This window comes from Arthrobacter humicola (assembly GCF_022803015.1).
In the GTDB taxonomy this organism is placed as follows: Bacteria; Actinomycetota; Actinomycetes; order Actinomycetales; family Micrococcaceae; genus Arthrobacter; species Arthrobacter humicola_A.
Genome location: NZ_JAFKON010000003.1, coordinates 55,817 through 113,487, shown reverse-complemented (window position 1 = coordinate 113,487; position 57,671 = coordinate 55,817). Strand labels below are relative to the sequence as shown.

50 protein-coding genes and 3 pseudogenes (2 of these 53 running past the window's edge) are annotated in these 57,671 nt (G+C 62.8%); 25 read left to right on the top strand and 28 right to left on the bottom strand.

Features of this window, described 5'->3' with window-relative positions; genetic code table 11:
• The 5 genes from ARTB_RS08075 to ARTB_RS08055 all read right to left on the bottom strand — a co-directional run.
• Positions 1–544 carry the 5' portion of an NAD(P)/FAD-dependent oxidoreductase gene (locus ARTB_RS08075; RefSeq protein ID WP_243178609.1) on the bottom strand. Its footprint begins 578 nt before the window's first position, so 544 of the gene's 1,122 nt are visible here — the first part of the coding sequence; it begins with the start codon at positions 542–544; its stop codon lies beyond the left edge, outside the window.
• 62 nt (positions 545–606) lie between these two features.
• The gene (locus ARTB_RS08070; protein ID WP_243178608.1) at positions 607–1,659 is read right to left on the bottom strand and encodes a Gfo/Idh/MocA family protein; all 1,053 of its coding nucleotides are present in this window, start codon (positions 1,657–1,659) and stop codon (positions 607–609) included.
• Complete coding sequence (locus ARTB_RS08065; protein ID WP_279294091.1) at positions 1,659–2,456, bottom strand: amino acid ABC transporter ATP-binding protein; 798 nt, start codon at positions 2,454–2,456, stop codon at positions 1,659–1,661. The genes ARTB_RS08070 and ARTB_RS08065 overlap by 1 nt, the downstream gene beginning before the upstream one ends.
• Positions 2,453–3,241 (bottom strand): amino acid ABC transporter permease, encoded by a 789-nt coding sequence (locus tag ARTB_RS08060; RefSeq protein WP_243178607.1) that lies wholly within the window; start codon positions 3,239–3,241, stop codon positions 2,453–2,455. Before ARTB_RS08060 ends, ARTB_RS08065 begins: the two co-directional genes overlap by 4 nt.
• Before the next feature lie 121 nt (positions 3,242–3,362).
• Positions 3,363–4,238, bottom strand: a complete 876-nt coding sequence (locus tag ARTB_RS08055) for an ABC transporter substrate-binding protein (protein ID WP_243178605.1) — start codon at positions 4,236–4,238, stop codon at positions 3,363–3,365.
• A 165-nt stretch (positions 4,239–4,403) separates the two neighbouring features.
• Here ARTB_RS08055 and ARTB_RS08050 point away from each other — a divergent pair, with 165 nt between their 5' ends.
• Positions 4,404–5,486: a LacI family DNA-binding transcriptional regulator gene (locus ARTB_RS08050; RefSeq protein WP_243178604.1), complete on the top strand. Its 1,083-nt coding sequence runs from the start codon at positions 4,404–4,406 to the stop codon at positions 5,484–5,486.
• An 8-nt stretch (positions 5,487–5,494) separates the two neighbouring features.
• On the opposite strand, the pseudogene ARTB_RS08045 reads toward ARTB_RS08050, so the two are convergent.
• The 7 genes and pseudogenes from ARTB_RS08045 to ARTB_RS08015 form a co-directional block, all read right to left on the bottom strand.
• Positions 5,495–5,731, bottom strand: a pseudogene (locus tag ARTB_RS08045) (recombinase family protein); the annotation flags it as partial.
• 178 nt (positions 5,732–5,909) lie between these two features.
• Positions 5,910–6,152: a hypothetical protein gene (locus tag ARTB_RS08040; protein WP_243178602.1), complete on the bottom strand. Its 243-nt coding sequence runs from the start codon at positions 6,150–6,152 to the stop codon at positions 5,910–5,912.
• 1,669 nt (positions 6,153–7,821) lie between these two features.
• Positions 7,822–9,330 carry an NAD-dependent succinate-semialdehyde dehydrogenase gene (locus ARTB_RS08035; protein WP_243178600.1) on the bottom strand — a complete coding sequence of 503 codons (1,509 nt, stop codon included), beginning with the start codon at positions 9,328–9,330 and terminating at the stop codon, positions 7,822–7,824.
• A gap of 152 nt (positions 9,331–9,482) precedes the next feature.
• Positions 9,483–10,331, bottom strand: a complete 849-nt coding sequence (locus tag ARTB_RS08030; protein WP_243178598.1) for an alpha/beta hydrolase — start codon at positions 10,329–10,331, stop codon at positions 9,483–9,485.
• Positions 10,332–10,432: 101 nt separating this feature from the next.
• Positions 10,433–11,920 (bottom strand): flavin-containing monooxygenase, encoded by a 1,488-nt coding sequence (locus tag ARTB_RS08025; protein ID WP_243178597.1) that lies wholly within the window; start codon positions 11,918–11,920, stop codon positions 10,433–10,435.
• Positions 11,921–11,953: 33 nt separating this feature from the next.
• Complete coding sequence (locus ARTB_RS08020) at positions 11,954–13,078, bottom strand: alcohol dehydrogenase catalytic domain-containing protein (RefSeq protein WP_243179585.1); 1,125 nt, start codon at positions 13,076–13,078, stop codon at positions 11,954–11,956.
• A 402-nt stretch (positions 13,079–13,480) separates the two neighbouring features.
• Positions 13,481–14,920 carry a PucR family transcriptional regulator gene (locus tag ARTB_RS08015; RefSeq protein WP_243178594.1) on the bottom strand — a complete coding sequence of 480 codons (1,440 nt, stop codon included), beginning with the start codon at positions 14,918–14,920 and terminating at the stop codon, positions 13,481–13,483.
• A 123-nt stretch (positions 14,921–15,043) separates the two neighbouring features.
• On the opposite strand from ARTB_RS08015, the gene ARTB_RS08010 reads away from it, so the two are divergent.
• The 10 genes from ARTB_RS08010 (at position 15,044) to ARTB_RS07965 (ending at position 26,660) form a co-directional block, all read left to right on the top strand.
• Complete coding sequence (locus ARTB_RS08010) at positions 15,044–16,402, top strand: aminotransferase class III-fold pyridoxal phosphate-dependent enzyme (RefSeq protein WP_243178593.1); 1,359 nt, start codon at positions 15,044–15,046, stop codon at positions 16,400–16,402.
• 35 nt (positions 16,403–16,437) lie between these two features.
• Complete coding sequence (locus ARTB_RS08005) at positions 16,438–17,694, top strand: CaiB/BaiF CoA transferase family protein (RefSeq protein WP_243179584.1); 1,257 nt, start codon at positions 16,438–16,440, stop codon at positions 17,692–17,694.
• A complete protein-coding gene (locus tag ARTB_RS08000; protein ID WP_243178589.1) occupies positions 17,678–18,880 on the top strand; it encodes an acyl-CoA dehydrogenase family protein in 1,203 nt (400 codons plus the stop codon). Before ARTB_RS08005 ends, ARTB_RS08000 begins: the two co-directional genes overlap by 17 nt.
• A complete protein-coding gene (locus ARTB_RS07995) occupies positions 18,877–19,443 on the top strand; it encodes an aldehyde dehydrogenase family protein (RefSeq protein ID WP_243178588.1) in 567 nt (188 codons plus the stop codon). Before ARTB_RS08000 ends, ARTB_RS07995 begins: the two co-directional genes overlap by 4 nt.
• The gene (locus ARTB_RS07990; protein WP_279294111.1) at positions 19,358–20,395 is read left to right on the top strand and encodes an aldehyde dehydrogenase family protein; all 1,038 of its coding nucleotides are present in this window, start codon (positions 19,358–19,360) and stop codon (positions 20,393–20,395) included. The genes ARTB_RS07995 and ARTB_RS07990 overlap by 86 nt, the downstream gene beginning before the upstream one ends.
• A gap of 18 nt (positions 20,396–20,413) precedes the next feature.
• Positions 20,414–21,514, top strand: coding sequence for a 3-hydroxyacyl-CoA dehydrogenase family protein (locus ARTB_RS07985; protein ID WP_279294090.1), 1,101 nt, complete (start codon positions 20,414–20,416; stop codon positions 21,512–21,514).
• A gap of 74 nt (positions 21,515–21,588) precedes the next feature.
• Entirely contained in the window at positions 21,589–22,800 is a 1,212-nt protein-coding gene (locus ARTB_RS07980) for an acetyl-CoA C-acyltransferase (RefSeq protein WP_243178585.1), read from the top strand.
• Positions 22,800–23,018 carry a hypothetical protein gene (locus ARTB_RS07975; protein WP_243178584.1) on the top strand — a complete coding sequence of 73 codons (219 nt, stop codon included), beginning with the start codon at positions 22,800–22,802 and terminating at the stop codon, positions 23,016–23,018. Before ARTB_RS07980 ends, ARTB_RS07975 begins: the two co-directional genes overlap by 1 nt.
• Positions 23,019–23,059: 41 nt before the next feature.
• On the top strand, positions 23,060–24,169 hold the full coding sequence (locus tag ARTB_RS07970; RefSeq protein WP_243178583.1) for an FUSC family protein: 1,110 nt from the start codon (positions 23,060–23,062) through the stop codon (positions 24,167–24,169).
• Positions 24,170–25,460: 1,291 nt separating this feature from the next.
• Positions 25,461–26,660, top strand: coding sequence for an amidohydrolase (locus tag ARTB_RS07965; protein WP_243178578.1), 1,200 nt, complete (start codon positions 25,461–25,463; stop codon positions 26,658–26,660).
• 242 nt (positions 26,661–26,902) lie between these two features.
• Here ARTB_RS07965 and ARTB_RS07960 read toward each other — a convergent pair whose 3' ends face one another.
• Positions 26,903–29,248 carry an FdhF/YdeP family oxidoreductase gene (locus ARTB_RS07960; protein WP_243178577.1) on the bottom strand — a complete coding sequence of 782 codons (2,346 nt, stop codon included), beginning with the start codon at positions 29,246–29,248 and terminating at the stop codon, positions 26,903–26,905.
• A 311-nt stretch (positions 29,249–29,559) separates the two neighbouring features.
• Between ARTB_RS07960 and ARTB_RS07955 the strand changes: the two genes are divergently transcribed.
• Entirely contained in the window at positions 29,560–30,069 is a 510-nt protein-coding gene (locus tag ARTB_RS07955) for an amino-acid N-acetyltransferase (protein WP_243178576.1), read from the top strand.
• A 251-nt stretch (positions 30,070–30,320) separates the two neighbouring features.
• Here the strand turns inward: ARTB_RS07955 and ARTB_RS07950 are convergent, their stop codons facing one another.
• The 3 genes from ARTB_RS07950 to ARTB_RS07940 form a co-directional block, all read right to left on the bottom strand.
• A complete protein-coding gene (locus tag ARTB_RS07950; protein ID WP_243178573.1) occupies positions 30,321–31,535 on the bottom strand; it encodes a purine-cytosine permease family protein in 1,215 nt (404 codons plus the stop codon).
• 368 nt (positions 31,536–31,903) lie between these two features.
• Positions 31,904–33,910 (bottom strand): hydantoinase B/oxoprolinase family protein, encoded by a 2,007-nt coding sequence (locus ARTB_RS07945; protein ID WP_243178566.1) that lies wholly within the window; start codon positions 33,908–33,910, stop codon positions 31,904–31,906.
• The gene (locus tag ARTB_RS07940; RefSeq protein ID WP_243178564.1) at positions 33,907–35,967 is read right to left on the bottom strand and encodes a hydantoinase/oxoprolinase family protein; all 2,061 of its coding nucleotides are present in this window, start codon (positions 35,965–35,967) and stop codon (positions 33,907–33,909) included. The genes ARTB_RS07945 and ARTB_RS07940 overlap by 4 nt, the downstream gene beginning before the upstream one ends.
• 152 nt (positions 35,968–36,119) lie before the next feature.
• On the opposite strand from ARTB_RS07940, the gene ARTB_RS07935 reads away from it, so the two are divergent.
• From ARTB_RS07935 to ARTB_RS07905, 7 genes are all read left to right on the top strand, one after another.
• Positions 36,120–37,697 carry a helix-turn-helix domain-containing protein gene (locus ARTB_RS07935; protein WP_243178563.1) on the top strand — a complete coding sequence of 526 codons (1,578 nt, stop codon included), beginning with the start codon at positions 36,120–36,122 and terminating at the stop codon, positions 37,695–37,697.
• A 206-nt stretch (positions 37,698–37,903) separates the two neighbouring features.
• Positions 37,904–38,659 carry a FadR/GntR family transcriptional regulator gene (locus tag ARTB_RS07930; RefSeq protein WP_243178559.1) on the top strand — a complete coding sequence of 252 codons (756 nt, stop codon included), beginning with the start codon at positions 37,904–37,906 and terminating at the stop codon, positions 38,657–38,659.
• The gene (locus ARTB_RS07925) at positions 38,649–39,413 is read left to right on the top strand and encodes a cache domain-containing protein (RefSeq protein WP_243178557.1); all 765 of its coding nucleotides are present in this window, start codon (positions 38,649–38,651) and stop codon (positions 39,411–39,413) included. Before ARTB_RS07930 ends, ARTB_RS07925 begins: the two co-directional genes overlap by 11 nt.
• A 114-nt stretch (positions 39,414–39,527) precedes the next feature.
• Positions 39,528–40,976, top strand: a complete 1,449-nt coding sequence (locus tag ARTB_RS07920; protein WP_243178556.1) for an aminobutyraldehyde dehydrogenase — start codon at positions 39,528–39,530, stop codon at positions 40,974–40,976.
• On the top strand, positions 40,969–42,516 hold the full coding sequence (locus ARTB_RS07915) for an APC family permease (RefSeq protein WP_243178554.1): 1,548 nt from the start codon (positions 40,969–40,971) through the stop codon (positions 42,514–42,516). Before ARTB_RS07920 ends, ARTB_RS07915 begins: the two co-directional genes overlap by 8 nt.
• Positions 42,517–42,521: 5 nt before the next feature.
• Complete coding sequence (locus ARTB_RS07910; protein WP_243178551.1) at positions 42,522–43,967, top strand: APC family permease; 1,446 nt, start codon at positions 42,522–42,524, stop codon at positions 43,965–43,967.
• An 8-nt stretch (positions 43,968–43,975) separates the two neighbouring features.
• Positions 43,976–45,388, top strand: a complete 1,413-nt coding sequence (locus tag ARTB_RS07905) for a flavin monoamine oxidase family protein (RefSeq protein ID WP_279294087.1) — start codon at positions 43,976–43,978, stop codon at positions 45,386–45,388.
• Between the two features lie 182 nt (positions 45,389–45,570).
• Here the strand turns inward: ARTB_RS07905 and ARTB_RS07900 are convergent, their stop codons facing one another.
• The 4 genes and pseudogenes from ARTB_RS07900 to ARTB_RS07885 all read right to left on the bottom strand — a co-directional run bounded on the left by ARTB_RS07900 (position 45,571) and on the right by ARTB_RS07885 (position 47,732).
• Entirely contained in the window at positions 45,571–45,756 is a 186-nt protein-coding gene (locus ARTB_RS07900; protein WP_243178549.1) for a DUF1508 domain-containing protein, read from the bottom strand.
• A gap of 87 nt (positions 45,757–45,843) precedes the next feature.
• Positions 45,844–46,161, bottom strand: coding sequence for a hypothetical protein (locus tag ARTB_RS07895; protein WP_243178547.1), 318 nt, complete (start codon positions 46,159–46,161; stop codon positions 45,844–45,846).
• Between the two features lie 112 nt (positions 46,162–46,273).
• Positions 46,274–46,390, bottom strand: a pseudogene (locus ARTB_RS07890) (DUF1508 domain-containing protein); the annotation flags it as partial.
• A 985-nt stretch (positions 46,391–47,375) separates the two neighbouring features.
• Positions 47,376–47,732, bottom strand: a complete 357-nt coding sequence (locus ARTB_RS07885) for a hypothetical protein (protein ID WP_243178545.1) — start codon at positions 47,730–47,732, stop codon at positions 47,376–47,378.
• A 162-nt stretch (positions 47,733–47,894) separates the two neighbouring features.
• Between ARTB_RS07885 and ARTB_RS07880 the strand changes: the two genes are divergently transcribed.
• Positions 47,895–48,071, top strand: a complete 177-nt coding sequence (locus ARTB_RS07880) for a hypothetical protein (RefSeq protein ID WP_243178543.1) — start codon at positions 47,895–47,897, stop codon at positions 48,069–48,071.
• A gap of 90 nt (positions 48,072–48,161) precedes the next feature.
• Here ARTB_RS07880 and ARTB_RS21575 read toward each other — a convergent pair whose 3' ends face one another.
• Positions 48,162–48,284 carry a hypothetical protein gene (locus tag ARTB_RS21575; protein ID WP_279294086.1) on the bottom strand — a complete coding sequence of 41 codons (123 nt, stop codon included), beginning with the start codon at positions 48,282–48,284 and terminating at the stop codon, positions 48,162–48,164.
• 5 nt (positions 48,285–48,289) lie between these two features.
• Between ARTB_RS21575 and ARTB_RS21855 the strand changes: the two genes are divergently transcribed.
• Positions 48,290–48,496 (top strand): endonuclease domain-containing protein, encoded by a 207-nt coding sequence (locus tag ARTB_RS21855; protein WP_368859394.1) that lies wholly within the window; start codon positions 48,290–48,292, stop codon positions 48,494–48,496.
• A 124-nt stretch (positions 48,497–48,620) separates the two neighbouring features.
• Positions 48,621–49,067: an endonuclease VII domain-containing protein gene (locus ARTB_RS07875; protein ID WP_243179581.1), complete on the top strand. Its 447-nt coding sequence runs from the start codon at positions 48,621–48,623 to the stop codon at positions 49,065–49,067.
• 521 nt (positions 49,068–49,588) lie between these two features.
• On the opposite strand, the gene ARTB_RS07870 is transcribed toward ARTB_RS07875, so the two are convergent.
• Positions 49,589–49,762 carry a hypothetical protein gene (locus ARTB_RS07870; protein ID WP_243178542.1) on the bottom strand — a complete coding sequence of 58 codons (174 nt, stop codon included), beginning with the start codon at positions 49,760–49,762 and terminating at the stop codon, positions 49,589–49,591.
• A 483-nt stretch (positions 49,763–50,245) separates the two neighbouring features.
• Between ARTB_RS07870 and ARTB_RS21850 the strand changes: the two are divergent.
• A pseudogene (locus ARTB_RS21850) lies at positions 50,246–50,407 on the top strand (GNAT family N-acetyltransferase); the annotation flags it as partial.
• A gap of 312 nt (positions 50,408–50,719) precedes the next feature.
• On the opposite strand, the gene ARTB_RS07865 reads toward ARTB_RS21850, so the two are convergent.
• From ARTB_RS07865 to ARTB_RS07850, 4 genes are all read right to left on the bottom strand, one after another.
• Complete coding sequence (locus ARTB_RS07865; RefSeq protein WP_243178541.1) at positions 50,720–51,550, bottom strand: SDR family NAD(P)-dependent oxidoreductase; 831 nt, start codon at positions 51,548–51,550, stop codon at positions 50,720–50,722.
• Entirely contained in the window at positions 51,547–52,899 is a 1,353-nt protein-coding gene (locus tag ARTB_RS07860; protein WP_243178536.1) for an MFS transporter, read from the bottom strand. The genes ARTB_RS07865 and ARTB_RS07860 overlap by 4 nt, the downstream gene beginning before the upstream one ends.
• Before the next feature lie 75 nt (positions 52,900–52,974).
• Positions 52,975–53,931, bottom strand: coding sequence for an alcohol dehydrogenase catalytic domain-containing protein (locus ARTB_RS07855; protein ID WP_243178532.1), 957 nt, complete (start codon positions 53,929–53,931; stop codon positions 52,975–52,977).
• Positions 53,932–54,227: 296 nt separating this feature from the next.
• Entirely contained in the window at positions 54,228–54,770 is a 543-nt protein-coding gene (locus ARTB_RS07850; RefSeq protein WP_243178529.1) for a 2,4'-dihydroxyacetophenone dioxygenase family protein, read from the bottom strand.
• A 28-nt stretch (positions 54,771–54,798) separates the two neighbouring features.
• Between ARTB_RS07850 and ARTB_RS07845 the strand changes: the two genes are divergently transcribed.
• Positions 54,799–54,957, top strand: a complete 159-nt coding sequence (locus ARTB_RS07845; protein WP_243178522.1) for a hypothetical protein — start codon at positions 54,799–54,801, stop codon at positions 54,955–54,957.
• Here the strand turns inward: ARTB_RS07845 and ARTB_RS07840 are convergent.
• Complete coding sequence (locus ARTB_RS07840) at positions 54,954–55,886, bottom strand: LacI family DNA-binding transcriptional regulator (protein WP_243179580.1); 933 nt, start codon at positions 55,884–55,886, stop codon at positions 54,954–54,956. The genes ARTB_RS07845 and ARTB_RS07840 overlap by 4 nt on opposite strands.
• A 724-nt stretch (positions 55,887–56,610) precedes the next feature.
• Positions 56,611–57,537: an alpha/beta hydrolase gene (locus ARTB_RS07835; RefSeq protein WP_243178519.1), complete on the bottom strand. Its 927-nt coding sequence runs from the start codon at positions 57,535–57,537 to the stop codon at positions 56,611–56,613.
• Between the two features lie 86 nt (positions 57,538–57,623).
• Between ARTB_RS07835 and ARTB_RS07830 the strand changes: the two genes are divergently transcribed.
• Positions 57,624–57,671 carry the start of an ArsR/SmtB family transcription factor gene (locus ARTB_RS07830; protein ID WP_186329212.1) on the top strand. The gene runs 291 nt beyond the window's last position, so the window shows 48 of its 339 coding nt (coding positions 1–48); the start codon lies at positions 57,624–57,626; the stop codon falls past the right edge of the window.

Genomic DNA, 57,671 nt, shown 5'->3' with positions numbered 1-57,671 from the left:
CCGTCACGGACACCTTGCCGGCGTTGAGGACGAGTTCACCGCCCAGGGCGTGGAACTCCTCCATCAGGAAGTCCACGAGATCGGGCAGGCTGACCCAGCCCTCGCCGGGATTGAAGATGGCGTTCTCCGGAACGGCTTTGGCATCGATGCCCGGTGTGGCGGAGGAAATCTGTTCAGGTGCCAGCAGCTTGGAGTCATAGCCGACGGATTTTTCGTAGGAGTGGCGGGCTTCCGTGACGGCCCGCTGCCCGGCTGCATTCCACATGAGGCCGCCGCCGAACTGCAGCCAGTCCCGGCCTGGGTCGGCGGCAAAGAGGGTGCGGTAGCGGTCTACGCCGGCGACCCGGAGCTGGTGGTACGGGGTTGACCGTTCCCCGGCGGAGTTCAGCCACGACAGCGAACGGCCGCTCGCCTCGCTGGCCAGGCCACGTTCGGTCAGGAGGATCACGGAGGCGCCGTCGCGGAGCAGGTGGACCGCGGTGGAGACGCCGAGGATGCCGCCGCCGATGATGGCGACGCGTTTGGCTGAAGCAGTGGAGGACATGGGTTCTCCCTTTCTAAAGAATTGTGGCTGTACGGGTGCTGGCTCGTCCGGAAGTGATCCGGTTAGGCGAGGGCGTGGATTTTTTCGATGATCTGGAGGACTTCGAGGGACTCGGCGGGCTGAACCGGTAATGGCTCCGGGCCGCGGAGGGCTGCAGCGAGATCCCTATAGAACCGCGGGTAATTACCCTGCTCGGCCGGTACGGACACTGCGCCGCCGTCGATACCCAAGGTCCCCCAATGGGTTTGGGGTTCGACGCCGTAGGCGGGATCCGACGGCGTCATGCCGGCGGCGAGGGCCGGTTCCTGGCTGTCCAGGCCCCATTTCGTGTAGCCGGACTCGGAGCCCAGGACGTGGAAGCGAGGACCAACCTGGGCCGCCATGCCGTTCATCCACAACCGTGAGCGGACCCCGGATTCGTGGAGCAGGGACACGAAGGCCTCGGTGTCGGCCCCGTCGGGATGTCCGTGGTTGGCGGTCTCCCCGTAGCTTTCCGCGACCGGGCCAAAGAGCTGGAGGGCCTGGTCGATCAGGTGGGCACCGAGGTCGTGGAGAATGCCGCCGCCCTCGGCCAGGGTGGCGGAGTCCCGCCAGTTCCCGAAGCCCTCCGGCCGCCACCATTCAAAGCGCGACTCGAAAGTCCGGACCTCCCCCAGGGCGCCGTCCTTGAGGAGCTTTTGGAGCGTCAGGAAGTCGGCGTCCCAGCGTCGGTTCTGAAATACCGTGAGCTGCACGCCGGCGTCGGACGCCCTGCTGATGAGTTCTTCACCGTGAGCCGCCGTGGTGACGAAGGGCTTGTCCACCACCACGTGGAGGTTGTGGGCGATGGCCGTTGCGGCGAGGTCGAAGTGGGTCAGCGGAGGCGTGCCGAGGATGACGAGGTCAAGGTCTGTGGCGAGGGCGAACAGGGCCTCCGGGGTCGGGACGATCCGGGTGTCCGGGTAGAGCCTTGCAGCCTCCGAGGCGCGGTCCGGGTCGGCCGTGACGATGACGTCCAGGGAATAGGCGGGATCGGCGGCGATCAGTGGCGCGTGGAAGACTTTGCCCGAGATGCCGAACCCCACGACGGCGGTGCGGATGGGTGCCGCGGCGGTGTTTCCCTTCAGGGTCTCCATCAGAGCACTTCCGAGAGGAATCGCTGGAGGCGTTCGCTTTGCGGGTTGTCGAAGAGGTCGGCGGGCGTGCCTGACTCGACGACCTCGCCTTCGTCCATGAAGACGACCTGGTCGGCGACTTTGCGGGCAAAGCCCATCTCGTGCGTGACCACCAGCATGGTCATGCCTCGGCGGCCCAGGCCTGCCATGAGGTTCAGCACGCCCTTGACCAGTTCCGGGTCCAGGGCGCTGGTGGCCTCGTCGAAGAGCATGACTTCCGGTTCCATGGCCAGGGCTCGGGCAATCGCGACGCGCTGCTGCTGTCCGCCGGAGAGGTCGCGGGGGCGGTGGTCGGCGCGTTCGGCAAGACCGACCTCGGCGAGGCGGCGCCGGGCGCGTTCCCTGGCTTCGGCCTTGGGCATGCCCTTGACGCTCCAGAGGGCCAGCGCCACGTTCTCGAGGGCGGTGTGGTCCGGGAAGAGGTTGAAGTGCTGGAACACCATGCCGATGCGGCTGCGCAGGAGGTCCGGTTTGACCTGCAGGGCGCTCTCGCCGGCCAGGAGCACGTCCCCGCTCTTGGGTTCGTGCAGCCGGTTGACGCCACGCAGCAGCGTGGACTTGCCGGAGCCGGAGGGACCGATGATGCAGGTGGTGGTGCCCGGGGCGACGTTGAGGCTGACCTTGCGGAGCACCTCGACGTCGCCGTAGGCCATGGTCAGGTTCTTCAGTTCCAGGCTGGAGCCGTGGAACGTCTCGATGTCCGGGACTGGTTCTTTGGCGTTGCTGGTGCTGCTTGCGGTGTTGCTGGCGAGGCTCATGTGTTGCTCCCGGTGATCAGCGGTGAAGCCGCGTCGAGTTCTGTGACTTCCTTCAGCCCGCTGCTGGGTGCGGCGGGGCGGCGGCGGCCGGTGCGGAAGCGGTTATCGAAGTAATTGACCAGATGGGTCAGGGGAACCGTGATCAGCAGGTAGAAGATGCCGGCCATGACCAGGGGCGAGAGGTTGCCGGAAAGCACGGCGGCGTCCTGGCCCACGCGGAAGAGCTCGCGTTCCGTGACCAGCAGGCCCAGGAAATAGACCAGCGAGGAGTCCTTGACGATCGCGATGAACTGGTTCACCAGCGCCGGCAGGACCCGGCGGACGCCTTGCGGAACCACCACCAGGGCCATGGACTTCGCGTAGCTCATGCCCAGCGCGCGGCATGCCTCACCCTGGCCCTTGTCCACGCTCTGGATACCGGCGCGGAAAATCTCACCGATGTAGGCGCTGGCGATCAGGCTCAGCGCGATGACCCCCAGCGGGTAGGGCGAGGGACCGAAGATCGATTGGCTGAAGCGGGCGAAGCCCTGGCCGATCAGCAGGATGGTCAGGATCGCGGGCAGGCCGCGGAAGAGGTCGGTATAGATCCGGGCCGGAACTCGCAGCCATCTGGAGGGCGAGATGCCCATGACCGCGATGATCATGCCCAGGCCGACGCCGATGATGGTCGCGGCGATGGAGATGATGAGGGTGTTCAGGAGCCCGACGCCGAGGAGTTGGGGCAGAACTTCGGCCATCGCTTTGAAATCGAAAAAAGTACGGATGATGGTGCTTAACCAGTCCATGGTTGCTCTCAGACGTAGGTAGCTTGTGGAACCCGGGCGGACCGCCGGTGGCGGTCCGCCCGCTCAGGTGCCCGTCGGGCCGGATGCCGGACGTGCGTGCTTGCGGTGCGTGTGGGGACGTTTACTTGCTGGCGGACGGGCTGGGGGCCGGGCTCGCGGCCTGCTCGGCCTTGGGCAGGTACTGCTTGGGCATCGGGGAGCCCGGGAACCACTTCTGGTAGAGCTTCTTCCAGGTGCCGTCCTCCATGGCCGCGGCAAGGCCTTTGTTCAGGGCATCCTTGAAGGCGGTCTTGCCCTTCGCGATGGCGAAGCCGGCCGGGGCGTCGAAGGACGGGATGTCCGCGGCGCTGACCAGCCCGTACTGCTTCTCGTAGGCCTTGGCGGCCTCGTAGTCGAGGAAGTGGGCGTCCACGGCACCGCTGTTGACGGCCGAGATCGCGGTGTTGTTGTCTGGGAAGCGGACCAGGTTCGCGGAGGTGAAGTTCTTGACCGCGTAAGCCTCCTGCAGGGTTCCCTGGACCACGCCGAGCCGTTTGCCGGACAAGCCGTTGGCATCCTTGATGCCCGAGTCCTTGGTGGTGAGGACCGTCAGGTAGCCGGCGAGGTAGCCGTCGGAGAAGTCAACCGTTTCCTTGCGTTTGTCCGTGATGCCGATGGCGGCCACGCCCACGTCGAACTGGCCGTTGGAGACGGCGGCGAGCAGTCCGGAGAAGTCCTGGCCGGTGAAGACCACGTTGTCCACCCCGGCGCGGTGGGCGACGTCTTTGAAGAGCTCGACGTCGAAGCCGGTGAAGTTACCCTGGGCGTCCGTGAAGGTGTAGGGCTTTGAGTCGCCCAGGCTCGCCACCCGGATGGTGCCCGGCTGGATCAGTCCGTACGGGTTTTCGGCCGTCGAGGACGCCGCAGGGGACGAACCCCCACAGCCTGAAAGTGCCAGAAGCGTTGCAACAGCGGCCGCAACGATCACCCCCGGGCGAAAAATCGATCGTTTAGTCACTTCATTATTCCAATCGTGGAAGTTAGGCGGCCCTAGGCCCTCTATCTGGATCCCTTGCTGAGTCCGGTCTCAACGCTTACGATTGAGACCGGACTCACATCGGGGTTGCTAAAAAATGTAACCCACACCACAACGGCCGTCAAGGCCCTTTCGAAAGGCCGCGCAATGAGCAGTAACGGTTCGAGGCGGCGGGACGTCACGGTCGCGGATGTCGCGAAGGCCGCCCAGGTATCCAAGGCTCAGGCTGCCCGCGCACTGGGAAATTACGGTGCCGTCAGCGAGGAAGTCCGGGAGCGCGTTCTAGCGGCGGCGGAGGAACTCTCCTATCGCCCGAATGAGCTGGCCCGCAGCATGAACACGGGGAAATCACACACCATCGGGGTGGTGGTCGGTGACATCGAAAACCCCCATTTCGGCCTGGCTACTAGGGGCATCACAGACACCGCCAAGAAGAGCGGCTTCAACGTCATCCTGGTCAACACCGACGAGGACACGGCAGCCGAAATAGACGCTGTCCGGGTGCTGCTGGACAAGCGTGTGGACGGTCTGATCGTGGCACCGGCATCCTCGGTCGAAACGCAGCATCTACAACGAGTTCAGGACTCCGGCCGGCCCATGGTGCTGCTGGACCGAAAGGCCGGGCAGATGGACATAGAAACAATGGCAGTGAATATGGCCGATATTTCGTACGAGTCCACGCGGCACCTCCTGCAGGCCGGACACCGCCGGATCGCCTTCATTTCCACACTAACGACCGAATCTCCATACCGCCCCGGAATGCTGCTCGACTCCTCGCAGATCGCAGACCGCCTCGACGGCATGCAGCAGGCCTTCCAGGAGCAGGGGTTGCCCTTCCCTGAGGACCTCGTGCGGTTGAACGCCTGCGATGCGGAATCCATCCGCCGCATTACCCGCGATGTCCTCCGAGTACCGAACCCGGCCACCGCCGTCGTCGCATCCGACGGGCTCATCGCCCTCAGCATCGTGGAGGCGATCCAGGACCTGGGGCTCGCCATCCCGGCGGACGTCTCGTTCCTCATGTACGACGACTTCGCCTGGACCCGTCTGACCACCCCGCCGCTGACAGTCATCGCCCAGCCCGTCTACAACATGGGCGCCGCCGCCGCGAAGGCCCTGATCCGCAAAATCGAAGGCCTGCCTCCCCTGACCCCCGCGCCCAAGTTCACCGCCACGCTGGTCCGCCGGGGATCCGTAGGGACGCTCCGGACGGCGGAAGCCCACAGCTAACACGCAGAGCCCTTGTTGGTCAGAGCTTGGACCAGCGACCGCAGGTCATCTAGGTTGCGGGCGAGCCAGTCCATGCTGTGCACCACGACAGTGTCGCCGTCGCGGGCGAAGCGCATCAGTTCGGCCAGTTGGGGCCTGACGGTGTCTCTGCCGGAGGCCTTGTCTGTGAAGGTCCGGTCCAGTGTCCGGCCTTCGAGCTGACGCTGCTCGTTCTGGCCCAAGGTGCTCACCCGCACGTACCCGATTCGCTAACCTGCCACCGAAATCCCCCTGCCAAACTGTCAGGTTGAGATCTATGATCTTCTCGAGGTTGTGTCTAGAAATGGCGGTTTGGACCCTATTCTGACGGCCATTCGGCGGGGTGCCTGACGTCAGGTTGGGGGGTGCCCCAACTGGACGAACTTCTTCTTGGACGCACTGGTGCTAGATGCCGGTCGCTGTCCGGTAACTTGCGGTGGTGGGGGCCAAGTCTAGTTCATGCGTCTGTCCGTACGGCACCGTGGGAGATAGGCCGACGGTGAATTTCGCGTAATGATGGCGGGTGATGAGTACGCCGAAGGTTTTTTCTGTTTTGGCTGCCTTGATAGCTGTTATTAGCGCTAGCGTCAGCTGATTTTCCTTGTCTGCCGGGTTCTGGACTTGCAGATCAGCAATGATTTTTTGCATGGTTTTTCCTTCATCTGGTCGTAAGACCCGGTGTTATGGTGCTAAGCCTTAGATGGTGCTGGTGCCGCGGGCCAGTGCGCTTTGAGGGAGCACCCGGGCCGGTTCAGCGACGTGCGCTCGATTTTAGGGATGCGAGGCGGGCGAGTTCTTGTGAAACAGCTGCCATCGCTTCCATCCGCGTAGGACTGCCTCTTGTTTTCTTTGAGTATTTCCGCTTTCGGGGATTCCTGTCCGGCTTTTGGATGGGCTCACGGTTCAGCTCGTTTGCTCCGAGGCCGGCGAGGGGATCGTGGAAGATGCTTTCAGTCTCCACCAACGCTTGCCTCCTGTTTCAGGGATCGGACTAGTAGTCGTACTCTCAAATCTTGTGGGGCCGAGGGAATGAGGCCCCTCAGCAGGTCAGGGCCGCAACTTGGCAACATGAACTCTGGATGAGGGCGCTAAATCGAACACAATGGTCCAGAGGGTGTGTTTTCCACCTAGTCGTGGCATGGTTTCCCCTTGCTCCAGGTAGCGAAATGGCGCGGGGTCACCGTCCGGCCTCCACCAGCCACTTATTGGTGCAAGGTCACCGGTTGTCGCAGTGGGGCACACGTCTTGGTGCCGTTGCAATTGCTGTTCATTGGCTGACGTCATGGTTCTTTGATGTTCCTAAGCATTAGGTCGCCGTTGAAGGACGCCTATAGTCCTAAGACCCCATATCCGTGGATCCTGAGGCACTTAAAACCAGGTCCTCTCAGCTGCGAGAGTAGGAGGACCTGGTGGTTCAAGTGATCCGGTGGGGGACGGGTCCCTGCGGGATGACGTCGCGCTGTAATTCGTCGGGACAATCGGCAGGTCCCGCATTTTCTGGAGCTGGTGATCTCCAGGCCGGTTAGGTTCCGCTTACAGCCAGCTGTCGCGCTACATGCTGGCTGCCTGGCAGGCAGGTGAAGAACGGGGCTGGACGACGGGTGCGAATGGGACGACCAGCCAGTGACCGCCGTACAACTCCACGTACGAATCGGAAGGGCACTTCGCGTAGGCTTCTTCGCGCGTCATCTCGTTCTCCTTTTCACTGTGTTATGTAGTTCGTTGAGCGGTAAACGGTGGATCGGTGCTCACCTCACCCCTATGGGCGCTTGGCTCCGGCCCTGCAGTTGGCGGGTGCCGGCGCATCTCCGGATTTCAGTCCGTTTCCGGCCCGTTGCAGTAGTGGCAGCCTTCTTCGCAGCCGTCCTGCGGTTCGACACTGCTGGGAACCTGGAGGGCTGGTTTTGGACGCGGTTGGCTGCATTCGGCAGAGTGCGGCGCGTTGATCGTATGAAGGGCCGCACTGTTAGAAACGAAATCATTGCTGTCGCACCTGCATATGCGTGTGAGCATGGCTGCGTTCGTCCGCAGGGGGGAGGATGCAGTCCGATTCCAGGGCGTGGTGCTTGCCGGACCGAGGGGCGGGCGGGCCACTCCTCGGTCCGGGCCGCTGGGAACGAATTCAGGGGAGCGGGGACCTGTCCGTGACCGGGCCGCGTTTGCACGTTCCCTCCCCTGAGCTTGCTGATGAAGATTGCATTTCATCAAGATTCCTTTGAGTTTGACGATCAGGGAGATCGCTCATGGTAGAGGGGAGTTAAGTGTTGCCGCTCCGGGAAGTGCGCGGCCGTAAAGGCTGGCTTTAGGGCGTTTTCAGTTACCGGCCGGCGTAGGGGTCGGCGACGCCGATGTACTGGGTGGTGGTGTACTCGGCGATGCCCTCGGAGCCGCCTTCGCGGCCGAGGCCTGACTGTTTGACTCCGCCGAAGGGTGCGGCGGCGTTGGAGATGATGCCGGCGTTGAAGCCGACCATGCCGAATTCGATTTGCTCGGCTACGCGCAGGAGCTTGTTAAAGTCGCGGCTGTAGACGTAGGAGGCCAGCCCGTATTCGCTGGAGTTCGCGAGCCGGATGGCGTCCTCTTCGGTGGTGAACGTAGTGACCGGGGCAACGGGGCCGAAGATTTCCTGGCGGAGGATCGCGGCGTCGTTGGGCACGTTGGTCAGGACGGTGGGCGGGTAGAAGTAGCCGGGGCCGTCCGCCGGTGCGCCGCCGGTGACGGCGGTGGCGCCGGCGTCGACGGCGGCGCTGACCAACGCGTGTACATCGTCGCGGGCACCGGCATCAATCAGGGGTCCCACCTGGGTGCCGGGTTCGGTGCCGCGGCCGGTGGCCAGGGCGCCCATGGCCGCGGCGAACTTCCGAGTGAATTCGTCGGCGACGGATTCCTGGACCAGGAACCGGTTGGCTGCCGTGCAGGCCTCGCCCATGTTCCGCATTTTCGCTGCCATCGCCCCTTCGACGGCCTTGTCCAAGTCCGCGTCTTCAAACACGATGAAGGGTGCGTTGCCGCCAAGCTCCATTGAAGTGCGCAGAACGTTCTGCGACGCGTCGGCCATCAACCGTTTGCCCACAGGAGTGGAACCCGTGAAGGAGACCTTGCGCAGCCGCAAGTCCTTCAGAAGCGGTCCCGAGATGCCCGAGGCACTGGAAGAGGACACCACATTGAGGACACCGGCGGGGAGGCCGGCCTCCATCATGGTCTGCGCAAAAAACTGGGAGGTCAGCGGGGTCAACTTGGCCGGCTTCAGGACCATGGTGCATCCCGCGGCGATGGCCGGGGCCACCTTGCGGGTAGCCATGGCCAGCGGGAAGTTCCACGGCGTGATGAGCAGACACGGACCCACCGGCTTGTGCTGGACCAGGATCTTGTTCCTGCCCTCCGGTGTAGTGAGGTACCGGCCGTAATCCCGGACCGTCTCCTCCGAGAACCACCGCAGGAATTCCGCACCGTAAGTGACTTCCCCACGGGATTCGGCAAGCGGCTTGCCCATTTCCAACGTCATCAGCAGAGCGAAGTCCTCGGTACGCTCCGTCACCAGGTCAAAGGCCCGGCGCAGGATCTCGGCACGTTCCCGCGGTGCAGTGCGTGCCCACGACGCCTGCACGGCGTCGGCCGCATCGAGCGCGGCGACGGCGTCCTCGCTCGTGGCCGAGGCCAACGTAGCCAGCATCTCCCCGGTGGCAGGGTCGCGAACATCGAAAGTGCCTCCGTCGGATGCGTCCCGCCACCGACCTCCGATCAACAAACCGGTGGGGACAGAGGCAAGGAGATCGGCTTCACGCTGGCGTGAGACAGCAGTCGGATCAACGAGGGCAGTAGTCATGAAGATTCCTAAAGAACGTGAGTGACGGTGATAACCCGGCCGCTAGATTGGCGGGCTATCACCGTCCTTTGAATGACAGCTCAACGGGCTCAGGCACCGGAAGCGCGACTGGCCACATCGGCTCTTGGATGGAGGGACGTACTCGATCGAAGTCAGATAGTGCGGTCCCTGATAAAGGCAGCGACCTGGTTGACTATTTGTTCTCCACGAGGAATACGTCCCGCGGAGGTGAACAATCCGTGCGCGTACCCGGGCAGGTGCTGGTACTGGACCTCCGTGCCTGCCCGGGCCAGGGCGGCGGCGTAGTTTGCCCCCTCATCAACCAGCGGGTCGTTGTCCACAGTGATCACGTAGGTGGGTGGCAGCCCTGCGGGGAGCTGAGCCATGGAGGGACTGATACCCGGTGCAGAGCGGTCTAAGCCCTCCGGCAGGTAGTGGTCAGCGAACCAGGCGATGGTGTCAGCAACCAGAGGGAACCCATCGGTGATGCGTTCGTAGGAGGGTGATGACATAGTCAGATCCACCATGGGGTACATGAGGACCTGGCCAACGACGGGCAGGGGATCCGTTGCGGTGGCATTCTCATTGGCCAGGACTGCGGCCAATTGCCCTCCCGCGCTGTCACCGACGAGCACAGCCTCGGTCACGTCCAGGCCGTGCTCGTTGCCGGCATCAAAGAGCCAACGCATCGCGCTGCGGCTGTCGTCAATCGCGCCCGGGTAGGGATACTCCGGGGCAAGTCGGTAGTCCACCGCAATGACGGGCAGGTTGGTGAGGGAGGCCAATCGACGGCACAACCCGTCATGAGTTGAGAGGCTGCCCATGACCCATCCCCCGCCGTGGAAAAACAGAACGGCGGGGGTGGGTCCTCCGGTGTTGCGGGGGTCATAGACCCGAACCCTGAATTCCTCCACGTTGAAATCTGTGACCGACGACAGCGGGTCACCGCTCAGACCGTTGGCAGCGCAGCCGCTCTCGTAGAGCTCGCGTACCTGCTTCACAGGGTAGGAGTGAAACGGGCGCCCGCCGGAGGCCCGGAATTTCTGCAGAACCTCTGCAGCGTCCGGTGCTACGGGCCTCCCGCTGAACCGGTCGGTTTTTGTCACTTTGCGGGCCCGGATTCGGCCAGCTGCAGGTAATCGTCAAGCTGGAGGTCGTGGGTGTGGGCCCGGTATTCTTCGACAGTTCCGGACCAGTTGTTGATGACGCGGCCGTCCTCGTTCTTGTACCAGGACGAGCATTCGGAGGAGAACGCGGACTTCTGGAGTTCTTCTTGAACGTGTGCGTTGAACTTCTCGACGACCGCCCGGTCTACTTCCAGGAACCGTGATTCACCGGCTGCGATGTACTGGACAGCCTGGGCGATGTAGCGGTGCTGGGCCTCCAACATTGACACGACCGAGTTGTGGTTGAGGTTGGTGTTGGGGCCGTAAACCAGGAAGAGGTTGGGGAAGTTGTCGACGGTGATGCCCAGGTAGGCTTCCGGGGCGTTGCCCCACCGCTCGTCGAGGCCGATTCCGTCGCGCCCTGCGACGCGCATGGATCCCATGAAGGCGTGGCTCTTGAACCCGGTGGCGTAGATGATGACATCAAATTCGTGCTCGACGCCGTCAGCGGTGCGCAGGCCCCGGGGAGTGAATTCGGTGATTGCCTCTGTCACGAGCTCTACGTTCTCGCGGGTCAGGGCGGGGTAGAAATCGTCGCTCCGCAGGATGCGCTTGCAACCGAAGTCGTAGTCGGGGGTGAGCTTGGCCCTCAGTTCAGGGTCCGAGACCTGGGTCTCGAGGTGCTGGCGGGCCAGTTCGACTCCTTCCTCGGAAGCTGCGGTGTGGCGGCGGGTACGTTCGAATCCGGCTTCGCGGAATTCGTGGATTTCCTGGCGCAACTGGCGGTAGGTGTCCGGGTTTTCCTGGAAGCGGGCGCTCTCTTCCTCCGTGAAGATGTACTGGTCACGGGGGAGGATGTAGTTGGCTGAGCGCTGGAATACGGTCAGGTTCGATGCGATCTTGGCAACCTCGGGCACGTACTGAACGGCAGTTGCAGCGGAGCCGATGGAAGCGACGCGTTTGCCGGTCAGGTCAAGGTCGTGCCGCCACTTTGAGGAGTGGAAGGCTACGCCTTCGAAGGTTTCGGTGCCGGGGAAGTTGGGGATGTTCGGTTCGTTCAGCTGGCCCCAGGCAGCCACCACCGAACGGGTCAGGAACTCCGAGCCGTCGGCCGTGTGCACGGTCCAGAGGCGGCGGTCCTGGTCCCATTCAGTCGCGGTGATGTTCTGGCCGAAGTGGATGTGCTTGCCGAGCCCGAATTCCTCAACCATGGAGCGCAGGTAGCCCTGGAGTTCCTCCTGGCCGGCAAACATCCGGGATACCTTGAGGTTCAGGAAGTAGCTGTAGCAGTACACAAGCGCCTGGGTGTCGCATGCGGCACCGGGATAGGTGTTCTCGCGCCATACGCCTCCCACATCGTTGCCGCGCTCGAGGATCAGGAAGTCCTCAATGCCTTCCTGGACGAACTGGGCTCCCTGGCCTAGGCCGCCGAAGCCGGCGCCGATGATGATCGCGCTGTAGATGTGGTCATTTGTGGAGGTCATGATGTTCTCTTTTCGGAGCTGGAATGTGGGTGGTCAGGAAAAGGTAATGATTTGGCGCAGTGCGTGGCCGCCCTCGAGCGTGTCCATGGCGCGGTTGATTTCTTCGAGACGGATGGTGTCTGAGACCAGGCCTTCAACGGCCAGCTGGCCGGATCGCCAGAGCTGTTCGTAGATCGGGATGTCGTGTTCCGGGACCGCCGAGCCGAGGTAGCTGCCCACGATTGACCGGGCCTCCGCTGTGAGTGTCAGCGGGTCGATGGAGACCGACTGGCCGGGTGCGGGCAGTCCGACGGTGACAGTGATGCCGCCGGGCTTTGTCAGTGCGATGGCGGCTTCCAGAGCGCGCGGGTGTCCGGCGGCTTCGATGACGGCGTCAAACTTTTCGCCGCGTTCCAGGGCATCAGCCGAGGTCATGGCGTCAGCGGCACCGAGGTTTCGGGCGGCTTCCAGTTTTGCCGGCAAGGTATCGATACCGACGACGTGTTCGACCCCGGTGGCGATGGCCGTAATGAGTGCCGCCATGCCTACTCCGCCGAGACCGACGATGGCTACCCGGGCGGAAGGTGCAGGCTTGGCGACGTTGAGGATGGCTCCTCCGCCGGTGAGCAGTGCGCACCCGAGTAGAGCGGCGATGTGCGCCGGGACGTCCGATCCCACGGGCACCACGGAACGGCGGGAGACCACGGCATGGGTGGCGAACGCGGAGACTCCGAGATGGTGTTGGACGGGCTGACCCTCGCGGGAGAGTCTGCGGTTCCCGCCCAGCAGGCTACCTTCCGTATTGGAGGCGCTGCCCTGCTCGCACGGCGTTTTACCGTTGGAGTTGCATCCGGCGCATTCACCGCAGCGGGGGAGGAAGGTCATGACGACGCGCTGGCCCAGGGAGATGTCGTTGACGCCCTCGCCCAGTTCCTCCACAATGCCGGCTGCCTCGTGGCCGAGCAGCATCGGGACCGGCCGCGGCCGGTTTCCGTTGACTACGGAAAGGTCAGAGTGGCATACGCCGGCCGCCTCGATGCGGACCAGGATCTCGCCCTTGCCTGGACCTTCGAGCTCAAGGTTTTCCACATGGATGGGACGGGTGTCCGCGTAGGGCCGCTCTGCCCCGATGGCCTCAAGTACCGCCCCGCGTATGGTCCTGGTGCCGGTGGCCGGCATCGCGTTTGACTTCGTATCTTCGATCGTCACGATTGTCCTCTCAGTGGTGCAGTAAAGCTGTGCAGGTGAAGGTTTGTGGGGAGGGAGCGTGCGGCGCTGAGCAGCACGATGTGTGCTGCCTCATGTTGCTCATCGTTCCTCCTGCAACGGGTGTGCTCATTCCCGAGGGGAGTGTTCCTCCGACGACGGACTGTCCATTGAGAGTAGGCAGGCTGGGAGCCCGCGTCACGGTGCGGAAAGTCGATATATGTGCTTTCCTTTGTACGAAACGTCAAAAGGCGTGCGGGCACGGTTTTGCCACTGGGTTTTGTGGAGGTTTGGAGGCGGATAGGGAGAGCGCCTGGCATCAGGGATGGGGATCCGCTGCGAGCGGCCAGCCGTCCCGTGCGCGAGGTATGCGCTCTAGTCTTTATTGGTCGTCTGGAAGCGGCCTCTGAGGGCGAGCCAGAGTTGGGCTGCTACGTCGGGGTCATCCAGGTCAGCCCCCAACAGTTCCTTAGCCTGGGCGATTCGGTAGCGCACTGAGTTCCGGTGTACACCTAGTTCGCGACCGGCAGCCTCCCATTGACCGCGGTGGGCAAGGTACGCGCGGACCGTTTCAAGGAGGTGGCCGGGGCGTGCCGCCAATTCATCCACCCACTCATCGGCTGGCAGGTCGAGGCCGTGACCAACGCGTATCAGCTGTCCGGCGGGCGCTGAGGCGGCGACCTCGGCGACTTGCGCTCCAATTTCGTGGAGGCGCCGGAGAGGCATCGGGCCACCCCATGCACCGCGGACACCTTTCGGCAGCCTCGGATATGGGCTCGACGCTGGTTGCAGCACAAATGTGACGCCGGAGCGTTCGAGTACCAGACCGGACAGAGCGGGCTGCGTGACCAGATGTTCGGTATCGGGCAGGACGGCGACGAATGCTGTTTCGGGTAGTGGACCGGAATCCATCTGCTTTGCGAGGAGGCGTGCCGCGTCGTCATGTCCTTCCAGGACCAGGGCCGCGAGCATGCCTTCGGCACGCCGACGCTCAGCGGCCGCGTGTCGCTGTCCGGCTGCCCTGGCGGCCAGGAGCGTGGATGCCGTGAGGAACAAGTGCCGCTCGGCAGCTGCCAGTTGCCCGCTTCTGCCCAACGCAAGGTACCCCGAAGCCGCCGGACCGTCAGATACCGGGTAGAGGGAAGCAACACCGGATGCCAGTTGTATATTGCCCGTGGCGCCTCGCCGGGCGTTCCTCAAGATGGCAGATTCCCGTGTCAGTTCCGCCAGCAGTCCGGGTGGAAACTCAGCACCGCTGGCGGCGGACGATGGGGTCCCGTCACCTTCAGGCAGGTATGCAACCCAGGTTCCCAGGGCGCGCGACAATTCGCGCACGATCTCCGGTTCCGCGTCATCCTGGGCCGCGGCCCGCGTCAACGCCACCTGAAGCCCTAACAGAGCAGTGAGTTCAGCTTCGCCCCCTTGCCTGACAAGTTCCCAATAGGCGCGCGACACGGCCAGGAAGGGGGACTCGCGGGGAATGGTCAGAAGGGGAAGGCCGGCGTCCACGCAGGCGGCCCGCAGTTCGTCCGGCACCATCGCATGTCCTGAGCCCAATCCGAGACCCAGCGCAGCCACGCCGCCTTCCACCAGACGTTGCACATAATTTTTAGCCGCCTCTTGGCGTGCGTCTCCATCCAGGCCGGTGAGCTGCAATCCGACGGTGAGGAGAAGCTCGCCTCCGTAGAGGAACATCGTGGGATCCTCCAGCTCGGATACGTGGACCCCCGTCAGTTCAACGCGGGGGAGCGGTATGGGCCAGTAGGGCGCCAGGTCCCGCTTTGCAGCCTCAACAAGCCTCGCGAGCGTGATCATGGGTAAATCATAGGCGATCAGTTTTGTACGCTGAGACTGATCCTTGAATATCTTTGGACAGATCGTCCAACGACACGCCATCGGACTGTCCCTATGGTGGATTTCACCACACGAGGAGGACCTATGACTGTCACATCAGAACTCGCAGCAAATCAGGCCAACGATCCGGCCAGCGTTAATGCCACAGCACGCCGCCTGCTCACCGAGCTCCCGGGACCGCGTTCCCGCGAGCTGGAGACCGAACGCCGCCAGCACGTCACCGACGCATTTGGTATCACCCTGCCCGTATTCATCGACCACGCGCAGGACGCGCTGCTCGTAGACGTTGACGGAAACCATCTCATCGACTTCGCCTCAGGCATTGCCGTAACCAGCGTTGGCGCCGCAAACCCGAAGGTGGCCAAGCGCGCCGCCGCCCAGCTCGAGCGCTTCACCCACACCTGCTTCATGGTGACCGAATACTCGTCCTTCGTCGAGGTCTGCCGATGGCTCAATGAGCACACCCCTGGCGACTTCGAGAAGCGGACCGCACTGTTCACCACCGGTGCGGAGGCAGTTGAAAACGCGATCAAAGTCGCCAGGGCCGCCACTCGCCGCCCCAACATTCTCGTCTTCGACGAGGCATACCACGGACGCACGCAGCTCACGATGGCGATGACGGCAAAGGAAAACCCGTACCGACTCAACTTTGGACCCTTGCCGGGCTCTGTTTTCCGCGGACCGACCGCCCCCGCCCACACCTCCCCTGACGGACCGGGGGAGGCCCTTGAGCAGATCGAGGTGCTTCTCGCCGAAAACGGCGCGGAAACCTTCGCCGCCATGGTCATCGAACCGATCCAGGGCGAGGGCGGGTTCATTCTCCAGGCCCCCGGATTCCTCAAAGGCCTTCGTGAAATCGCTACCCGCCACGGCATCGTGCTGGTCATCGACGAGATCCAGGCCGGCATGGGCCGGACCGGAACGCTGTTCGCGTCCGAGCACGACGGAATCGCCGGTGACATCACACTGACCGCTAAGGCCCTCGGCGGCGGCCTGCCGCTTTCGGCCGCTACCGGCCGTGCCGAGCTTATGAACGCTGTCCACACCGGCGGCCTTGGCGGAACCTATGCTGGCAACCCCGTAGCCTGTGAGGCCGCTCTGGCCGTGTTCGAAATTCTAGAAGACGGCACCCTTTTGGAGAACGCCGTTGCCATCGAAGCCGCGGTGCGTCACCGTCTGGAACCACTCGTCGCACTGGACGGCGTCGCGGACGTTCGCGGCAGGGGTGCGATGATGGCGATCGAGTTCAGCGACGCCTCCGGACCCCGCAAAGACCTTGCCACCGCGGCGGCGAAGGCTGCCAACGCTCATGGTGTCCTGACTCTTACCTGCGGAACCAACGGAAATATCATCAGGCTGCTCCCTCCGCTCGGGATCGAGGCGGACGTCCTTGGCGAGGGCCTTGCGGTGCTGGAGGCATCCATTCGGTCGGTATTGTCATGATTTTCCGGGGACGGGTGGACCGGGCGGGGTCAGCTATGAGGTCGGGAGCGGGCTCCGGCGCGCCACTTGATGGGATTGTCGTCGCCGATTTCTCACGCGTGCTTGCCGGTCCGCTCGCGACCATGACCCTGGCTGATCTCGGTGCCCGCGTCATTAAGGTTGAGCGGCCCGGAACCGGGGATGACACCCGGGCGTGGGCGCCACCTTCCTCAAAGACAGGTGCGACTTACTTCGAAAGCGTTAACCGGAATAAGGAGTCTGTCACCCTTGACCTGACCGACCCCGGGGACCTGGGGCTCGCCCGGGAACTGGCACGCCGCGCCGACGTCTTGGTGGAGAACTTCAAACCCGGCGGGCTCGCCAAACTGGGCCTGGGATATGAGGTGCTGGCCGAGGAGAATCCCGGCCTGGTGTACGCATCAATTTCGGGCTTCGGCTCGGAAGGCGGCCGTGATCTGCCCGGGTACGACTTCATAGTTCAGGCTGTCGGCGGACTGATGAGTATTACCGGCGACCCGCAGGGCGACGCCTACAAAGTAGGCGTCGCCCTGGTTGATGTACTGACAGCGAAAGATGCCACGATCGGCATCCTCGCCGCCCTTTCAGAGCGCAATTCAACGGGTCGCGGCAGGCGGATCGAGGTCAATCTCCTCTCAAGCTTGCAGGGCGCTCTAGCCAACCAAGCTCAGGCGTACCTAGGAGCCGGTGTTACTCCTACGCGACTGGGCAACGACCACCCTTCCATCGTCCCGTACCAGCTTCTTGCCACGAGTGATGACCCACTGGCCGTTGCCGTGGGAAACGACTCACAGTTCGCCAAACTCTGCAGCGCCATCAGCAATCCGGAGCTGGCCGCTGATCCCCGATTTGTCACCAACTCAGCGCGGGTCAAGCACCGCCGGGAACTTGTCCAACTGCTGGAAGACGGGCTCGCACGCGCCGGAGCGACGGAATGGCAGGACCAGCTCGTTTCTGCGGGAGTACCCGCCGGCCGCGTGGCCAGCATAGATGAAGGCATCGCGTACGCCGAAACATTGGGTCTGGAACCGACAATTCAAGTCCATGACACAGACGGGAACGTCACCGGCCGCCAAATCCGCCATCCGATCACCTGGACGCCGGCGCTGCCACCGCGGACCCAGGCCCCACCCGCTCTCGGCGAGCACACCGAGGAAGTGCTGGAGTGGCTGCGTCAGACCAAAAGCAAGACGTTTACCTCCACCCCTCAAAGTGCCGCCCGTTCCCAAGTCGTTTATGCCCAGGAGGGACCACATCATGACTCTCGCCCCTAGTTCGGCCGACATCGAGGCCGTTACCGCACTCGAACCTTCGGACCTGATCTCTTTCGATACTCTCCTCACGGATGAGGAGATTGCACTGCGCGACCGGGTCCGGACCTACGTTCGGGAGGAGATCAAACCGAACATCGCCACCTGGTACGAAGAGGCCCGGTTCCCGTTGGAAATCGTCCCTGATCTCGCGAAACTCGGCCTGCTTGGAATGCATTTGAAAGGATACGGCTGCGCCGGGGGAACCGCAGTGGACTATGGGCTGGCTGCTGCCGAACTAGAGGCCGGTGATTCAGGCATACGCACTTTCGTGTCCGTGCAGGGCTCTCTGGCCATGTCTGCGATCTCCAAGCACGGTTCCGAGGAACAGAAAGAGGAATGGCTTCCCCAGATGGCTGCTGGTACGGCCATTGGATGCTTTGGCCTCACGGAACCCACCGCCGGTTCGGACCCCTCTGCCATGGCCACCTTTGCCCGCCGTGACGGCAGGGACTGGATACTGACCGGCACCAAGCGGTGGATCGGACTCGCCAACGTGGCCCAGGTGGCAGTTATCTGGGCCCAGACGGACACTGGCGTACGCGGATTCGTCGTACCAACCAAAACTCCCGGCTTCACCGCCACACCGATCGAACCAAAGCTGTCAATGCGTGCTTCTGTTCAGTGTGACATCACCCTGAATGACGTACGTCTGCCTGCCGACGCGGTCCTGCCAAATGTCACTGGCCTCCGCGGCCCTTTCGCCTGCCTCAACGAGGCACGTTATGGCATTGCCTGGGGCACCATGGGTGCCGCGCGTGACGCCTTCGAAGATGCCCTAGATTACTCCAAGCATCGGCTGCAGTTCGACCGGCCGTTGGCCGGTTATCAGTTGACTCAGCAGAAGCTCGTGAACATGGCACTCGAGATCAACAAGGGCTTTCTTCTGGCCCTGCACCTGGGACGGCTCAAGGATGCCGGCAAGCTGCAGAACCATCAGATCAGCGTGGGCAAACTGAACAACTGTCGCGAAGCGATCGAAATCTGCCGCGAAGCACGCACCATCCTGGGCGGAAACGGGATAACCCTCGAACACTCGCCCCTTCGCCACGCGAACAACCTTGAATCCGTTCGTACCTACGAAGGCACCGATGAGGTCCACACCCTCATTCTTGGCCAGAAGCTAACAGGTATAGGAGCCTTTCGGTGAGTGCCCCCGTAGCTGCGCCGGCCACGTCAGGCACCGCCCCTGGTGCGACGGAGACGGCGCAGCTCCGGCTCCTCATAGACGGAGACTGGGTAGCAGGCAACGGCGGCCACCTCACTTCTGTAAATCCCAGCCGCCCGGAGGAGAGCGTCGCCGAAGGCGGCACCGCCGTCCTTGCGGATCTCGACAGGCCCGTCCTGGCAGCGCGCGTCTCACAACGGGCATGGAACCGCACCCCGATCCACGAACGCGGCGCCGTCCTGTCTCGGGCCGCCGCAGCCCTTGAGTCGCAAGCTGGCGTACTTGGCCTCGAACTTTCCCGCGAAGAAGGCAAGACCCTCACCGAGGGAAGGGCAGAGGTGCTGCGTGCAGCTCAAATTCTGCGCTACTTCGCCGCAGAGGGTGACCGCGTGGCCGGGGAGCACTTTGCTTCGCCTCGGCGCGGGGAACGTATCCTCGTAACTCGTAACTCGCAAGCCGCTGGGCGTAGTCGGCATCGTCACCCCGTTCAATTTTCCGATCGCCATCCCGGCATGGAAGATCGCGCCCGCCCTGGTGCACGGTAACGCGGTGGTGTGGAAGCCGGCTTCCACCGTCCCGCTTCTCGCCATGAGCTTAGCCGAAGCGCTCGTTGCCGCCGGGCTGCCCGCGGGCGTACTTAACCTTGTCGTTGGGCCCGGCTCTCTCGGGACTGCCCTTGTTCAGAGCCCTGGCGTGGACGCCATGTCCTTTACCGGCTCCTCAGGGGTCGGACGTGCACTGGCGGCCCAAGCTGCCGTCCGGGGAATTCCCATGCAAGGCGAAATGGGGGGCAAGAACGCGGCGCTGGTTCTGGACGATGCTGACCTGGATCTAGCCTCGGAACAGGTGCTTTTCGGGGCGTTCCGCTCCACTGGACAGAAATGTACCGCAACTTCACGGCTCATTCTCGCGGACTCCATCGCCGACGAATTCCTGGAGCGCCTCACGCTCCGGCTCAGCGGCTGGCTGACCGGGGACCCCGTTGACCCAGAAATACAGATGGGGCCTGTGATCAACGAGGCGGCACGCAGGTCCATCACGAGCGGAATCAATGCAGCCGTAAAAGCCGGTGCGGTCGCCATCGCCGGAACATCTGCCGAGAATCCCTTTGCCGGTACTCCCGGCGCCTTCATCGCACCGACTGTGCTGGAGCTCCCCACTGGTCAGGCCGGATCTACCAACCTCGCCTGGCGAGAAGAACTTTTCGGCCCCGTCCTGGCGGTCCGCCGCGCCGCGACCCCCGAGGAGGCGTTCGGTTTGGCCGAAGAGTCCGACTTCGGCTTGTCCGCAGCATTGTTCACCCGTGACCTTGCGACAGTGCTGGAAGCAGTCGACGCCCTCGATGTGGGCATCCTTCACCTCAACTCGGAATCTGCTGGTTCGGATCCTCACGTGCCGTTCGGCGGATCAAAGAAGAGCAGCCTCGGGCCCAAGGAACAGGGCGGCGCTGCCAAAGACTTCTACACACACACGACAACGGTCTACCTCCGCGGGTAGGCACAGAAGCAGGATCAGATGTCTCACAGTCTTTCAACGGCTGACCCCGTGCCGGTATCAGCCGAAAACCCGGGGCGGCCGAAAACTATTAAAACCTTCGGCGTCGTCGGCGCCGGTCTCATGGCGAGTCAGCTCGGCCTTCTGGTCGCGGACAAGCTCCGCATCCCGGTCCTCATCAGCGATCTTTCCGCCGACCGGGTGTCCGCAGCCCTCCACAGGATGCGCGGACACCTTGATCGGCAGGAGTCTCGAGGCAGGCTTCAACCAGGCGAGGCAGCGGAAATCGCCGGTTTGATCCGGGGCACCACCGATCCCTCGGAGTTCAGGGGGTGCGACGCCGCCATCGAGGCCGTCTTCGAGGACCAAAAAACCAAACGCAACGTATTCCGGCAGCTGGAGGAGTCCATCGGGCCGGATGCCCTCCTGCTCACCAACACGTCCTCGCTTCCGGTCACCGGCATGGCCCGTGGCCTCAGGCACCCCGAAAGGGTGCTCGGGTTCCACTTCTTTAATCCGGTCGCTGTCCTCCCGCTCGTCGAATTGGTCCGCACCCCGTTCTCATCGGACGCCGCTCTCTTCACCGCATCGGATCTCGCCGTAGGTCTGGGCAAGACAGCCGTACCTGTCGCTGACACTCCTGGCTTTGTCGTCAATCGGCTACTCACGCGCCTGTTTAGCGAAATACTGGCCGAAATCGATATGGGCGGGGAGCCCGCTACCGTTGACCGCTCCCTGGAACCGTGGGATTTGCCTATGACGCCCCTGCACCTGATCGGCTGCATCGGTCCCGCGGTGCAACGGCACATCTGCGACACGTTGCACCGCGCTTACCCCGATCGTTTCGGCCGGTCAGCTGCTCTCACGGCGGTCGTCGAAGCCGGACTGCCGGGCTTCTTCGATGAAAACGGCAAGGTTCCGCCGGCAGCCCTGATCCTGCCCCCGGAGCCGCACGAAGTTGACCCGGACCGGGTACGGCGTCGCGTCCACGATGCCCTGGCACAAGAAGCCCAGCTGATGCTGGACGAGGGCGTCGTCGCTACGTGGGGGGACATCGACCGCTGCGTGACTCTCGGTGCCAACTTCCGGCCCGGCGGTCTTACCCGACTCCTCGCTACATGACCGCGCATAACCGTTCAAAACGAAGAACGGCCATTTTTCGGGCCGTCGCCACCAACAATCCCGGAGCAACCGCAGTGAAAACAGAATCCAACTTCCGACGAGTACCCGATCCAAGGGATGTCGTCATCGTCGGCGCAGCACGCACCGCTCAGGGACGACTCCTGGGCCAACTGGCACCACTTTCCGCCACTGAACTGGGCGGAGCAGCCATCGCTGGCGCCCTTGCACGGTCCGGCGTACCGGCAGGCACCGTCGATGCCGTCATCATGGGACAAGTTCTCCAGTCAGGGGCCGGACAAAACCCTGCCCGGCAGAGCGCAGTAGCCGCGGGGATTCCCCTGAGCGCACCCGCAGTGACAGTCAACAAAGTGTGCCTCTCGGGACTGTCGGCCATCATTGAGGCCGCCCGAATGCTACGCCTCGGCGACGCAGCCGTCGTCGTCGCCGGCGGCCAGGAGTCGATGAGCCAAGCCCCCCGCCTTGTCGCAGGAACACGGACCGGGAATCTATACGGGGCGCTTACTCTGGTGGACGCAGCTGCCCAGGACGGCTTAACAGATGCATTCGACCACGAGGCCATGGGCCTGGCCACTGACCGCGCGAACTCCGCACTTGGAATATCACGTGCAGCCCAAGACACCGTCGCCGTTACCTCCCACTTGCGAGCAGCTGCCGCCCAAGAGTCAGGCGTGTGGGCCCAGGAAATTATCCCTGTGAAGGTTCCCACACGAACTGGCATCCTCGAAGTCACCCAGGATGAAGGCATCCGCCCCGATGCTTCACAGGAGTCGCTGGCCCGTCTGCGCCCCGCATTCTCTCCGGACGGGACTGTGACGGCGGGCAACGCCTCACCTTTGACCGATGGCGCCGCGGCAGTTGTGCTGACCACTCGGGAGACCGCCCAGAGACATGGATGGGATGTCCTCGCAGTCCTTCGGGCCCACGGACAAATCGCCGGTCCTGACACATCCCTGCCGGACAAACCCGCTAAAGCCATCCGCGCCGCTCTGGAGCGCGAAGGCTGGCCGGCCGAAGAACTCGACCTGGTTGAGATCAATGAAGCCTTCGCTTCAGTTGCTTCGCATTCCGGTGGACTGCTCGGCGTGCCCGAGGATCGGATCAACATACACGGTGGCGCAGTTGCCATCGGACACCCAATCGGCGCTTCAGGGGCCAGGCTGGTTGTCACGGCCGTACACGAACTCATCCGCCGTGAAACGGGCCGGGCCGCCGTTGCACTATGTGGGGGCGGGGGCCAGGGCGACGCACTGCTCCTGGAACGCTGATGTTCGAGCAGTGGCACGCCATCTCACACCTCCGCCAGACAGCAAGCTGGCAGAACCATGTGGGCGACATCGTGGAGATCCGTCGCAACGAAGACGTAGTTCGCCGGGGGATCGTCGAAGAAGAAATGCCGGACGGCTCAGGCCTATGGTTGGCCGCCGATGTCACTGATCGCCGGGAGTACTTCCACAAAGATCTTGGCTACGTGCTTTGGGTCTAGTGCAGAGCAGACAATCAGCGATTTGGTGAGGAGCAGGGTCCGTGAAACATCACGTCCGAGCACTCCACAGCTTTGCGCCTCCAAGCAGGGATCACTTCTCGGCCCTACGGGTCTGCACAGGCCTGGCAATCCCATCGTTGACTCTACTGATGTTCAGACACCCAGAGCTGGTTATCTACGCCCTTTTTGGCGCGCTGACTGGCATGTATGGCAGGACCGAACCCCACCAACTCCGTCTCCAACACCAACTGCAGGCAGCCGGTATGCTCGTGACCGGCGTGATGATCGGCACCGGGTTGTCGGTTAGTGGACTCCATTCCTGGTGGCTCGTGGGCGTCGAAACACTCCTGGCAGGAGTGGGATCGCTTGTCGCGGACAGGCTGAACTTTAAGCCGAGCGGACCCTTTTTTGGAATCCTCGCCCTTGGGGCATGTGCCTCGATCCCCACAACGGTTCCATGGCTCTTTGCTGTGCTCATCGGCGTGGCTTCAGCGGCCACTTCTATCTCCGTCGGTTTTCTTGGCTGGATACGGGAAAGGGCGTGGCGACCCAATGGAACCCGAAATACGGCAGCCCTTGCCGGCCCTCGAAAACAAAGGGCGTTCATCCATGCCGGACGCTACGTCCTTGCGGTCGGCACGGCTGGAGCCGCTGGCGTGCTTAGTGGAAGCGCGTACCCGCATTGGGCCATGGCGGCTGCGGCGGTACCGCTTGCCGCGACATATCTGGCCGGCGGCATTTATCGCGGAATCCACAGGGTTGTGGGAACGCTTCTTGGCCTTGTCATCGTCGCAGTCCTTCTGCTGCCTTCGCCTTGGCAGCTGGACGCACAGAGAGACGCACCTGCGCTGGTGATTGCCATCATCTTCTTCCAGTTCACCACCGAACTTTTCATGATGCGCCACTACGGCCTGGCCATGGTGTCGTTCACACCGGTGATACTTCTCGTTACCCAGCTCGCTGCACATGCGGACCCCTATGTCCTCCTCTCCGAACGCGGCGTCGAGACACTGATCGGTGCAATCGTAGGGATCATCGTCCTGATTATCTCTGGAGATGACGGTCACAAAAGACACGCTATAAGTAGAGGAGAGGGTCACCCGCTCAGCAGCGGGTCCTACCAAACTGAAGCCCAGCTTCCAGAGAGGTGACATGTCAAGGAGCGCTGGTTCTGTGGGCACTCCACAAGGCGGCGCACAAATACCGTCGGTCCCTCCTGATGAGAACGACAGCGACAGAACCGAGTCTGCTGGCTCATAGGATTCTTGCCAGCCGCAAAAGCGCCGGGCGACAAGTGAAGCCTGCAGGAAACCGGCGCAGTTCTGCTAGCGGTTCTGAGCGCCGTATGCGGCCCTGTGCGTCGATTCGGCCGGCCGCCGATCGGCGTGCTCCTGCTTACCTGCCAAGCCTACCCACCCGGACTGCTGCGCACCGGCAACAGACGAGGAAGTACCGGGCACTTCTTCAGGTGATCCGATACGCCGGGAGGTGTTCTTGCTTTGAACTAGAATTCTGCTTTTCATGAGCTTTTCTCTTCTCTCAATCTGTAGGTGAAAGGGGGAACGACAAGACGTTGCACGTCAGGAGTATGTGCTTCGGGAGCTGGCTCTTACCGAAGGGGGCACATTGCGAACGAGCGTCCACACGGTCTGTGAGCCATGCAGCGGAGGCATGATCTCTCCTTGCTGCAGGTAACGGACGAGGAGGGGATCATTTTCGGGTCGCCACCAGCCACTGGAAGGCGCGTGATGCCCTGTTTTTGCGTCGACGGTCAAACTGTCTGAACGATTCACCTGAAGCTGCAGCATGAATATGCCTTCCTTCGCGTGGTTTCGATTGCGAACACCTGAACATGGATGCCGCTTTGGAGAATCAGGCTGTCCCCTGATCGTAGGGAAGCCCCAAACACGAGTCACCGTACAGTTCGTCAAAACATCCGCTTTTGTCTGTACTGATCGCCGGAATTGCCCATCATTGCTCTCCCTGCCATCGATAGAGTCCCTTCATGGCAGAGTTGAGATGTACACAGATATCCTCGGACGACTACGAGGCCCGCGGAGGTCAGAGCCCGATATTTTCGCTGTATTGATCTCAAGCCTGGTCAGACCCCCGGACGTTTTTCTCCGTAGACACCGAAATTTTGGGCTTCAGATTTTCTCGAGCTGACCCTGACACATTCGATGAGCGCCGGGTTCCCGCCCAGGGGATATCTAAACGAAGTGGTGCAGCGCTTAGCTTTCCGGCGAGCAGCTCCTGCACCAGCAGCGCTCACCCGTCGTGCTGCTCTATTGGGCATAGGCTGAGGTGCCTCGATGGTCATCACTCCAGCAAGCCAACAGAGATGTCGGATGGTTCGACCTTTCTGAGGCAGCCAGGGCCGACTCGTTATTGTCCTGCCTAAGCAGGCGATACTCATGAAATCAGGAAGGCACAGCAATCGGTATGGCAAGTCTGCGCACCGCCCTTGCAGAAGGCGTCAAGGAGTGGAAGTCGCAGGTTCAGGCAATGGCCCACGAAATCCACTCCAACCCCGAGGTGGCTTTCGAGGAGGTCCGTTCGTCCGAGGCAGCAGCGGCGCTGCTGGCCACAGGCGGCTTCACAGTTGAGCGTGGCACTGGTGGCCTTCCTACAGCTTTTACAGCCACAGTGGGGAGCGGCGATCTGAAGGTGGCATTGTGCGTGGAATACGACGCGCTTCCCGACATTGGACATGCGTGCGGGCACAATCTGATTGCAGGTGCCTCCGTCGCCGCGGCCCTTGCCTTGCGACCCTATGTAGACGAGCTCGGCATCACGCTAAAAGCCATTGGAACCCCTGCTGAGGAGAGCGGCGGCGGTAAGGTGCTTCTTCTTGAACGTGGAGCGTTTGACGGTATCGGCCTCGCCCTGATGGTCCATCCAGTCCAGGACGGATTAACCTATAACCCAGCAGGTACCAGCGCCCAGGCGATGGGCAGGTATAAGGCGATATTTATTGGAAAGGCCGCCCATGCGGCAGCAGCACCCCATCTGGGAATAAACGCTGCAGATGCAGCTGTGCTGAGCCAAGTCGCCGTAGGGTTACTGCGCCAGCAAATACCTGGAGACCACCGAATAGCTCTATTTGTAGCTGAGGCCGGGCACGCCACGAACATCATTCCGGAACGGGCGGTAGTCGAGTTTGAGTGCCGAGCATTCACCCTAAGGGAATATGAAGCCTTGCTTGAGCGCGTCCGCGGCTGTTTCGAAGGAGCCGCCCTGGCCACCGGAACAACGCTGACCATTGAGGCTACAGAACCCGCATACGAACCGTTAGTGCAGGACAACGCCCTTGCTGCACACTGGACTGACGCCATGTCCAGGTTCGGCAAGGAGACAACCAGCTCCGCCGGCATGAGCGGTGGATCAACTGATATGGGCAACGTCTCCCAGGTAATTCCTACCCTGCATCCCTGGCTGAGCATCCCTGGAGCGAACGTACCAATCCACTCACACGGGTTCGCAGCATTTGCCGACTCCCCTGAGGCGTACAGCGTGATGTTCGAGGCAGCCACTGCACTCGCCTGGACCATAGCTGACTCCGCGACCAGCCCCAATGAACGAGAACGCTTCATCAAATCGGCATACAACCCTCAGGCTTCTACACGGGAAAGATTGTCATGAGGTTCGTCGGGGCAACTCCAAACTCGTCTTAGCCCTTTACGTCCTTGCACCTCAGCGCGACCGCGGAGGGTTGGCTTTGACTAGCTCTCAGGGCTGCCAGCCACTTCCGCCGAGACCTGCAGAGTGATTCGATCTCCGGTGCCACTGAAAAGTGGATCATCTTTGCCTGGCAAAAGGGAAGGACCCGTTCAGCTAGATCCTTCACCTCCATCCGTCCCCACGTCGAACTATCAACGGCAGAGTCAGGCGTGCGCGCCCGCCAGTGCCACTGCCTCGCTCGACGCGAGCGAGGCATGCGGTTCGAAGCGGACGAACATGGCTTTGAACCCGGGGGTGTTGGATTCGCGGGCCACGTTTTCTTTATGGACCAGGGCGTTGGCTTCGGGGAAGTACGCGGCGGCGCAGCCCTTGGCCGTGGGGTAGGCCACCAGGCGGAACTTGTCCGCTTTCCGGTCGTGCCCGCGGAAGGTGCTGACCACGTCCACCAGGTCGCGGTCCTTGAAACCCAGTTCCGCCAGGTCTTCGGGGTGGATCAGGATCATGCGGCGTCCGCCGGAGATCCCGCGGTACCGGTCGTCCAGGCCGTAGAACGTGGTGTTGTACTGGTCGTGGCTGCGGATGGTTTGGAGCACCAGGTGGCCGTCCGGCGGAGTCAGGTATTCCAGCGGGCTGACCGTGAAGCGTCCCCGGCCGATGTCCGTTTTGAAGGACCGGGTGTCGCGCGGCGGGTTGGGCAGCACAAAGCCGTTCCTGGTCCGGACCCGGGTGTTGAAGTCCTGGAAACCCGGGATGACGCGGGAGATGTGGTCCCGGACCACGTCATAGTCCGCAGCCATGGCCTTCCAGTTGACCGGGTGGTCCTCGCCGAAGGTGGCATCTGCCATCCGGGCGACGATTACCGGTTCGGCCAGGAGGTGCTCGGAGACCGGCCGGAGTCTGCCCCGGGTGGAGTGGACCACGGACATGGAATCCTCCACGGACAGGAACTGGGCGCCGCCCGGGTGCTTGTCATCCTTGTCCGTCCGTCCCAGCGTGGGCAGGATCAGCGAGGTGCGCCCGTGCACCACGTGGGAACGGTTCGGCTTGGTGGACACGTGCACGGTCAGGCCGATCCGCTGCATCCTCGCCTCCAGCATCTCCGTGTCGGAGCAGGCCAGCGAGAAGTTGCCGCCCATCGACACAAAGACGTCCACGTCGTCGCGTTCGAAGGCCTCCATGGCCTCCACGGCGTCAACGCCGTGGCCGCGCGGGGACTGGATTCCAAATTCCTTGTCGAGGGCCTCCAGGAGCCATTCCTTTGGCTTCTCCCAGATGCCCATGGTCCGGTCACCCTGGACGTTGGAGTGCCCGCGGACCGGGCAGGCCCCGGCCCCGGGCTTGCCGAAGTTGCCCTGCAGGAGCAGGACGTTGACCATTTCCTTGATGGTGTCCACCGAGTGCGGCTGCTGCGTCACGCCAAGGGCCCAACAGAAGATCGTGGCCTTGGACCGGATCAGCATTCCGGCGACGTCCTCGATCTGCGTCCGGGCCAGGCCGGTGGCCTTCTCGATTTCGTCCCAGTCCAGCGCCTTGCGGGCGTCGCGGTACGCGTCGAAGCCGTCCGTCTGCGCGTCGATGAAGGAGCGGTCGACGACAGTGCCGGGGTTCCGTTCCTCCTCCGCCAGGAGCAGGTGGCCGAGGGCCTGGAACAGTGCCAGGTCACCGCCCACCTTGATCTGCAGGTACTCGTCGGCCAGCGGCGTGCCGCCGCCCACCACACCCGAAACGGTCTGCGGGTCCCTGAAGTTGAACAGCCCGGCCTCGGGCAGCGGGTTCACCGCCACCACCTTGCCGCCGTTGTCCTTGCATTCCTTGAGCGCTGAGAGCATCCGGGGATGGTTGGTGCCGGGATTCTGCCCGACCACAAAAATCAGTTCCGCGTCGTGGATATCGTCCAGGGACACGGTGCCCTTGCCGATCCCGATGGTCGGATTCAGCGCCGAACCCGAGGACTCGTGGCACATGTTTGAGCAGTCCGGCAGGTTGTTGGTGCCCAGGGCCCGGGCGAACAGCTGGTACATGAACGCCGTCTCGTTGGCCGTACGCCCCGAGGTGTAAAAGACGCAGCGGTCAGGGGTTGAGGCCCGCATGTGCCCGCCGATCAGACCGAACGCGTCCGCCCAGGAAATCGGCGAATAGTGCGTTTCGCCTTCGCGGATCACCACGGGCTCACTGAGCCGGCCCTGGTTGCCCAGCCAGTACTCGGTCTTCCCCCTCAGCTCCGCGATGGAATGCTTCGCCCAGAACCCCGCCCCGACCGTGCGCAGGGTGTTCTCCTCCGCCACCGCCTTCGCGCCGTTCTCGCAGAACTCGGCCGCCTTGCGCTTCTTGTCCGATTCCGGCCACGCGCAGCCCGGACAGTCGAAGCCGCCGCGCTGGTTCAGCCGCAGCAGCGACTGGGCCGTCCGGGACACCCCGGCCTGGGCCACGGCGCGCTCCAGCGCCACCATCACCGCCTTAACCCCGGCCGCCTCGGTTTTGGGCTTGTGGACCGAGAGCTCCTCCTCGTTGATATCTGCAACGGGTGCGGGCTGCCTACCGAACATCACTGTCTACCTTTCTTTGCGCAACACCACTGAGCGGCACTGCTTTTGGTACTTCGCGACTGCCCCTTATGTGATGCGCGGGGCCGGAAAGCCTGTCGAGAAGTGAGCGAGAAGGTTCGGCGAACGTGTCTGCGCTGAGGCTGCGGACGCCCTTAACCAGCATGGTTTAGAGTTCCCTGCAGAACGGCGCGCAGCTATCCCACGATGGTAGGGATGGCACTTGAAACAAGTCACCATACAGTTCGTCAAAACATGAGCCTCTGGCTGTACAAATCGCCCGAAACAGCTCAGGCATGGCCCGTAGGATTAGCCCTGTGACTGACTCCTTCCACATCCGGCGTGCCCGCACCAGCGACGTGTCCGCCATCAAGAAGTTGGTGGCGCCCTTGGCCGAACAGCGGATTCTAATGGCGAAGGAGTCCGTGGCTTATTACGAGAGCCTGCAGGAGTTCCAGATCGCCGAGTCCAGCGATTGCGAGGTCATCGGCTGCGGCGCACTGCACGTCATGTGGGAGGACCTAGCAGAGGTCCGTACCTTGGCAGCTTCCAAAGATTGGCGCGGCAAAGGCGTGGGGCATGTGCTGCTGGAGAACCTGCTCGAAGAGGCCCGCGCATTGGGTGTGGCCCGCGTTTTCTGCCTCACCTTCGAGGTGGACTTCTTCAAGGGCCACAACTTCGAGGTTATGGCAGACCAGTCCGCTGTGGACCCGGTGGTGTACTCGGAACTCCTTCGCTCACACGACGAAGGCGTTGCGGAGTTCCTGGACCTCGCCCGCGTGAAGCCCAACACCCTAGGCAACACGCGCATGATCCGATTCCTCTAGGACCGCTCGAGGGTAACTCAAAAATCGATCCCTACTAAGGCGCCAGTTCACACATCGGGAGTCCGCTACGCGTTCTCCGTGTGGTCCTCGGTGTCTGAAGCAATTGATCCGCTCCATGTGGAAGGCGCGATGATCATATGCCCAAAGACACTCGGACCCGACAGCACCGTGGAGAAAGTCCGTAGTTTTCTCCCTGACGCGGGTCCGGCAGCGAAAACTGCCGGACCCGCCGAGTTCAAGGCCCTTCATATCTAATGTGTGAGGGCAGGATCAAGCTCTTCATCGGCCGGGTCGATGGTCTGTTCGGAACTGATCAAACGCGGCGGTGAGAGTTTGTAGGCGCCGTAGTACACGCCCGCCGCCAGGGCCATGGTGATCAGGGGAGTGAGTTGGGAAACTACCGGCCACGCCGTCTGTTCGGTGAGTGCAATTCCCACTGCTGAAGCAAACACCCAGGCTACTGCCCCGGGGCTGATTCCCTTGAGATTGGCCGGCCGGATATCGGGGACCTTATCCTGCGCTTTCCAGTTCAGGCCAATGAATACCAGTGCGATGGCCACCCAGGCGGTGACAAAGACGCCCTGCCACGCCAGCGCCTTGAGGAGGTAACTCAAAACATCCGTGAGCATGAGCAAGAAGGCCAGGGCCCCGGTCACGATGACCCAGACAAAGCGAGGCAGGTCCAGCCTGAATACCCGGCTGGCAAAGGCCGACAGATTTTCCGATGCGAGGTAGTAGTTTGCCGTGTTGATGCGCGTCTGTGAAATGAGGATGACAAGGAGGCCAACCAGTCCCAGCGATGAGATAAACGCCTGCACGACGCCTGTTTCCGAGGCTTCAATGCGCCATGCGCTCATGATGTAAATGCCAACCAGCCCGTTCAGCCCGAACGTGAATGCGTAGAAAACCCAGCCGAATGTCACGGTTCCCAGGAACTTCTCGTCCTGCTGACGTCCCATCCTGGCATAGTCGAAGGTATACATCATCATGATGTAGACGCCCATGTAGATAAGGTACGACGTCAGCCAGCCCGGCAGCGCCGACGAGACGGCGGCCTGGCCAATCCAGTCCGTAGGGACGCCCCTGATAAGGGTGGCCGCGACGACCACTGCGATCAGGCCGGCAACATAAAGCGGGAGGAGGACACCGTTGAGTTTGTCCAGCCAGTTCTGCACGCCACCCAAGGCCAGGGGAATGGCGTAGATAACCACCACGGCATACCAAATGAGGATGCTCCCACCGAAGAACTCGTGGAACGCGACGGCAATGATGGATCCTTCGAACACCGCATAGTAAATGGCCGTGGCTGCGAATATCAGAGACGCCAGCGCGGAACCGACGAGTCCGAAAAGGGTACGGGAGAAGAGGCTGACTGTGAGCCCTGTCCGCGCCGCATAGCGTGAGAGAACCTTGTTGATGGCACCGTAGGTGACAACGGTTAGCGCCATTCCGATGAGGGTGTTCACGACGCCGACTGCTCCTGCTGAAGCGACGGCGACGTATATCCAGAACATGGCGGAGAACACCGCCCACCAAGCCATCGTTAGGGACCATCTTCCGGCACGCATACTTGCTGGTAGGACATAGATTGAGTACGACAATTTCGCACCTTTCACAGCAGTTGAAGTAGCTAGGGAGGGTGAGGCTTAGCCTCGGAACGCTCGAGGAGCAGCACCTGGCTTTGGTACGCGGGGTTCGAGCCGGGGTTCGCTTCCTGCAAAAACTGGGTACTTTCCCTGCCCTGGTCACGGATCCATTGCGATTGCAGGACAACGAGGTGCCGGGCCCGCCGATGCGATCAGCGTCGGCGGGCCCGTTGTGGGTCAGAATGCGCTTAGTGCCAATGGGACGAGGAGCGCTTCTCCATGCTCTTGCGAAACTCCGAGGTGGTCTCGGGGAAAAGCTCCCCGGTGCCCCAATCCAGAATCACGCCGTGGCGGCGGATCACGTCGAGCATGTCCACCTCTCCGGCGCGGTACTTCGCAGCCACGTCGACCGGATCGGCGGTCAGCCAGCCGGGGCGGTCGGTGCGGATCTGCTGGCGCAGCTCGTTGCTGGCTGCGTGGTCGATCTCGAACTGGTCCAGTTCGCGGTCGATTTCGCGGATGATGACGCCGTAGTCCTTCGCTGCCCGTTCGATCGACACGTACTCGTCGATAACGTCTTCGAGGACTTCGTCGACGGGGCGTTCCAGGGGATCGCCGTAGCCGCCCCCACCGGCGGACGGGCGTGTGAATGAGTCGCCGGAGTGCAGCGGAACGGCTGAGAAATTGGACCCGAGGAACTTTTCCTGATCGGTGCCCTTGTTCATCCAGACACCGTGCGGGATGGATGGCAGGCCGCCTTCGATACCCCAAGTGATGGAGCGTGCACGGTCGCAACAGTAGCTCATCACGGTCTTCGTCGCGTCGACCAGAGTGCCGCCCTTTTCGATGCCGAGGCCGCCTCGGAATCTACCGGGCCCGCCGGAGTCGGTGCCGATCTGGTGAACGGTGGTCAGGACGGGTGAGAGCCGCTCCTGGCCCTCGATGGGCTGGACGGCCAAACCGGGACCGAAGACCGGAGCGGTGGCGCTGGCCCCGTCTTTGGAGGCTCGACCACCCCAGCCGCCGGCCATCCAGTCGTACCACATGAAGTAGGGGTCATCGTCGGTGCGGCCGTCGCGGCCACCCACCAGGAGGTATTCGAGGTTGAACGCACATGCCATGGCGCGCTCGGGCATGATCTGGGACCACAGCTCGAAGATTCCGTTCATCAGCTTTTCGTAGGGACCGGAGCAGAACCCGGTGACCGCGAAGGGCCACCCGGCATTGACCACGGTCCCCTCCGGCCCGATTTCCGCATCGACGGCGGCGTAGAAACCGGAATTCAGAGGAACGTCCGGGAAGAACGTCTTGGTGCCGGCGTAGATGGCAGAGTGGGTGGTGCCGTAGCCGGAGTTAAGGAAGGTTTCGACTGCGGGTGCGGAACCGGTCAGGTCGTAGTGGATGCCCTTGCCGTCCAGCGTCAGCTTGATCTTGATGGGCACCAGGCCCTCGCCCTTGCCCGGATCGAAGTCGATGTAATCGGTGGTCTCCCAAACTCCCTGCGGCAGGGATTCCAGGCGGCGCAGGACGATCCGTTCAACGTAGTCTTGGGTTTCCTGCATCGCGGCGACGACCGTCGATTTGGAGTATTTGTCCACCAGGCGGAGGACTTCACGCTCGCACACGGCAGTCGCTTCTGACTGGGCCTGGAGGTCACCCATCGCCTGGCGCGGTGCCCGAGTGTTCGACACCAGGAGCTGGGCGACGTCGTGAAGGAAGACACCCTTGCTCCAGATCCGCACGGGAGTGATCCGCAGGCCTTCGCCGAAATGTTCCTTGGCGTTGACATCGAATGAACCCGGAACGTTGCCGCCAATGTCAGCCCAGTGGCCCTTGTTCTGGGCGAAGGCGATCACCTCACCGTCGGAGAAGATCGGCCGAATGAAGCTAACGTCGTTGAAGTGTGTGCCGCCCCGGTACGGGTCGTTGATGGCGAACACGTCCCCCGGATGAATGTCTTTGCCGAATTCTTCGATGACGGCCTTGCACTGGAAGTGCAGGGTACCGACGTGGACGGCAATGTCGCCGCTGCCCTGCATGACGGTGTTTCCATTCGCGTCACAGAGAGCGGAGGAGAAGTCGCGGGAGTAAATGACGAAGGAATAGCAGGTCCGGAGAATCTGCTCGCTCATCAGGTCGACGCTGGTGACGAAGGCGTTTTTCAGCACCTCGAACGTCACGGGGTCAAGGCCTGATGCCTGCCGTGCATCGGTGTGGGCAACATGGAGATCTGGAATGGTGATCACGTCGGTCATGATTGGGCTTCCTGCTCGTCTTTGAACTCTGTGAGGTGGATCCGGATGTTGAGCCACTCGTCGATTTCGGCGGTGGTGCGCGGGGGCACGACCGTCGTGGAGTCAAGCTGGTCGACGATGGCGGGACCTTGGAACGTCGCGCCGGCACCGAGCTTGGTGCGGTCGTAGACGGGCGTATCGACCCAGCCGTCCTCACCGAAGTACACCGGCCGGACCGAATCGGGCTCGCCAGGCTCGGAGACCCATTCCGTGGCCGGAGCGAAGGAGGGCTTGGGCGTCTTGCCGACAGCGGAGAGCTGCAGCTGGTAGATTTCCACGGGCTGGTCATCCTGGCGGAATGCAAATTCGCGCTCGTGCTGCTGGTGGAAGCTCTGGATGGCTTCTTCCAGAGCACCGTCGCCGGTTCCCATATTCACGGCCAGCGAACGCCACTGTCCCTGGTAGCGCATGGAGATGATCCGCTGCAGGATCGAATTCTCCGCGGATACGCCTTCGTGGCGGAGCCGGGCGGTGGCCTCCGTTTCGAGGGCCTTGTACTTGCTCTCCAGGTCTTCCGGATCGGCGACGGCGGCAACGGCCGTGTACATCGCGGACAGATCGTGCCTGATATCCACCAGGAGGCAGCCCAGTGCGGACGTGACGCCGGGGTTGGGCGGTACGACGACGGTGGGAATGTTCAGTTCCCTGGCAACCTCTACGCCGTGCAGGGCGCCCGCGCCACCGAAGGCGAGCAGCGCGAAGTCGCGGGGGTCATAGCCGCGGCGGATGGAGATCAGGCGGACGGCGTCAGCCATGTTGGCGTTCGCGACTTGGAGGATAGCGTGGGCGGCCTCCTCTTCGCTCATGTCCAGCGGTGCAGCGATGGCACGCTTGATCACCGCCTGCGAGAGCCCGCGGTCCAGCGTCTTCGCGCCGCCGGCCAGGGTGGATCCCAGCCTGTTCAGGACCACGTTGGCGTCGCAGTTGGTCGGCTCTTCGCCGCCCATGTTGTAGCAGGCGGGTCCCGGATCGGCACCCGCGGACTGCGGGCCGTTGCGCAGCGAACCGGCAATGTCAATGTGCGCAATCGAGCCGCCGCCGGCGCCGATGGTGAGAACCTCGATGCTGGGAAAGACGATGGGGTGGCCGTATTCAACCTGCCATTCCTTGGTGATGCGGAGCTCACCGTCGGAGACCAGGGCAATATCGGTAGACGTGCCGCCCATGTCCAAGCTCACGGCGTTTTCAAAGCCACACTGCTGGGCGATGTGCTTCGCCGCGATGGCGCCGGCTGCGATTCCGGACGCTGCGAGGCGCACCGGGTAGCGTTTGACCATGCGCGGGGTCATGGAACCACCGCCGGAGTGCAAGAGCAGGAGGTCGCCGTCGTAACCGCCGGTTTTGAGCTCATCGGCGAGGCGGCTGACGTAGCCGGACACCAGGGGTCCCAGCACGGCGTTGGAGACGGCGGTGTTGAATCGGTCGTGCTCGAAGATTTCGGGCAGGATCTCGGCCGAGGTGGAGACCGTGGCTTCCGGAAGTTCCTCTTCCAGGATTTTCCGCATCCGGATTTCGTGCTCGGCGTTGGCGTAGGAGTTGATGAAGCAGACGGCGATGGTTGTGACGCCGCGCTTACGGAGCACCGCGGCCAGACGGCGGGCTTCCTCTTCGTCCAGGGGAGTGACGATGTTGCCGGCGTAGTCAATACGCTCGGTCACCTCGAACCTGTCGCGGCGGCGGATGTAGGGACCGGTTACGTCGTTGTAAGCGTCCCAAAGGTCGTCTTTCGTCCCGTCCCGGATCTCGATGACGTCCCTGAACCCCTTTGTCGTAACCATGGCTGCGGGGGGAAAGTTCCGGGTAATCAGGGCGTTCGTTGCTACCGTGGTGCCGTGTGAGAACAGCGACACGTCCGCCAGATTGATCTCGGCACGTTCCACCCCGCTCAATATCGCCAGCATGGGGTCAGCGGGTGTCGATGGGACCTTGGTGACACGCATGCGTTGTGTTTCTTCATCGAAAATGCAGACGTCAGTAAATGTGCCTCCGACGTCGACGGCGACTCTGAGATTGGACATCTATTTTCCTCCAGGGCTGATTGGGTACCAACAACCATCCGCTGTGATGTGAGTCTCTGTCACTGGCGAAACTAAAATAACGGGGAGAGACCGTTGTGAGATTTACAATCAGCTTCCACTCGGCCTCCCGTCCCTTTCAGCCAGGAGGCCAGATGCCCGACAAGCCCCCCGTCACTCTTCATGATGTGGTATCAGAAGCTCCCTTAGGCTTGGCCCCGGTAGTTCCGGGCAACCCGGCCGCAGTCATAACGGGAGCCCACACAAGCGACATCCACAATCCGGCGGCCTGGCTGGAGCCGAACACTGTTCTGCTGACCACCGGGTTGAGGTTTGTGAACGCCGAACGGGACGAACTGCTGGCCGTGAGACTCGTAGAGGATCTAAGGAAAGCCCGGGTGGCAGCTGTATTTTTCGGCATCGGGGTCTACTTTGACCAAGTGCCCGCCAAGCTGGTTTCGGCCTGCAAACAAGCCGGTTTCCCGTTGTATACCGTGGCGCCCGATGTGCCCTTCCACCGCATCGAGAACTTCATCAACAAGTCGCAGGCATCTCCTGACGCCTACCTGCAAAAGCGAGCACTGTGGCTAAGCAATGACCTGCTGCAGAGCATTTCTGCTGAGGATCCGGTCAAAGCCCTCATCGTCAGACTCGCCACAGCATGCCGGGGCACAGCGGTGCTTTACGAAGATTCTGGACGAATCGTCGAATCCTCCGGTGACGGCCCGACTCACTTGATCTGGAAAGAGTTGCGCAACCGCAAAAACGAGTCCGATCCCATAGTGATAGGCCAGTGGGAAGTCATGGCCCGGCCACTGGTGCTTCGAGGCGATGGCTTCACCCTGGCCGTGGCCAGTAGAAACCACCGCGTACTGAAGGACCTCGGAGACGTCCTGCTGGAAACGACACAACGGCTCCTGGCCGCAATATATGGGATCGCTCAGTTCTCAGATTCAAGAGAACGACACGAAAACACGCAGTTGCTCACCATGCTGCAAGACGGCGTTCCGGTGTCCCGCGAGTTCAGGCACTGGGAACGGATGCGCACATTCCGGTTCATACCCTATGCACCGATACGCGCAGTGGTCGCTGCAAATCTCGCCCAGCAGCCATTGGACCCTTCCTTTTCCGAACGACTTTTAAGAGGAGCCGAAACCAGCGGTCTGGGGCTCTTGCTGGCAGAGAACGGGCGAACACCCGAAAACCCGCCAGGCTTTCATGCGCTGGTCTCGGACTCATCAGCCCTGGACGCCTGGCTGGAGTTGACGGACAGGTCCGTTTTCGTCGGCCTGTCTGAACCCTATTCCGATCTTGCAAAGACCCCCGAAGCTTTCCGAGAAGCAGAAGCAGCAGCAGGAATTGCCCGCCGGCAAATCCAGGCCGCAACGACCACCGCCTCCGGAGCATATCGGGGGATCGTCCGGCTGGATGAAGTGGACCCGTCAACATGGCTCCTTGCACGTCGGCAGTCTCCACAGGATAAGGACAAGCTAAACAGGTTTGTTGAAGCCCTCAACGTCGACAGCGAACTGAAACAGACGGTCATCTGGTACCTGGTGAACGACTTGGACGTCGCGAAGGTTGCCAGTGTGTTGTTCGTCCACCCGAACACTGTCCGCTACCGTTTGAAGAAGGTTGAAAACTTGGTAGGCGGGTCGCTCTCGAGCCCGCGGATAATTGCCAACCTTTACCTCGCCTTTCATGATGAAATAGTTCCTTTGACCGAGCCATGAAGGGATCGAGGGATAATTAGAAACAGCCAGTAGGGCCCAGTACGGTTGCTGGGCCCCACGTTCAACGGCTCGGCCAAGCCGGCAGCTGGTGCCGCCGGCGCCGCAGGATGTTGCGCTAAGACCCGAAGTGAAAGATACAGTGGCGCTATGGATGACCGGCCACACCTTTGCGCGCAGATCCCACTACCAACCCGCGGGACCGGACTGTGAGTTCAGAATTGGCACCGCAGCCATCCTCCCGGGGAGCTCGGGCGGCCGTTTTTGCCCAGCTGTCCGGTGCTGGCCGTTCGGAGCAAGTCGCCCAGCGGCTCATCGATGCGATCCTCCTCGGTGTCCTCACACCGGGGGACCGGTTGCCCAGTGAAGCCGAACTGGCACAGCGGTTCGGTGTAGCCCTGGTGACGGCCCGCGAAGCACTAAGCGCCATGCGGGACGCCGGACTGGTGGAAACCCGACGCGGCCGCGAAGGCGGCAGCTTCGTCCTTCCTGTATCCCGGGCGCCGGAAGCACTGCTCTGGGCCCGACTGCGCGGCCTGGCCCGGGTCGATATTGAAGACAGCGCCGTCTACTTCGGGGTGCTCAGCGCCGGCTGTACCGAACGGGCCGCGGAGTTGGCATCGGACGAGGAGGCTGCCCGTCTGAGGTTATGGCTGGACAATGCCGACTTTGCCCAGGTGAGCGACGCTGCCCGGAACGCAGGTGGTTTCTACCTGGAAATCGCCGTCATCAGCCAGTCGCCGCGCCTTGTCCGTGAACAGATCCGCCTCCAGGCCGAATTTGGTTCCCTGCTGTGGCTCGGCGTGGCCGACGAAAATCTGCGCCGGAACATTTACGGGCAAAACGTGAAGATCGCGGAGGCGATTTCCGCCCATGACCCAGAGCAGGCCCGCGCGCTGGTGCGGGGTCAGCTGAGCGAACTGTCGAGTTGGTTGTTGGCAGCAAAAGAAAGAATTGAGCAATGAGAGCATGGCCATGCGCATAAGGGACAACGTGCCGGACGCTGAACGCGGGAGGGAATGCTCGGCCGCCATCGGTGCTCTTTTCACCGGCGTCTTCACCATGTTGGACAGCTGGCGCACAGCGGTGGAGAAGGCGGGGGCAGACAACGCCACCACCCGGATCGACTCGCTGGTGTACTCCCTGGTGGAGCCAGAGCTGACCGTGGCTGACCCCCTCGTGATCGGAGCAGGCTTCATCGCAGCTCCGGAAACAGCCCTCAGTCAGGCGCTGCATTTCGCTTGGTGGCTTGGCCCGCTGTCGGACAATCCCCTGCTGGGCACCACCACGAAGCCCAGCAGGCTGGACCTGGCGTCGCGCGAATACGCGGAGTACCTGCGGGACTTCAGGGCCTTTGAGTGGTATCAGGTCCCCGAAACCACAAGGGCCGGCCACATCACCGGCCCGTACGTAGACCATCTGTGCACCTGCGACTACATCCTGACCCTCACCGTGCCTGTGGGCGTCGGCGGGTCCATGCGCGGAGTCGTGGGGGCGGATATTCTAGTAAGGCGGTTGGAGCCTGAAGTGCTGCCGTTGCTGCGGGCCACGGAGTCGGCGATCGCACTGGTCAGCAGTAGCGGGCGGGTCATTTTATCTGTTTCGCCGACCCTGCGGGTCGGCTCCATCGTCTCCGAAGCCAGCGCCGCCAGCCGCGGATGGGACGCCGTCCCGTGCCCTGGCACACAGCTAAAACTTCTCATGGGAGAAACCATCTAAATTAAACATCCCATTCCAGATGAATTAGGTGTAGTCTCACTTAGGCGCTGTGAACCGCGTCACAGACCGGGCTTAAGCCCGTTGTCCTGATTCTTGCCTTTGGAAGGGAAACCCATGAGTGTGCGCGAGCTACACAACTTCGTCGACGGCCGATATGTCGAATCGTCCTCGACGGAAAGGCTGGAGATTATCAATCCAGCCACCGAAGAGGTCATCGCCAGAACGCCCATTTCCAATGAAGTGGACGTAGCCGCGGCGTATGCGGCTGCCTCGGCTGCCTTCGAAAGCTGGGGCGAGACTACGCCGGCGGAGCGCCAGCGGGCGCTGCTGGGCATCGCCTCCGCGGTGGAGGCCCGCGCGGAGGACCTTGCGGACCTTGAATGCGCCGACACCGGCAAGCCCCGCGCTGGTATCGTCTCGGACGAAATTGATGTCCTGGTGGACCAGATCCGCTTCTTCGCCGGTGCCGCGAGGACTTTGGAGGGACGTGCTACGGCCGAGTATCTCGCGGACCACAGCTCCTCCATCCGCCGTGAACCCATCGGCGTGATCGGGCAGGTGGCCCCGTGGAACTATCCGCTGATGATGGCCACATGGAAGGTCATCCCGGCGCTGGCCGCCGGCAACACCGTGGTCCTCAAACCCTCGGATTCCACGCCCAGTTCCACCCTGCTGTTCGCCGAACTGGCCAGCGAATTCCTCCCCGCCGGCGCCTTCAACGTGGTCCTGGGTGACCGGAACACCGGCCGGGCGCTGGTGGCGAACAAGGTTCCGGGCATGGTGTCCATCACCGGATCGGTCCGCGCCGGCATGGAGGTGGCGGGAGCCGCTGCCGCCGACGTCAAGCGGGTACACCTTGAACTTGGGGGCAAGGCCCCCGTCATCGTCTTCAGTGACGCAGACATCACCGCGGCCGTCGAAGGAATCGTCCCGGCCTCGTTCTATAACGCCGGCCAGGACTGCACGGCAGCCACCCGCCTGCTGGTGCACGAGAGCATCCACGACGAGTTCGTTGCAGCCTTTACCGCAGAGGTCCAGGCCAATGCCAAGACCGGCACCCCGGACGAGGAAGGCATCCTCTTCGGGGCGCTCAGCAGCGCCGAGCACCTCAAACGGGTTGCGGGGTTCGTCAAGCGCCTGCCCGATCACGCTGTCGTGGAAACCGGTGGCAAGCGGCACGGAACGGTGGGCTACTACCACGAAGCGACAGTGGTGTCGGGCCTGAACCAGAACGACGAACTGGTGCAGGAAGAAGTCTTCGGACCGATCGTGACTGTACAGAAGTTCTCCACTGACGACGAGGCACTGAAGATGGCCAACGACGTGGACTACGGCCTGGCCTCCTCGGTCTGGACCCAGAACCACACCCGCGCCATGCAGTTCGCCAAGAAGCTGGACTTCGGCTGCGTCTGGATCAACACCCACATCCCGCTGGTCGCCGAGATGCCACACGGCGGCTTCAAGCAGTCCGGGTATGGCAAGGACCTCTCCATGTACGGCCTGGAGGACTACACCCGGATCAAGCACGTCATGAGCTACATCGGGCCGGGCAGCCGTGGGTAACGTCCGGACCCCGGCGGAGCCACCGGGTAAGAACATCGGCGACGGCGAACACCTCGCCGTTCTGGGTTACCAGGACACCTTCGAACGCTCCATGTCCCTGTGGGCCAACTTCGCCCTCGGATTCACCTACCTGTCGCCTCTGGTAGGCGTGTACTCGCTGTTCGCGATCGCCATGTCCACCGGCGGACCGCCGTCGGTGTTCTGGATCCTCATTGTCGGCGCCGGGCAACTGCTGGTGGCGCTGGTGTTCGGCGAGGTCGTCTCGCAATACCCCATTCACGGCGGCATCTATCCGTGGACCCGGCGGCTGTGGGGCCGGCGGTACGCCTGGATGTCAGCCTGGATCTACATCTGGGCCATGATCGTCACCATCACCTCGGTCGCACAGTTCGGCAGCGGATTCCTGGCGAGCCTCTTCACCTTCGAACTGACGCGGGAGGCCACGTTGTGGCTCTCCGTCATTCTGCTGGTTGTTGCGCTTGTACTGAACTTCACCGGAACCAGGACCCTGAGCCGGGTAGCCCGGATCGGTCTGGCCGCGGAGCTCGTGGGCGTCATCGCTGTCGGGCTGTACCTGGTGATATTCCAGCGCAAGCAGGAATTCGGCGTCTTCTTCAACTCCATGGGAGTCCAGGGGGATCAGCCGTACGCCGCCGCTTTCATGGGTGCCGCACTGGCGGGCCTGTTCCTGTTCTACGGGTTCGAGGCATGCGGCGACGTTGCCGAGGAAGTCAGCGACGCGGCCCGGCGCATCCCTCGGGCCATGATGATGACAATCCTGGTGGGGGGCGTCTCGGCATTGTTCTCCTTCTGCGGCTACGTGCTGGCGGCACCGAACCTGCAGGAAATCGTGAACGGCAAAGATGCGGACCCCATCCCCGCCATCCTCGAAGCGGCACTGGGGCCGATCGGCGCCAAGTTCTTCCTGGTCATCGCGCTCACCGCGTTCCTGTCCTGCGTCCTGAGCCTCCAGGCTGCGGCCAGCCGGCTCATCTATTCCTTCGCCCGCGACGGAATGATGCCCGGACACCAGTGGTTGTCCAAAGTCTCCGGAACGGCCAAGGTTCCCACCAACGCGCTGATCGTGGCATGCAGCATCCCACTGGCGCTGTGCGTCATCATCTATCTGGGTCCGAACGGACTCCTGACCCAGGTCACCTCCTTTGCGGTCCTCGGCATCTACGTCGCGTTCCAGTCCGTTGTACTGGCAGCGCTGCGACAGCGGATCAAGGGCTGGCGCCCGGCCGGGCCGTTCAGCCTCGGCGCCGCCGGCTTCGCCGTCAATGTGGCCGCCCTGGCCTACGGCATCTTCGCCATGGTCCTGCTGGCCCTGCCCGGCAGCACCGGCGATTTCCTGGCCGACTGGACCGTTTTGACCGGTCTGGCCATCGTCAGCGGAACCGGGCTGCTCTATCTGCTCCTTGCCCGCCCCGATGCTAAATCAACCGCCCCCAGCGGTGACGCCGTGGAGGTTGCCGCGCTGTTGCGGGAACATCAGGGCACCGCACCCGGCGTCGTCGAACACCCGTTGAGGAAGTGAGATCTATGGCACCGAAAAAATCACTCAAGCGTTCCCTGGGCATGTGGGCCATTGTTGGCCTGGGCCTTGGCTATATGACCCCCACGGTGGTCTTTGACACGTTCGGCATTGTCTCGATGGAAACCGGGGGGCTGGTCCCGCTGGCGTACCTGGTGGCCACCGTGGTGATGTTCTTCACCGCACTCAGCTACGGGAAGATGGTGGCGGTCTTCCCGGCCGCCGGGTCGGCGTACACCTACACCCGCGAGACCATGCACCCCGGGCTTGGCTTCGTCGTGGGCTGGGCTGCGCTGCTGGATTACCTTCTGCTGCCGGTGGTCAACGCGCTGCTGATCCGCATCTACATGGAGGCGCTGTTTCCCGAGGCTCCGGGCTGGATCTGGGTAGTGCTGTACGTCGCCCTGATCACCGGCATAAACCTGCGCAGCATGACCTCAACTTCCAAGGTCACCTCCACGCTGGTGGTCTTCGAGATCGCACTGATTGTCGCGTTCGTTGTCCTGGCCGGCATCCAGCTGAGCAACGGCATGGGACAGGGCACCATCTTCTCCACAGCACCGCTGTTCAACGAGAGCATGAAAGCTGCGGCGATCCTTACCGGAGCGACTGTGGTGTGCTTCTCCTTCATCGGTTTCGACGCCATCACCATGTACACCGAGGAGGCCAAGGACCCGAAGACCATGCCGCGGGCCATCCTGCTCACCCTGGGGATCGGCGGCGGCATTTTCTTCCTGGCGGCCTGGTTTGGCCAGTCCGTGTTCCCCACGGTGGACCAATTCCAGGTCACCGATGACACGCTGCCGGAAATGGCGCTCTACGTGGGCGGGCAGGTCTTCCAGCTGCTGTTCCTGGCCGGAGCGTTCGCGGCCACCATCGCTTCCGGCCTCTCTTCACACGCCAGCGTTTCCCGCCTGCTTTTCGTGATGGGACGCAACGGCGTGCTGCGCCCCGCCAAACTCTTCGCCTACGTCCACCCGAAATTCCGGACGCCGGTTTTCACCGTGGCGTTGGTGGGTGTGGTCTCGCTGCTGGCGATAACCCCGTCGCTGGAGTTGGTGGCGTCCATGATCAACTTCGGCGCGCTGATCGCTTTCACGTTTGTAAACCTCTCCGTAATCGCCTACTTCGTGGTCCGCAAGAAGCGGTACCGCACACCCAGGGACGTCTTCCACTATCTGGTGCTGCCCCTCATCGGAGCGGGCATGACGGGGGTGCTGTGGGCCTTCCTGCATCTGGAAGCGCTTATTTTCGGTCTGATCTGGACCGTGGCCGGCGTGGTGTACCTCGCTGTACTCACCAAGGGCTTCCGCCGGAAGATCTCCGACTTCGTGCTCGAAGAGGAGCCCGCGGACGATGAGGTCAACGGGCATACCGACGGCGGCGATCACCCCACCAGCGGAGCTCCGGTCCTGGCCGGCGCCGCACCCACCCAAGTCCACGACAAGGAATGAACAAAACCATGACATTCGAGGAAACAGTGAACACTCTTAACCGCGACGTAGTCATCATCGGCGCCGGCGTCACGGGGCTGACAGCGGCCCGCGACCTCAAGGCCGCCGGCCTGACCGTCGCCGTCCTGGAAGCCCGCGACCGTGTGGGCGGCCGGACGTGGACGGACACCATCGACGGCGCCTCCCTGGAGATCGGCGGCCAGTGGATCTCCCCGGACCAGGATGCGCTGACGTCCATCCTCGACGAGCTCGGACTGGAAACCTTCAGCCGGTACCGCGAGGGAAAATCCGTGTACGTCTCCCCGAAGGGCGAGCGGACCGAGTACGCCGGGGACATGTTCCCGGTGCCGGCGGAGACCGGGCGGGAGATCCAGCGCCTGATCGACATCCTGGACGGTCTCGCGGCCGACGTCGGCGCCACGGAGCCCTGGGCCCACCCCAGAGCCCGGGAACTGGACACCATCTCCCTGCACCACTGGCTGCGCCAGCATTCCACCGATGAGGAAGCCTGCGCCAACATCGGCCACTTCCTTGCCGGGGGCATGCTGACCAAACCCGCCCACTCCTTCTCCGCCCTACAGGCCATCCTGATGGCGGCTTCCGCCGGCTCGTTCTCCAACCTGGTTGACGAGGACCTGCTCCTGGACAAGCGGGTGGTGGGCGGAATGCAGCAGCTCTCCGAAACGATCGCCGCAGAACTGGGCGACGACGTCGTACTGGGATCACCTGTACGGAGCCTGCAATGGCGGCAGCGGAAGGACGGCACTGGCGTGACCGCCGTGTCAGAGAAGGCCACGGTCCGGGCAAAGTACGCCATCATGGCCGTTCCGCCCAACCTCTACTCGCGGGTTTCCTTCGATCCGCCACTGCCGCGCCGGCAGCACCAGATGCACCAACACCAATCCCTTGGCCTGGTCATCAAGATCCATGCGGTCTACGATTCGCCGTTCTGGCGGGACGAAGGACTGTCCGGCACCTGCTTCAGTCCGGACCTGACCGTGCAGGAAATATACGACAACACCAACCACGAGGACGCGCGCGGGACGCTGGTGGCCTTCGTGCCAGATGAGAAAGCAGATGCCATGTTTGCGCTCGGCGCTGCTGAGCGGCGCCAGGTGATCCTGGAAGACTTCGCAAAGTCGCTAGGACCGAAGGCGCTGGAGCCCGTGGTGTACTACGAATCCGACTGGGGATCGGAGGAATGGACCCGCGGCGCCTATGCCTCCAGCTATGACCTGGGCGGACTGCACCGGTACGGCGCGGACCAGCTGACTCCCGTGGGACCGATCTACTGGGCCTCCTCCGACCTAGCCGCAGAGGGCTACCAGCACGTCGACGGGGCCGTACGCATGGGCCGCGGCACCGCGGAGAAGATCGTGGCTCGGGACACAGAGTCCATGCCGAGATACGCCGCAAGCTGACGTGCGTGGTTCACCGCCGACCGCTAAGGACCAGTAAGGAATACCGGCGGGTCCGGACCACCGGACCCGCCGAAAGTGGTGGTGGTTCTGCCCTCCGCTTCGGTAGTCCTTGTGCGTTATGTTTAACAAAGCCCGGCCGCACTCAGGGTGGCCGGGCTTCGCTGTGTCCGGAGGGGTGGCGGTCAGGACTCTTCGGTGAGGTCCACGACGTCGGAGCTGGCGTTCTTCTTGACGGACTCGACGCCGTTCAGGGCGCTGGCCTTGGTCTTGTAGCTTTCCGAGGAGGCGATCACTTCGCCGTTGCCGGCCTTCAGCCGGAACCGGTATCCGCCGGACTTGTCCTCGTAGACCTCGAACTTGCCTGCCATGGGTGCTCGTTCGGTTGATCTGCCGGCCGCCGTGGACCGCTGCGCCACACACTACCCGGCACGGGTGCGAAAGAAGACCGTCATGCCCTACGGCGCCAGAAGCGCGCAGACGTCGGTCACGGTGCCCGGGCCGGTGAGCCCCGCATTCGGATACACCGGCCCGTTCAGCGTCCACGATTCCAGACCCACTGCGAGGAAGACGCCAGGCGTACCGTAGGGATGGAGGAATTCAATATCCTTGCTCTTGCTCGAGCCGCTGACCTGGACGTCAATCTGAAAACCAGGGCAGTCGAGCTGGAAAGGGGTCGTGTCATTTGGTATTGGCGGTGCCGCAACGGCGACGCCCGTTCCGGCGAAGAGTCCGATTCCGAGGGCAAGGGCGAGAGGTTTGATCAGGCGCTTCATGAGGCTGCTCCTTCGTGGATGGCGAGACAGTTGACTCCCCATGGGTGCGGGAAGATCCCTGGCAACGTTGGCGCATCATAAGCCCGGGTCGCGGCGCCAACAAGCGTAGCCCCTACTCGGTACGGTAGCTCGACGGATTCGACACCTTCAGGGCGCTGGCCGTCGTCTTGTAGCTCTCCGAAGAAGCGATCGTCTCGCTGTTGCCGGCCTTGAGCCGGAACCGGTAGCCGCCGGACTTGTCCTTGTAGACCTCGAACTTGCATGGGTGATCCTCTCAGTTCGACGGGCACCCTGCCGGTTGAGCCCCGCACTACCGGCACCAATTTTCAAGGGTGAGGAGGCCGGCAATACGGGGTGCGGCGTCAGGGCTTCTGGCCTGCCAGGATCACCCGCGCCGCGGTGCCGCGGTAGCCGCTGAAGTTGCGGGTGTACGAGCCGTTGGAGTTCGCGTCGGCGCCCATGGCAAATGCCATGCAGTCCGCGAGTGCTTCGATGCGTTTCCCGGAGCTGCATGGAGCAGCGCCGCTCCGGCTTCCTGACGCTCAGCTCGTTCCCTGTAGGGGGTTGAACCCCGACTCGCAACCCAATGACGGGGCCGGGCGGGACCTGTGAACCACCGGGTCAGGTCTTTTCTCTGACGGGACCAGATGGTGGCGCCGGACTCCGTCACCACAATCCCTGCCCTGAAGCCGTCCCACTTGGGCTCGTAGAGGCAGCCTCCCGGAAGCACCCCGGGCCCGGGGACCCTGGCGACGGGCTTGGCCATTGCCAGGGCCGGCCGTGTGCTCAGATCCTGCGGGAGAAGTTCGGACACGGACGTCACGCCCGCGGCACTGTTGTCATTCGGGGTTGGAGAAAACGGTCGGCTGAGCGACCGTTAAAGTGCCGCGGAACTGCACAGCGGGGCGCTTGACCGCGTACGGTTCCGTGAAAAGAGCACGATGGGCCCGTGTAGCTTCGGGTTCGGGGACGGGCGGCACTGTCACTTCGGCTGTTGTTGTCATAGCCAGCAAATCTACGGCATGGCCGGGCGGTCCCGCCGGAGCCGACGAATCGTCCGGGATCCCCGGTGCGGTGGACGCCGGGTGGCGGCGATCGTGTTCACAGATCCTCGGAGCCAGGAAGGTGCGGTTTTGGCTCGGCCGCGAACGTCACCTCCGTCGCCGTCTCGGGCCCAGGGGCGGCCCTCGCGGCGATGCTTCGGTCTAAATAGCTCAGCCGGCGTCCGGCGCAGGGGGAGGAGTGCGGGACTCGAAGGCGTTGTAGAACGACCCGGCCAGGACTCCGAATCCGAGCGCCAGTGCCGGATTCCACTGGGTGGGAATTTCCAGTCCCAGCCAGTGGTGGCACTGGTGCGAGGCCGCCCCCAGATCGATGGGTGAGTTGGGGAACTGTGGCACATAGTCCGAACACGTGGTGGCCAGGTTATCCACTAGGACGAGGGCACCGCTGCTCAGCAGCGTGGCGCCCAGACACAGCACGACGAGGACCCAGCCGCCTGCGACCCACGCCCGGAGGGACCATCGGTGCCGGTCTTCCGCGTCCCTGCGCTCCCGGCGGTTCATAGCCATGGGGGCATCATGCTCTTCTGCGGTCCGCGAGGCAATAACCGCTGGGTCCCCTTGTGCAACAAGCGAACCTCATGCAAAAGTGCACAAACATTGGACGGCGGTGTTGCAACGAAACCCCGCCCGGACGCTCGAAAACCCGGTGCGGGGGAACGTGAACTGCCCATGACTGATTCCATCGATGCTGTGGTCGCGAGCATCCTCAGCGCAATTCCACTCCGTGCGTCTCGCCAAATGACCGCCACCGAGTATCAGGTGCGCGTGGCCGAGGTCCTCAATCTTTTCGACGTCGAAGCGGTGGGCGACGAAACGGGAATTCGTTACGGGGGCGAGGGGCGTTGAGCTGGAAGATCAGCCCTTGGAGGCGGCCGTCCGCATACTCATCGGGAGGCGGTTCGGCATCCCGGAAGCAATCCCGTAGCCCACATGGCGTCAGCGGCGGGTGGCAGGGGGAGCGGTCCGCCGGGCGAACCCGTCCAGCTCGGCAAGCAGGGGTTCGGTCCGGTGCAGCACATCGACCGGGCGCACCCCGGGACCGGCCAGCGGAGTGAGCATCCAGGCTGCGAAGGTGTTGTGCGGAATTTTGTGACGGATGGAGCGGCGGCATAAAGTTGCTCTGCATCGACCATGACCACGGCACTGGAGAGGCACGTGGTTTGCTGTGCCAACGGTGCAACGTGGCGCTCGGGAATATGGGGGATGATCCGGAGCGGGTGAGGAACCTCGCCCGGTACCTGGTCGAAAGGAAGTGGGGGCAGCGTGGCTAACAAGGACGGCCAGATCATGGTCGACGGCATGAAGCGATGCAGCGTCTGTCAGCTGATGTTGCCCGTCGCCCCTTTTCCATCGCTCCAACTCAACACCGACTGGCCTTGAGTCACGCTGTAAGGCCTGCGCCAGGCTGGCCCAGGTGGGCCACCTTGCCATGCACCCGATTCCCATCGAAGTCTCGAGGAAGAGGCGGGCAAGGCTAGACCCGGAGAAGGTCAGAGCTCACCAGCACCGGACAATGCTGAAAAGCGATACGGGGTCACGCCGGAGTGGCTTGCTGAAACGTTCGCTGCACAAGGCGGCGTGTGCGCGGCTTGCGGCTGTCCTGAGACTAAAACGTTCCGAGGGCGGATTCGGATGCTCGCCATTGATCATGACCACGAGACAGGTGAAGTCCGGGGCTTGCTGTGCTCGGTATGCAATATCAGCATCGGGCTGCTCGGGGATGATCTTGGACGCATCGAAGCCGCGGCGCTTTATCTGGAGTCCTACGGGAAGTGTTCGATCAGCAGCCATTTTGAGCAACGCGTCGGCCGGTCACGCTTGGCCTTGCTGCCACTCCCCTGACAAGCAAATCCACACGCCGATAACGGACGTTTCGTCACAAGGGGAAAACCCCTGTGATGTCCCCTTGGGAGCTGGAATCGTAGCAAGAAGAAGGTGTGGACAATGTCCACACTTTTTCGCTTCGGACTGGGTCGTACATTGGTCGGACTGGCTCGGATTGCCTTTGTTTTCCGGACTTCCCAGTGATTGCAAGGGCCGGAATGCAGTTCGAGTCCCACCTCGGGCACGTGTTTTCCCTGTTCAGGGGCTTGTGGGCCGCTGAATGTGTACACATCTCCTTTATGGGCCCTACGGGGCCCATTTTTGTTGGTGGCCGTTTCTGTGGCCGGGTGGCTCCTTCTCTTGATTTCCGGCAGCGGTGGTGCTGCCTACTCGTTCATGGCCAGGAGTGCCGCTAACTGCATGACTGGACGCTGGCTGGGGGAGATGTGCTGCCTTTGCTGGTTTGCATTTCTTGATGTCATGACTGTTCATGGCGCCGCTGCCAGTTGAGTGCATGGCTTGGTGCGACTTGTTGACGGTCAGGCGGCTCGCGCTTCCTTGAGCGTGGGGCGTGCCCGGTCGGCACGGGCGAGTCCCTGGTCGGTGGACGTCTTCTCCGATGACAGTCCAAGAGCAACGAGGGCATTCTTCCGGGCGGTAAGGTCTTGGTCGTTCGTGGATACGCGGACGCATCCGATGACGAGCCCGGTCATAGTTTTGGATGTACCGTAGCACCCCGTCACCGGGCATTCTTGCGGGCGGGTCATACGTGAATCGACCGGCCCCGCAAACGCGGCGATCGTGATCCGGAAATTTGGGTGATGCTTGCTCGGGTGGGGGACCGGCTTACGGGCCACCTCCACAGGCCCTGAAAACAGGAGCCGCTGCATTGGGCGCATGGATCACTCAGAGTTGGAGTTGCGCCCCATGAACCGCGCGGATGCGGACATGTTGGCGATATGGGCCGAGGACGAACTCTTTTTGTCAGCACGCCGGCTGGACGACGAGGTCCTCGGCGGCCGTACGCGACTTTCTGGGTGCGACAGGTGGAAACGCCTCCCGCTGACCTGATCCGGCTCGCTGTAACGAGTGCTGAAGACGGCCTCCTGGGATACGTAGATCTTCATGGTGCAAAACCACTGGAACGAGAACTTGGCTTCCTGATAGGACCATCGCCGCGATGAGGGCGTGGCTTAGGGGGTCGAGTCGCCAAAGCCGGCCTCGTCTACGGCTTTGAAGAACTTTCGCTTGGTTCCATTTGGGCAGAAGCGCTCATCGCTAATGCTGCATCGGTTCGGATCTTGCGCTCCCTTGGCATGCGGGAGACGGGCCGAGGATCTGCCGAGACCTTTCCGTAGCCCGTTTTGCCACGCGCACGGGACCACCTGTGTGGCCAGTCATGGGACCGTTTCAGGATTGGGTGAGGCCTGCGGCTCATAGCAACTTCGTCTAATTCGTGGGGGAAGAATCAGGAACATCACCAATGTCCATATCCGCGATTTCCCCGGTGCGGGAAGTCCATGAGTAATTCTGGCCCCCGTTCCGGCGGCCCGACCCCTCGCAGATCGTTCACCCGGCACAAAAGCTGGCCATCTGGAGGCCTATCAGCGGGCCTGGCCGGAGGGTCGAATCGAGCCGGCGGTATCGTGGTGGACAGCTTGGCGGCAGACTTAGCGGGAGAGCCATCCCCCGTCGACGTTAATGACGGTTCCCGATAGATAGGTGGAGGCCGCGGACGCGAGGTAGACCGCGGCGCCGCCGATTTCGTCGGGTTGTCCCCAGCGGCCTATAGGCATGCGGCTGCGCATGGCTTGGTACCTTGCGGGGTCTTCGCGGTGGGCTGCGGTGAGCTCCGTTTCCATGTATCCGGGCGCTATACCGTTGACTCTGATTCCATGGGGGGCCCACTCGTTGGCGAGGGCACGGGTCACTCCCAGGAGTCCGTGTTTGGATGCCGCGTAGGAGGGTACTTCGACGCCTCCTTGGAAGGCATTGATGGAGAGGATGTTGATGATGCTGCCAGGCCGGTCCTCGTCGATCAGGGAGCGGGTGAACGCTTGGGAGAGCACGAAAGGTGTAGTCAGGTTCAAACCGATCACGGATTCCCAGTCTTCGAGGGTTGTCGTGAGCGCAGGTCCGCGCCGGATCAGCCCGGCGTTGTTGACGAGAATGTCGGGCCCTCTTCCGGTTTCCTTGGCCCAGGTGATGATTTCGGCGGCCTGGTCCTGCGAGAGATTGGCCAGGTTTTGCGACCGGATCCGGCACTTGACGCCCTGCGCTTCCAGTTCGTCCTTGAAGTCGTTCAGAGGCGAGAGGTCCAGCGCTATGACTTCTGCTCCGGAAAGTCCCAGGGCAGTGGCGACCGCACGGCCCAGTCCTCTGCCGGCGCCCGTGACGAGTGCGGTTTTGTTGTGTAGGGAGAAGGGGGTCGTCGCGAGTGGCTGTCCGGCCGCAAGGGTTGCGGTGTTTCCCGTTGCTGAACCGGTTCCGGCGGGCTTCATTTCGTGGTCTCCGGTTCGAGTACGCGGTCGTGCCGCAGTGATGATTTGGCGGTTTCCTTTGCCACAAGTGCTGCAATAAAGGTGATCGTTGCCGCTATACCGAGGTAGATGCTGACACCGAGGGTGTTTCTCTGGTCCACGCTGCCGAGAATGGCGATGGAGATGAGGGGTGCCAGCCCGCCGGCGAAAACCGAAGCCAGCTGGTAGCCGAGGGAGGCGCCGCTGTAGCGGACGCTGGTGCCGAACAGTTCAGAGAAGAACGCTGCCTGGGGAGCGTACATGAACGTGGTGCAGACGAGGCCGACGACGATGGCAAGGATAATAAGTCCGTCGTTACGGGTGTCGATGAGCGGGAAAAAGACGAAGCCCCAAATACCCGTGCCTGCCGCTCCGGCCAGGTAAAGGGGCCGGCGGCCCACGCGGTCGGAGAAGGATCCGATGATCGGAGTAAGCACGAACTGGGCCACCGAGCCGATCAGCACGCCGGCGATAGCAACGTCCTTGCGCATTCCCAGATACGTGACCATGTAGGTGATGACGACAATGCTGAAAATGTAGTAGGCGATGTTTTCGGCCAAACGCATGCCCATGGCAATGGCAACCTCACGAGGGTATTTGCGCAGGACCTCGAAGATCGGGGCCTTGGACTTCTCGCGCATGGATGCGGCCTTCTTGGCTTCGGCAAAGACGGGCGACTCCTCGATACTCAGGCGAACCCAGAGCCCGACAAGCACCAGCAGGGCGCTCAGGAGGAAGGGGACGCGCCAGCCCCACGCCAAGAAATCGCTGTCTGACTGCACTGCGGCCAGCACCCACAGCACGACTGCGGCCATCAGGTTGCCCAGCGGTACGCCGGCCTGGACCCAGGAGGACCAGAATCCGCGGTGCCGGTCGTCTCCGTGTTCGGCCGCCATGAGAACAGCGCCGCCCCATTCACCGCCCACTGCGAAGCCTTGGAGCAACCGGCAGAAGACGAGAAGCATTGGAGCGGCAACTCCGATCATGGCGTAGGTGGGCAGCAGGCCGATGGCGAAAGTGGCCGCCCCCATGAGCACCAGGCTGATGACGAGCATCTTCTTGCGGCTTACACGATCTCCGAAGTGACCGAAGATGATGCCGCCCAGGGGCCGGGCGACGAAGCCGACAGCATAGGTGCCGAAGGCCAGCAGCACTCCGGTTGCCGGGTCCTGGCTGGGAAAAAATACCGCTCCGAAGACCAGCGCTGCGGCTGATCCGTAGAGGAAGAAGTCATACCATTCGATGGCCGTGCCGATAAGGCTGGCAAATACGACCTTGCGGATGGGTGTCCGTGCGGCGGTGACGGACGTCTGGGTGTGTGCGTTAACCATGGGGGTCTCCGTTGGATGTGTCACGATGCTTGATGATGGCGTCTGGTTTGGGGTCAGCGTTGACCTGCAGGCGCTTTAGGGAAGGAGCACGACCTTGACTGCTTCGGCGTCGGCCGCGGCTTGGAGTGCGCGAGTGCCTTCGGTCAGCGGGAATGTGGTCACCAGTGACGCCCACATGTCAGGCGCTGCCTCCAGCGCTGCCAGCGCGTTGCGGTAGTCGAGGGCGACTGAGCCGTAGCTCCCGATGAGTTGGATCTCGTTTCTGGCCAGCACATTGACGTCTACGGCCGGGATCGACGGGAACAGGCCGGCGACGACGATGGTTCCGCCCGGGCCGATATTTGCCACCGCAGATGACAATGCCTGGGCCGCGCCCGATGCTTCCAGCCACCCGTGCAGCCCTGCCGGGGTCACGTCCTCTGCCTGGATGGTTTCCAGACCAAGTAGCCGGGCCAGGGGCAGGCGATGCTCTTCGTCGCGTGCTGCGCCGAGGAGCGTAACCCGATGCCCGCGCTGGTTAAGGAGCAACGCGGCCATGAGGCCGATCGGCCCGGGACCGCTGACGATGACACGGGCCTGGGCCGGTATCGATTGCTCCAGGCGTATCACCGCGCGCAGGGCCACGGACAGCGGCTCCGTGAGGGCGAGAACCGCAGCGGGCAGCTCATTGTTCACCGGCACGGCGCGGTATTCAGGGATGGAGAAGAGATCTGCGGCGGCTCCGTCAAAGGAGAGCCCCAGCACGGTTCGGTCCAGGCAAAGTTGACGAGTACCTCGACGGCACAGATCGCAGGATCCGCAGCCATCGATGGCAATGGGCACAATGCGTTGACCGATCCATTGGCTGTCCGTTCCCGCTCCGGTACCTACAACGACGCCGACCGCTTCATGACCCAGTGTCACCGGGCAATGGACCCATTCGTAACCCGTGTCCTGACGCCATGCATGCACATCGCTGCCGCAGAGGCCGCAGGCCAGTGTCTGGACCAGGAGCTCTCCGGGAGCCGGGTCGGGCTTGGGATGCTCCTGCACCCGCACGTCTTTCGGTGAGGTGCTTTGTTTTCTAAGGGCTTTCACGGTCAGCCCTGTACGAATTTATTCATCGGTTCTTCTCCTTCGAAGTTCCGCAGTCAGTGGTAGCGGCTGGTCCGTCGGCGCCCGACAGCGCCGGGGCAGGTTGACAGCCTCATTGGTGTATCCGGATGCCGCCCGGCGCCGCTCCTGGCTGCAGTGGTCGCAGGAGCAGCACCGGACTCGGCCCCGGGTTGCGGCCGGTCAGTGTCGACTCCGGGGAATCGCGGTCCGGCCCCGAAGGGAGAGGAGGCCTCTTAGCGGATGAATTGATCGACGTAGTCGGCGCCAAGGCCTACTGCTTCGTAATGTGCCCTCGCCAGGGCAATCTTGGTGAAGACATCCTCAATGCCCGTCGGGTTGCCGTCGGGATCCACGTAGATGTAGGTGCCGGTGACGTGGAACAGCGTGGCCATTTCCTCCACCCCGTCAGGGACGACGAGCGTGTGGATATCGCCCGGTGTTTCGAAGGCGTACGTGCCTTCTTCGGCCCACCACTCGTGCTCCAGGTAGTGCCAGCGGCCCTTAAGGGTGACCGCGTGAACCGGCCCGGCGTGCCTGTGCCGGGAAAGGATCCCGGATTTGCGCACGCGCAGGATGTTCACGAAATATCCCTGGCTCGCCGACAGAATCAGCGGGCGGAAGGACACGTCCTTGGACTGGGGCACCCACAGGCGCTCGTCCGCGTCCAGGTCGAGAGCGCCGGGCACGATGACGTCATCGATGATGCCATAGGGCTGCTCGCCGCGGTAAGGAACGGCAGCCTCATCCATGGTTGCTTCAGCAGCATTCGCAGTCATTCTTCTCCTTCGAAGTTTAGGAACCGATGTGGATGTCACATCACTTGCGGAACTGAATCGATTAAGTTTGAACGTGGCCAAAACCAAGGTTCCTGAATCGATTAAGTTAAGTATTCATGCCGTCGGTCCGGTGCGCAAGAGCTTTGGAGGATTTTTTGTTGTCAGGGTCACATTCGGGGCGGCTTAGCCCGTTGTCTCCCTGACTTGAAGGACGTGGGGGAGCACTATGCGCTCGCGGGGCCCGTCATATCCCTGGATTCTGCGGAGCAGCAGTTCGAAGCCGCGCCGTCCCATCATTTCGCGGGGAACCGTCACTGTGGTCAGCTGCAGCGGGCCGGCGCTGGAGAAGCTCATGTCGTCGAATCCGGCGACCGCCAAATCCTCCGGCACCCGGAGCCCCCGTTCCCGGCAGACGTCGAGGACGCCCACCGCGATCATGTCGTTGCCGCACAACACGGCCTCAACCTGCTGCCCGGCGCTCAAGAGCGTCCGGGCCCGGGCGGCCCCGGATTCCCGGGTCAGCGCACCCCAGAGCCCGTCCTCGTTCACAACGGTCGCGCCCTCCATTGCCAGGCCTTCCCGGAAGCCCCGCTCACGGTCTCGGGAAACACTGGACGCGCCGGCGCCGCCGAGCACCGCGACCCTTTTTCGACCTGTCCCCGCCACATGTTGTGCCAGCTCCCGGGCCGCAGCCAGATTGTCGACTACCACCGAATCGGCAGCAGCTCCCTCGAGCACTCGGTGCAACTGTACGAAGGGAACACCGCGTCGGGTGAGGCTTTCAAGCAAGTCGCGGTCCTGATCGGCTACAGAAGTGAAGAGCAGGCCGGCCGAATTCCGGTCAAGCTGTGCCATTGCCGCTTCGGTCTGTCGCTCCCCATTAATGCCGACGTTGGAGACGAATACCTCGAAGCCCTCCAGGGTGGCCGCGGCGATCACTCCGCTGGCAAGATCAGGGTAAAACGGGTTTGCTATGTCGGCGAAAAGCAGGCCGACGGCATCTGTCCGCCCGCGGCGCAATTGCTGGGCTACCTTGTTGGGGCGGTACCCCAGATCTTCCGCAGCAGTGAGGACACGATCACGTAAATCCTCACTAACCCCGGGCCGCCCGCTCATTGCATAGGACACTGCCGCGGATGAAACACCCACCCGCTGTGCAACGTCGCGGATGGTGACTCGCACGCTCTTATCTGGGCCTGAACGCTCTTCCGTCACCATAAACGACAGCTTATCCGTTTAAGAAGATTCGAGCGTCGCGATTTCTCCTTCGGCCGCGCTTAGCCATTTAGCCGTCTCTCATGAGGTGCGCGCCGATGCGGCTTTCCTCTCCACGGAAGCCGGCCACCTGCTAGCCCGTTGCCGAGTTTAGGACTCCGCGTACAGCAACTCGTCGGCTGCCATCTCATCAAAGAATCCCCCTGCGGCAAGCCCTGGGCGCGGACCTCCTGGGCGACCGGTGGGCCCACAAACTCAGCCGCACCCTGGCGGCGGCGAGCACTCACTCGAGGAAGACGGCGGACTCTCGTGTCGCTGGCGGACGTGTTTCGTTTAATCCAAAGGACCCCTCTGCCGGCTCGCGAAGTGGGGCTGGAGGTAACCGCTAGGACTTACTTTCGGGCTTCCTCCGACCCTCCGGATGGAAGCAGCAGGGGCTGGAAGGCCAGTAGTTGGTCGATCTTGGAGGCGTGGACATCGTGCTGCTATCCATTCCTGCATGGGCAGGTGGGGCCCGTCGTCGCTCACGACGTCGAACACGTCAGCCCGACCCATTATTGGATCGGGCTGACGATCTGGGGTTGCTCATCTTGCAGGGCGCCTCAACGGCGCCCGGTTGATGTCCCTACCGGGCGGGCAGCGCCTCGAGCAGGAACCGGGCCGCGTCGTCGAGGGCCTTGCGCCCCTCGGGGAGCCGGTCTTGGTGCATGTGCCAGACGTGGAACATCTCGGGCCAGACGTCCAGGCTCACTCGCACGCGATTCTCGGCCAGGTGCCCGGCGAGCCGGACTGCGTCGCTGAGCATGAGTTCGTTCTCCCCGATTGTGACCAGGATCGGGGGCAGTCCGCGGACGTCGGCGAAGACCGGGGATGCGTCCGGGTCATTCGGCAGTGCCCCGCCTAGGAAGCTGCGTGCCAGCAGGTCCAGGACGGCCTTGCTGTTCAGCGGGTCGAGGCCTTCCCGGTTGGTCATCGACGCGCCTGTGTGCTCCAGGTTCGCCCAGGGTGACAGGGCAACCCCGGCTGCCGGCAGCGGCAACCCCAGATTGCGAGCCTTGATCATCACCGTGACTGTCATGGCGCCGCCGGCCGAATCACCTGCGACCATCAGACGCTTCGGGTCCTGACCCTGCTCCAGCAGCCAACGGTATGCGTCGACGGTGTCGTTGATCGGCGTGGGGAAGGGGTGTTCCGGAGCCAGCCGGTAGTGCGGCAGGAACACCCGGGCGTTTAGTCGGACTGCAAAGTTTCCGGCGAGGCCGTGGTAGCCCGCCGGGCTGCCGACGATGTAAGCACCGCCGTGGATGTAGAAAAGGGCCCGGTTGTCCTCCACGGTCTCGGGCGTCACCACGATCCCTGGGATCCCTCCCATGTCCACCTCTTCGATGGTGACCCCTTCCGGGGTGGGATGGGCGGCCAGCATCTCGTCGTATGCGGTGCGCAGTTCATCGAGGGTCGTGTCCGACGGTTCTCCGCGGAGCAGTGGGGGAAGGGCGGCCAGGCTGGAGCTCCAGTTGTGAACAGCGGTGGAAACTTCTGTGGTGATAGGCATGTTCGTTCCTTTCGAGGGGGTTGGTTTAAGTTTTAGCACGTTCATCGGTAAATTGCGATATGACGATTTTGAGGTAGCCTTATGGAGTGCCTACAGATGAGAACCCCGGAACCCAGCTCCAGCAGGATGAGCTG

Excerpts from the sequence above, each read along its gene's own strand:
- ARTB_RS08070 (WP_243178608.1), bottom strand. The coding sequence starts at position 1,659 with ATGGAGACCCTGAAGGGAAACACCGCCGCGGCACCCATCCGCACCGCC.
- ARTB_RS08065 (WP_279294091.1), bottom strand. The coding sequence starts at position 2,456 with ATGAGCCTCGCCAGCAACACCGCAAGCAGCACCAGCAACGCCAAAGAA.
- ARTB_RS08060 (WP_243178607.1), bottom strand. The coding sequence starts at position 3,241 with ATGGACTGGTTAAGCACCATCATCCGTACTTTTTTCGATTTCAAAGCG.
- ARTB_RS08050 (WP_243178604.1), top strand. The coding sequence starts at position 4,404 with ATGAGCAGTAACGGTTCGAGGCGGCGGGACGTCACGGTCGCGGATGTC.
- ARTB_RS08040 (WP_243178602.1), bottom strand. The coding sequence starts at position 6,152 with ATGCAAAAAATCATTGCTGATCTGCAAGTCCAGAACCCGGCAGACAAG.
- ARTB_RS08035 (WP_243178600.1), bottom strand. The coding sequence starts at position 9,330 with ATGACTACTGCCCTCGTTGATCCGACTGCTGTCTCACGCCAGCGTGAA.
- ARTB_RS08025 (WP_243178597.1), bottom strand. The coding sequence starts at position 11,920 with ATGACCTCCACAAATGACCACATCTACAGCGCGATCATCATCGGCGCC.
- ARTB_RS08020 (WP_243179585.1), bottom strand. The coding sequence starts at position 13,078 with ATGCCGGCCACCGGCACCAGGACCATACGCGGGGCGGTACTTGAGGCC.
- ARTB_RS08015 (WP_243178594.1), bottom strand. The coding sequence starts at position 14,920 with ATGATCACGCTCGCGAGGCTTGTTGAGGCTGCAAAGCGGGACCTGGCG.
- ARTB_RS08010 (WP_243178593.1), top strand. The coding sequence starts at position 15,044 with ATGACTGTCACATCAGAACTCGCAGCAAATCAGGCCAACGATCCGGCC.
- ARTB_RS08005 (WP_243179584.1), top strand. The coding sequence starts at position 16,438 with ATGAGGTCGGGAGCGGGCTCCGGCGCGCCACTTGATGGGATTGTCGTC.
- ARTB_RS08000 (WP_243178589.1), top strand. The coding sequence starts at position 17,678 with ATGACTCTCGCCCCTAGTTCGGCCGACATCGAGGCCGTTACCGCACTC.
- ARTB_RS07985 (WP_279294090.1), top strand. The coding sequence starts at position 20,414 with ATGTCTCACAGTCTTTCAACGGCTGACCCCGTGCCGGTATCAGCCGAA.
- ARTB_RS07975 (WP_243178584.1), top strand. The coding sequence starts at position 22,800 with ATGTTCGAGCAGTGGCACGCCATCTCACACCTCCGCCAGACAGCAAGC.
- ARTB_RS07965 (WP_243178578.1), top strand. The coding sequence starts at position 25,461 with ATGGCAAGTCTGCGCACCGCCCTTGCAGAAGGCGTCAAGGAGTGGAAG.
- ARTB_RS07945 (WP_243178566.1), bottom strand. The coding sequence starts at position 33,910 with ATGACCGACGTGATCACCATTCCAGATCTCCATGTTGCCCACACCGAT.
- ARTB_RS07940 (WP_243178564.1), bottom strand. The coding sequence starts at position 35,967 with ATGTCCAATCTCAGAGTCGCCGTCGACGTCGGAGGCACATTTACTGAC.
- ARTB_RS07935 (WP_243178563.1), top strand. The coding sequence starts at position 36,120 with ATGCCCGACAAGCCCCCCGTCACTCTTCATGATGTGGTATCAGAAGCT.
- ARTB_RS07920 (WP_243178556.1), top strand. The coding sequence starts at position 39,528 with ATGAGTGTGCGCGAGCTACACAACTTCGTCGACGGCCGATATGTCGAA.
- ARTB_RS07910 (WP_243178551.1), top strand. The coding sequence starts at position 42,522 with ATGGCACCGAAAAAATCACTCAAGCGTTCCCTGGGCATGTGGGCCATT.
- ARTB_RS07905 (WP_279294087.1), top strand. The coding sequence starts at position 43,976 with ATGACATTCGAGGAAACAGTGAACACTCTTAACCGCGACGTAGTCATC.
- ARTB_RS07900 (WP_243178549.1), bottom strand. The coding sequence starts at position 45,756 with ATGGCAGGCAAGTTCGAGGTCTACGAGGACAAGTCCGGCGGATACCGG.
- ARTB_RS07895 (WP_243178547.1), bottom strand. The coding sequence starts at position 46,161 with ATGAAGCGCCTGATCAAACCTCTCGCCCTTGCCCTCGGAATCGGACTC.
- ARTB_RS07885 (WP_243178545.1), bottom strand. The coding sequence starts at position 47,732 with ATGGCTATGAACCGCCGGGAGCGCAGGGACGCGGAAGACCGGCACCGA.
- ARTB_RS07880 (WP_243178543.1), top strand. The coding sequence starts at position 47,895 with ATGACTGATTCCATCGATGCTGTGGTCGCGAGCATCCTCAGCGCAATT.
- ARTB_RS21575 (WP_279294086.1), bottom strand. The coding sequence starts at position 48,284 with ATGCTCACTCCGCTGGCCGGTCCCGGGGTGCGCCCGGTCGATGTGCTG.
- ARTB_RS07870 (WP_243178542.1), bottom strand. The coding sequence starts at position 49,762 with ATGACCGGGCTCGTCATCGGATGCGTCCGCGTATCCACGAACGACCAA.
- ARTB_RS07865 (WP_243178541.1), bottom strand. The coding sequence starts at position 51,550 with ATGAAGCCCGCCGGAACCGGTTCAGCAACGGGAAACACCGCAACCCTT.
- ARTB_RS07860 (WP_243178536.1), bottom strand. The coding sequence starts at position 52,899 with ATGGTTAACGCACACACCCAGACGTCCGTCACCGCCGCACGGACACCC.
- ARTB_RS07850 (WP_243178529.1), bottom strand. The coding sequence starts at position 54,770 with ATGACTGCGAATGCTGCTGAAGCAACCATGGATGAGGCTGCCGTTCCT.
- ARTB_RS07840 (WP_243179580.1), bottom strand. The coding sequence starts at position 55,886 with ATGAGCGGGCGGCCCGGGGTTAGTGAGGATTTACGTGATCGTGTCCTC.
- ARTB_RS07835 (WP_243178519.1), bottom strand. The coding sequence starts at position 57,537 with ATGCCTATCACCACAGAAGTTTCCACCGCTGTTCACAACTGGAGCTCC.